Origin of the sequence: Hymenobacter fastidiosus (genome assembly GCF_039539565.1) — a bacterium.
GTDB classification, from domain to species: Bacteria; Bacteroidota; Bacteroidia; order Cytophagales; family Hymenobacteraceae; genus Hymenobacter; species Hymenobacter fastidiosus.
This window is the reverse complement of record NZ_BAABDJ010000007.1, coordinates 1-57671: the sequence shown is the minus strand read 5'-3', so window position 1 is coordinate 57671 and position 57671 is coordinate 1. Positions and strand designations below refer to the sequence as shown.

The following is a 57671-nucleotide window of genomic DNA, read 5'->3' as shown; positions in this document are numbered from 1 at the left end:
GGCCTGGTAGCCGATGCCGGCTACGTAGCCCAGCTCGTTGCGGTTGAGCCGACTCAGGTCCTTCTGGTTCCGGGCGGTGGAGGTGCTGGTGTTCCCGCTCAGGCCGGAGGTAGTGGTCACCGTCGTCTCATCTTTCACGTTCAGCAGGTAGGAGTACTGCGGGCCGGCTTCCAGCACCAGGCCGCCGGCGTTGACCTTGAGCAGCACCGGCACGTCGAGGTAGTTGTAGTTGACCTTGCCTTCGCGCTTCTGGGTAGTCCCGAGGATGTTCCGGTACTCGGTGGGCTTGTTTGCGAAGCCTTTCTGCGAGAACAGAATCTCGGGCTGTACCGACAGGAACCCGTCGCCGCTGAGGTCGGCATTCAGCATCACCCCACCCAGGAAGCCGATTTTGTTGTTGTAGGTAGCCTCGTTTTGCAGGTCGCCGCCCAGGTTGGAGTAGTTGGCTCCGGCGCGTAACCCCAGCCGCACGCCCTGAGCGCGGGCCGCCGACGAAAACAGCGCGGCTACGGAGAGAATCGAGGCCAGGAGGAAGGAGGTCTTTTTCATGTTGCAGAAGAAAGGGTGACGGAAAATGCCCGGAGCCGGAGCCGGCAAGTCGGGTAGTAGTGGCCTCCAAACGCCATTTTCAGGCCAACCTGGCTCCAGCCGAACAAAAAAAATGTGGCTCCCGATCCGGGAGCCACATTTTCAAAGAGTTAGCAAAATCTATTTGCCCAGGGGCAGCAGGTATCCCAATTGCAGCGTGTAGGCATTGTTGAACGCTTTAGGCTCGTTGTCGATGTCCTTGCTGTCGATCAGGGAGTTGAAGCCCCGGGCGTAGCGCAGGCCAATGCTCAGGCCGCCATCGGTCATGTAACCCAGGCCGGCCAGACCGCTGATGTCAAACTGAGAAAGGTCAGACTTGTCGGCGGCATCGCGCGTAACGCCGGTATAGTCGCGGAAGCCGGAGTTGTCTTCGACCTTGTCTTTGTCGCCGTTGGTGTATTTGGTAGTAGTCTGCTGCTTCACCTTAGATCCGAACAGGTAGCTCACCTGCGGACCCAGCTCGAAGAACAGGCCCCCGGCATTGATTTTAGCCAGCAGGGGCACGTCGAGGTAGTGGAGCACCCGCTGCTGCTCAATTTCCAGCTTGGCAATACCAGCTCCGGGGTTGGTCTGGGTAGAGGAAATCTCGTAGCCCTTGCGGTTGTAGAGCAGCTCCGGCGAGAAGGAGAAGAACCCGTCGCTGCTGATGGGCAGCGTAGCCGAGATACCGGCATTGTAGCCCGTCTTGTAGTCGCCGAAATCACCGGAATAGCCATTGCCAGTGATCTGACCGACGTTGTCGCCGGAGATGTTGGAGTAGGTGGCACCCGCTTTCACGCCGAGGCGAAAACCGCCGGCATCCTGAGCATTAACGGTGCTGATGCCGGCCGCAGCCAGGGCACAGGTGAGTATTACGAGCTTTTTCATGGCAAGTGGAGTCTAAGTGTGAAATGGGGGTGGGGTGGTCAGCTATCTTCCGTCCGAAACAACGCGCAGGCTGGTTTATGGCACTCTTAGCGTAAAGCAGGCCGCCAGGGTTACGTTGGGCTGCAGATTTTCCCCGGAATTAATCAATTGGTAGCCTGCGTACTGCCTGCGAATTACTACACAGCCAGTCGCTTATCCCGGCGTCTTCGCTGGTCCCGGTTACTGGGGCCTACGGTGGGTTTCACTACTTTTGGGACGCTGCTTCTCTGCCTTATGCTTCCCATTGCTGTTCGCTGCCTTCGTCTGTTGCTGTCCGGTCTGCTTGGTTTGGCCAGCCTGCCGCTCTGCGCCCAGCAAGCCATGCCAGCGTCAGCCAAGGGGCCGCTGGTTTTTGGGGCCTACGCGCAGGGCAGCTTTATCATTGCGCACACGCCGGCCGTGAGGCACCTGGCCGTATCGCACCCCGCGGGCCTGGAGCTGAACGTCCAGCGCCAGACCAACGGCTCGGAGCCGTGGCACGCGTGGTATAAGTACCCTAAAGTTGGGGTCAACTTCGTGTATTACGACTATCGTAATCCGGTGCTGGGGCGCTCGTATGCCAGCAGTATTTACCTCAGCAAAAGCATTGTGCGCACGGCCCGGCACGAGCTGAACTTCCGGATCGGTACCGGTATCGGCTTGTTTCCGGTGCGCTTCAACCTTGCTACCAACCACAAGAATACCATCGTCAGCTCCCGGCTCAACGCCATGCTTCAGGGCCGGCTGGAGTACGACGTGGCCGTGGCCGAACACTGGGGACTCCTGCTGGGGCTGGGGCTCAATCATTATTCCAACGGGGCCACTACCAAACCCAACTTCGGCATCAACCTGCCCACGCTGCTGGTCGGCGTAAACTACCATCAGCAACGGCCTTTCCGGCCGCTGGCGCCGGCGGTTGCTACCGTCCCCACCACGGTGGGTACCGCCTTTCTGGATCTGAGCGCCAGTATGGGCTGGAAGCAGCGCAACGAATCGGACCGCCGCAAGTACCTCGTCAACTCGGTGTCGATCATGGCCGGCCGCCGCATAAACCGCAAAAGCAACCTGGTGCTGGGGTTAGAAGGCTTCTACGACCGGAGTCTGGCCGCCCAGCTGCAGGATACTACCCGCGCCGGCCGCTACCAGCCCGACGTGAAAAAGGCGGGTCTGTTCTTCGGGCACGAGCTGCTGTTCGGCCGGCTGGCATTCGGGTCGCACCTGGGCTTCTACGTCTACAATCCCTACAAATCCAACAAGTTCTACTACGAGCGCCTGAGCCTGAAGTACCACGTTACGGACCGTTTCTGGGGAGCCGCCGACCTGAAGATTCACCGCGGCGCGGCCGACGTAGTGGAGCTGAAAATCGGCACGACGCTGTGAGGCGGTGAGATGGTGAGGGGGTGAGTTTTTCCTTCGTGATTACCTGGGCGAGAGCAGGGCGCGGTTCGGCCCTCTGATCTGACGGTTGAGCAAGATAAAATGGGATGGTGAGCGGCGTTCAGCTTATTTCACCACTCACCACTCACCACTCACCACTTCACCGATGGAAACGTTTCTGCTCGTTAACCGCTGGGTGCATATCGGGGCCGGCTTCCTTGGTTTTTTTGTGGCTCCGGTGGCCCTGTACGTGCGCAAGGGCGGCCCGGCTCACCGGCTTTGGGGACGGGTTTTCTTCTGGGCGATGATGGTCGCCGGGACCACGGCTATTGTTTCAGCTGCTTATCAGGGCCTCACGTTTCTGCTGCTCACGGGCATTTTTAGCCTGTATCTGGCGTGGTTCGGCTACCGCTCCCTCTACCATAAGCAGCTGGGCCGCGGCGAGGCCCGCCCTGCCGTGGCCGACTGGCTGGGCGTGGGCCTGGGTACCCTCGTGTTTGCCGGTACGGTGGCGTACGGCCTGCTGCATTTCAGCCGCAACCCGGTGCCGGTGGTCTTCGGCGCTATTGGTCTGATGACGACTACGCGGCAGATCCGGGGCTTTCTGCGCACCGGACCCTGGCCGGCCGGGCAATGGCTGATGAACCACATCTCGGGCTTCGTGGGCTCCTACATTGCGGCGGTGTCGGCGTTTTCGGCCACCAGCCTCACCTTCATTCCCTTCCCGCTCAACTTTTTGTGGCCTACGCTGCTGATCGTCCCGGGTATGATCTGGGTGCAGCGCCGCTACCAGGCCCGCTTCGCCCGGGGCCACCGTCCCGCCGAGGTGGTAGAAGTGCGTATCCAGCCGGAAGCTAGCGGAGTCAGGACCTAGGAGCGCAACGCCAGGCCGGAGCTTGTATGGTACTGTCAGCGGCGTTTGCTGATTACTGCCGCTCTCACTACCGCACCAGCGCCTGGTTGATGTGCTTGACCAGGGCCGGGCCTTCGTAGATGAAGCCGGTGTACAGCTGAATCAGCGCGGCGCCGGCGGCCAGCTTTTCCCGGGCATCGGCGGCCGAAGCAATGCCGCCCACCCCGATAATCGGCAGGCTGCCTGCGGTGTGCTGGTGCAGGTAGCGGATCACCTCGGTGGCCCGCTGCCGCAACGGCCGCCCACTGAGCCCCCCCGCGCCGATGCCGGCGACGGTGCTGGCCGGCGTGTTCAGGTCGGCGCGGCTGATAGTAGTGTTGGTGGCTACGAGGCCGCTGAGCCGGGTTTCGCGGGCGATGAGCAGGATGTCGTCGAGCTGCCCGTTGGTGAGGTCGGGAGCTATCTTGAGCAGCAGCGGCTTGGGGTTGGGTCGCGCCTGGTTGCGCTCCTGAACCTGCTGGAGCAGGGCAATCAGGGGCTTCTTTTCCTGCAGGTCGCGCAGGTTGGGCGTATTCGGCGAGCTGACGTTGACCACGAAATAGTCTACCACCTCGAACAGGGCCTCAAAGCCGGCCACGTAATCGGCGGCGGCCTGCTCGTTGGGCGTATCCTTATTCTTGCCGATGTTGCCCCCGATGATGATGCCGGAGCGGCGCTGCCGCAGTCGTTGGGCGACGGCGGCAGCCCCATCGTTGTTGAAGCCCATGCGGTTGATGAGTGCCTCATCTTCTTTCAGCCGAAACAGGCGCGGAGCCGGATTGCCCGGCTGGGCCCGCGGCGTCACCGTCCCGATTTCCACGAAGCCGAAACCCAGGGCCGCCAGCTCATCCGTCAGCTCGGCGTTCTTATCGAAGCCCGCCGCCAGACCCACGGGGTTACGGAATTTGAGCCCGAATACTTCCCGCTCCAGACTCGGGTGCTCAAAATCATACAACTGCCGCATCAGAGCCGCCGTGCCGGGCAGGCGGAAGCTGCGCTTCAGGTTGTCGAACACGAAATGATGGGCCTGCTCGGCGTCCAGTTGAAAAAGCAGGGGTTTCAGCAGGGCTTTATACATAGCAGACCGCAGTGGGTAGGGGATGCAAAGCTCCTACTTATTCGCTTAAGATAGTGCGGCGGCAACGAATAGTATGCCGACTTTTTTTAGGTAGGTATGTAGATGATGCTAAAACAGATACGGTATTGGCGGCTAGGCCGGGCCACAGATAAGCCGCGAAAAGTTTGGATGTCAGCGGCAGGACTAGCACTTTTGCACCCCCACAAAGCGAAACTCTGCTTCGCCATCCGGGAACCGATTCTGTAGCTCAGCTGGTAGAGCAGTACACTTTTAATGTACGGGTCCTGGGTTCGAATCCCAGCGGGATCACCAAAAACCCTCATTGCAATCTGCGGTGAGGGTTTTTTCTTTAGTGGGTATGTGAGTGGGTATGGGCAGCGGAGCTGAGTACGCTATTAATAACTGCTGCGTGTAAGTGCGGGTAAAGGCCGACAAAGTATCTTGGCATTTCATCTGTAAAGCTGCCCCAGAACAATGAAAGATTCTTTTATCCCTGCTCCTGAGGCTCCACATCCTCACTTGACGATTGAGTGGACGGCTCAAATTTGGCTTATGACTGAAGCCATGGCTACCCAAACTGAGCAGCCGGCTTTGCGAAATGACCCTTTAATGCAGCCATTCGCTTTGCATGCGTACTACTTAGTAATTCCTGAAAAGTCGCCAAAAGGATTCAGCCTAGAACGTGCTACTACACGTCACTACGAGAAGGCTCTCTTAGACCAATTGGTGAACGCGAGCATGGCGCAAGTCGCACCCTTATTGAACTGGCACTTTCAGCAAGCTGCCTCTCCTGCTGGATTCATTGAATATGTGCGTGGATTGATCGAGACGGATTTATCTCGTCTTACTCCATTCGATTATCTTGTGCTAGAGACCAGAGAAAGAAACTTTGAAGCCACCTATGCCTGGCTGGAGATTAAGAAAGATGCACAGACCAGTATTGAGGAAATAAAAGCTGGCGCTGATCCTTCGAAGAAGTTGCGGCTGTCCCACAAAGCCAGTATGCTGGCCCTCTCAATTTTTGGGGTGTTTGACCACTTAAAAGATACTGATACCAATAAGAAAGGGGCTTTTATAGCCGGCCTTATCGGTTTCAATGTCCGGAAAACAGAGGATATACTTCGCTCCCTAGACCGAAATAGTGAATATGATATTCGAGCGCTATTGGTGGTTCAGGAACTACATCGGTACTGTGAAAACACAGGTGTTTTAGAATCTCCCTTTGGAAAGGAAGTTGCAAAGCTATGGGCAGCCTTACAGGCCAAAGAGAGTAAGAGTGAGTAAATTATATTCGCTGATAATGAGATGGATATGAAAAACTGAAAAAATATGGAGACTCTCCACGGAGTCTCCTCGCTACCCCTTTTTACCTCCTTTGGGCATCGTTTCACCTAACCCCAGAAGGAATGGCAAATACCACCCATCTCGTCACGCTTACCCAGGAGCAATGCCTGGAATTGGTCGGCACCGCAGTTGCTGAACAGTTGAAACCATTGATGGATGCCTTGCGGCAAGGTGCTGCACGTCAGCAGGCACCAGAGTACTTCACTACTAAGCAGGCCTTGGAGTACCTGCACCTGACCAAGCCGACCCTAAATAAGCTCCGCCGCGAAGGATTGGTCAGCTCCATTCAGTGCTCTGATAACCGGGTGTTATATCACCGCGAACAGCTGGATGCCTATTTGCAATCCAAAATGCAGAAAGGGGGCCCACGTGCATAGTGGCTTGCCTTTCAAAGAGGAAGCAGAAAGTATTCTGTTAAGCTTGCTTGATGCTGAGCGCGTCAAGCCAGTTACCTCAACGCTCTTTAAGCGGACCAAGCATATCCTTTGTTGTTTGATCGGTGCGGTGCCGGGGTATTGCGTGTTAATGCAACTCTGGAACGCAATCGTGCAATTGCGACATGAGGCGAAGCAGGATTCCCGGATGGGCTCGGCAATCATCATTGTCAGGCTACCGGGACGAGGAGATAATGCTTCCAGTAGCATGCGTTTTATCATCGAAGATGATCCGAGCCATGGGCAACACTAAGAAGCCCATCCCCGCTTCTGTTCCTGAAGGGGCAGAGACGGTGCCCCGGAGCCGTCAAAAGCTGCGGGCAATCGAAGAGCACCTCGCCGGCACCTATTGTTTTCGCTACAATGTAGTCAAGGACGTGGTAGAGTGGGGGAGGGTCGATGGCACCGTTGCATTTGGGGTGCTTGAACCGTATGATCTCAATAGCCTAGTCCGCGAATTGGAGCATGCGGGGCACACTATTGGAGCTGATCGGCTGTTGCGCCTGCTGCAATCTGACTTCGTACCGCGGGTCGATCCTCTAAACGCTTATTTCGCCACTTTACCAGCTACAACAGGTGTGAGTACCATCGCGGCTTTGGCCGCTACGGTGCTGGTCGAAGATCCCGTAGAATGGGAGCGGTTCCTGACCAAGTGGATCGTGGCTTGTGTGGCCAACGTATTGCTACTCGATGGGTGCCAAAACCACACATGCCTGGTCCTAATAGGTGGACAGGGGCTTTACAAAACGACCTGGCTTAATCTGCTTTGTCCGCCTAGCCTTGCCGCACAGTATCTATTCACCGGCAAGATTGACCCGGATAATAAAGATACACTCAGCCTACTGGCAGAAAACCTGTTGCTCAATATCGATGACCAACTCGCCCTGCTTACCGGGCGGAGCAGCGACGCACTGAAAACGCTTATTACGTTGCCCGCTGTCAAAATACGGCGCCCCTATGCTCCGCTGTTCACGCACTTACCCAGGCGAGCCTCGTTCATGGCCAGTGTCAATGAAGGCGGCTTCTTAACCGATGCCACAGGGTCGCGCCGTTTTCTGCCAGTTCATGCCCAGCAGATTGACATCGGTGCGGCCCAGGGCATTTCGATGGACCATGTGTGGGCGGAAGCGTACGCCCTGTTTCGGCAAGGGTACAGGTACTGGTTCGATGCCGCTGAAACAGAAGCCCTAAACGTCCGCAATGACGCTTTTCGACACACAACAGTAGAGTATGATGTGGTGGCGAAGTACTTGACGCCAGGAACCACGCCATGTACTCTAGCCGAGTTGAAGAGTGAATTACAGCGGCGCAGCGGCTTGCCGATGTTGGCGGACAGCAAACTGGGGGCGGCCCTTAAGCAGCAACAATTCATCATTACGCAGCCCAGAAGCACGGAGACTGGGGCGGCCCGACCCCGCTACTACGGGGTGCACTGGCGCTAACCGTTAGGTGCCTACCGGTGCTGGTTTGGCCAGAAACCGGGCGTGCCACTCGTGCCGTTTTTCGAGGCCAGTAGCTGCTGGCACGAGTGGCACACTCATTTCCGCGCAAAAGCCCAACGGTTTGCTTCACTAAACAAAAAGTCGAAACCGTGTTTCAGCGCTCCCATGCCCATTCCACGGATTTTAATCGTTTTCCACTCTTTTCCACCCCACCCATGTCCTCATCAAATGTTTGTCTGCAATGTGGCGAAGCCTTTACAGGCCGTGCCAACAAGAAGTTTTGTTCGGAAACACACAAGAATCAGTATCACTATGATAATCGGGAAGCTGCGGGCCGTATAGCGCTAATAGCCCCACTGACGATACCCGCCCGAGCGGCGCGTGTTTCGAATACCAAATCAGCCTCCTCCTTGATCTCTCGGCGAACCCCTTTGCTGGAAGATGCCTCTGAGCGGAATGCTTACGAGCCAGATGAAAACTGGCTCATCCGTCAAGAAGAGGAGGAAGCAGCAGAAGAACGAGCAGAAACGGCCAAGGCCTTACACAAGCTATATAGCACATTGATCGTCAAATGCCTGAAAGCGAACGGTGCAGAACAGGACGAGGACGACCTGAAAACATGGATTGACGCGTTTGATGAGGTTAGTGAAAAATACCGGGCTCATCCCGCGTTACACCAACCACCGAATCAAGTTCACGAAAGGCTGCAGGACTTGTATTGGTTGCGTGACAAATTCCAGAGTTTGTTGGATGAACCGATTAAACAGGCTTCTTTGTGGTTTAGCAATGAGGAAATCATATGCTTCGAGTTGTCTTCCAAACGATTGGCGAGATTAAGAGAGCATTTGTTGGTCTAAAATTAGACTCTGATATTTGATTAAGCAGGGCTGGATATAATTAATTATCCAGCCCTGCTAATAATTGAGCAAGCTGCATCGTGGTATCGCTACCATTATGCTGATTTTATTAATAAATAACTTGAAAAAAGGATGTATAATGTTCATCCTTTTTACGGTATGTGGCTTATTGTTTCATCGGTTGCTCCAATCGCTTCTTGTGTACATGTAAGTAAGAAATGTAGCGGGCATAACGAGTGTTGCATTTAGGGCATCCATAATCTCCTTGCCGGCCAATTTCCTCCATTTTGCCCTGACACTTATAACAAAAATTGACTTGTATATCAGCATGGTATAACTTTTTTGACAGCTGATTTACTAATAGATGATATTGACTGTTTGTGGCTAGCTGGTTCGGCTGGTATACCCTCTCTAGAGTCGCCTTCCTGGATTCTATCATCTGCTTTGAACAGCAACCTCCGCAGTTGGAACAGATGTAAGGTCCCGTCCAGTCGTAGCCCAAATCATGGTAAGTACATCTCTTCGATATTCGGCTATCAATGATAAGTTGGCAGCGCCCATTTAAGCAGGTGCTTAGATATACCTCCTCTTTGTTACTGCATTCAGAATGCGTGCAGTGAAAACGAGTAACGCGGTACAGATGGAAATCAGAATTTCCGACTGGGCGTAGAATTCTCTGGCATGACTGACATTTGAGCCTCTCTAAAAGCTGATTAACTCTGTTGAGGGTTCCAATAAATGAATAATAACGCTCTAGGTCAAAAGGAAGGCCGAGAATGTTGATAAAATCCCGAAGCACGTAGGACTTCCATCTAATCGACGGCTTATCGGCAACTTGGTTGGGGCCAAAACATGGGAAACCTCTACACCACGAAAACGGCATATTGGATTCCTTGTCTAATTTGTTCGATTGGCGGCCCTCACAGCATTTAACACCAATTGGAGCATTATCACGTCTAGGATTAACGATATAGCTGTGAGCTTCCTTTGTTTCCCATTTGAGTACTTTGATTCGCTTCCCATCTTTGTAAAATGCCCCCCCTGCTACTCCGTAACCTACACCATCAATGAAAACGCGCTTGGTGTCTGCGGTTCCCTCCAAACACCCAAACTCCTCGGTATAAGCTTTGCCTTTGTCTGCAGCTTTATCTTTTACCTGTAGAGACTCACCTCGCCCAGTACACTTCTCAAAAAAGTCAATGAAAGTAGGTAGCTCTTTTACTTCCTCACCTACGTATTTTGCTACAAAGTCCAATATATCACGCTCTTGTGGGAAGCAGAGTTGCGTTTTCAGCATCATTAGCGTGGTCAGAACTAGATCAACTGTGTAATCGAGTCTGACACCCATTACTTCTGCCTCCGTCTTACTGTAGCGCACAATTGTATTCAAATCAGCCAAGGTTAGCTTAACCTGTTGATCATCAATTAGCTGGAATGTTTTGCGTAAAAATTGATATTGCTTTTCTATAGGCAGAGTGAAGACTAAAGTTTTAAACCGGGCAAAGTCATAGTAGGTTGATAACCCTTCCAGCCATAGCAGTAGCATCAAAGGTTGCCGCTCAGTCCATACCAGTCTACTCAAGGTGCGCTGCCGTTCCTCCGTCTCTGGTAGACGGCTTATCCAATGTACTAGGAGAGGGGTACTTATTTTCATCAAGTCCCTGGGTTCCTCATCAACCAGGAGCTGCAATAATGTTAAAAGGGCTTCTTCTGTAAGTTGGTTAAGAGCATCTGATTGGGAAAATGGGCTGTCTGTTTCAGGCAGAGCCAGAAATGCAAGTAGTGTGTTTAGAGAAGGAGTGGGGCCTTCAACCTCGAGCCAATTATGCAATTCTGCCCAGGTACGACCAACTTCTCCTGACTGCTCCAGTAATGTGTCAAAAAGTACCGTATCTAGTTTCCGTCTAGCGATGGTTAAGAGGCTGAATATGGGTTGAGGCGCATTATGTGCGTCTCCTTGTATTCGCGCTAACAAATGCTGAGCTGCCCAGAGCCTTACTTGCTGCGTCAGCTCTTTGTTCTGACCAGCAGGTTCCATCACTTGCTGTAAATCCTGGTTGGTCAGCTTGCCGGCTATATCAGTTAGATCTATCTTGAAGCTCGACTCCCGCAGATAAATTAAGACCTGCTGCAGTGCCGTAGCTTTCAAAACAATGCTAGCCTTAATTTCCCCTAGCGCTGTAGGGAGCAGATATTTAGCAAGTTTGTCAACAAGCGTTACAATGCTCGTGTCAATCGTTTCGACCTTATCTACTATTTGACTGGCAATCAAAGTTACTACATGGTCACCGGTGGCAACTTCCAGCAGTTCCAGCAAAGAGGCTTGATCCAGCTGGTTACCTGCCGTATAGATGTAGTCGTACACTGGAAGAATGTACCGATAGGTTTCGTAAAGAATACGCGCCAGCTCCACCTCTCGCAGCTCCGCGAAGTAGTTGCCGGCCTTGTGCTTGGTCGCTAAGGGCCAATGATGGATAGCAGTACCCCAGAACGCTGCCACGTTGGCCCCGCCCGTTGCCTCTAAGTCATTCCGTACTGTTTCAGCTGGCCATATAATGGGTAGGTAGTCGAGAAGCTGCTGAGAAGGAACTCGCTCTAGCGCCAAGCGCATCCCATCATCAGAAAGAGTGGCGAGCTGTCTGAGAGCGGTTACCACCTGCTCAGGCATAGCATAGCTGGCTGCAAAACTTTGCCACCATGCCAGGGCTTTTGCTGGACCTATCGTTGGCAGCAGTTGGTTCAAATGCAGCTGGATTTCTGAAGGGCAGTGTCGGTGTACTTGATGCAGGTGTGCTTGGGCTGCTTCCTCTAGCTGTTCTTGGTCCTGGTGAACAATTATTCCTAGCTGCCAGGTCAGCATCTGTTCCTTAAGTGCCTGGTCTGCTCCACTCAGTGCGTGGCCTAGTACTGTCTGACTGAATGTTCGATAATTATGGCGTATCAGCTCAATGGACTTACTTATTGGAGTAACTTCCAATGCGAAAGCCTGCCCAGTTTCTGAGCGTGTTTTTCTTCTGAAAAATACTGAGTCACCTGCTCGCACCGAAAATTTTGTGACGGATGCTTTGAAGTAGGTGTCGGCAAAGTCCTGTTGCTGAATGAAGCCGTACTCTCGGTCTGCAAAATATTGCTTGACTACACCAAACTGAATGGGCAGGAGAGAGGCCGAAGAATCAGCGGATTTAGGTCGTTGGTCTCGACTTTGCTCCAACATATTCCGGGCAGCCAAAGCCTGGGGTACTGCTAACAACACCGGATTTCCTGGCGCGACCGGATAGGACAATTGGGCGAGGGCCGTTACTATTGCTTCCGTCGTACACCGCAGGGTTTTGGCAAGGTGTCCAATTTCAATGGCTAACTCTTCCTGTGGCACTTCTACTGCGGGCAGCAGCAACCGCAAGCGTTGAGCACTTGGGCCTTTAAGTGAGTCCTTTACTTCGGCCTGCACCTTATCACCCAAAGTGGGTTCAGTATAGTCCCCCTGCAGCGCGGAAAACCGAAAGTGAATAGACTGGTCTAACTCCGGACAATAAAAGAACCCGAATTTCGCAGATTTGCCATCTGCAGACTGCTTATCAATAGCTACGAGAATGTAACCAACTACTTGATTATTCATTCAAAAAATGCAAGAATGTGTGTAAAGCCACTGTATTTTATTTGAAAGTATAATAAGCTATTGTATGATAGCCAGTGATAACGGGGTAAATAATTGAATTATTATGGTTGATTTATGCGTATGCGAAGTTGTTCTATGATTTAGAGAGTGTGAAAAATGTTAGTTGTGTACAGTGGCATTGAGCTTAGCAAACATGTCGTCAATGATTGGAAATTCAGCATGTTTGCTGGGATTGCGCTGCAAAGACTCCGTATACCATTTTCTTATACTGGTGTTGTAAAATTCCGCTAGATTTTTCTTGCTGTCTGCAGTGGTAAATTCAATATTATTAACTTGAGATAATGTAAAAAATATCTTAAAAGTTGTATTTAATTTGAAATAATCTAAAAGCACAAGGTTAGATACAGCATGTTCAAATTCTGTACTCCCACTTAATGAGGTTGGAACTCGCATAATAGACCCTTTAGAGTCTTTAAATGCAATAAAGCTGAATTTTCCTCCTGTGGGATTTCGATTGATTTTCCACTTTGCATAATTATTGCATAAAGAAAATTGAGTGTCCATATCCTCATGTGGCTTCTCATAATTTGGGAAGAAGAATTCTGATATGTCTTTATTTATGCTTCCCATGCTCCACCAATACTCCGGGGATATTTCAACAATTTCTGAATCGCCATATTTGATAGATGTTTCTTCTAAATTAGTATTCATCACTGTGAACTGCTGGTACTCCGTAGCACCAGATCCACTCATTCTGTGCCTTTCGCGTTTTATTAAATGAGAATACTCATCCAATAATGTGTTGGAATAAATGTTGCCAATAAATTTGCAAGTAAGATCTGATTTAATTCCGAAATATGACATGATTGTGCGTTTATAAAGACGAGGAATTTTGAATCCTTTTCTTGAATGCTGCCTGATATGCTTTGGCCATTTGGTCAATCTTATCTTCCTTTTTCTTTATCAGAAGATTGAGATTCCAGATTTCTTTCATGGCTTCGTGAGTTCCAAAGCGGCTTAATTCTTCAGCATATCTAATCAGCTTCCTATACGTGCTACCATTATGTGCATCATTGTCGAACAACACCTTGCGTTCTTTGTCTAAGCGGTCAATAATATGCGCAACCAGCACAATGCCGTTAATCCCGAACTCGTGTTTTAGGTCAATATTAGTTTCCCACTTATCAATCTCTTCAAGTCTACATTCAATTCCTGCAAATACTAAAATATTGTCTTCTACAGGTTGACGACGAACATTAAGCACCTTGCAAGTATGATAATCGTAATTACACTTGGTAGTCTTTTTAGGTATCAGTGTGCTTTCTATCAAATAAATAGTGCCGCTCGTTGACCGTTTTTCAGCAGGTGGGAGTGGATATTGTTCAACCGACCCATCACGACAAATACGAAATGCAGGAGGATTCATGGAATTGATGTTATTCGTCCAGATTCTGAATTTCCTCTAATAACCCCGCTTCAGCTAAAGCATCCTCCTCCTGCTGCTCATCGACTTCCTCATTTGATACAACCACCGCAGTAACTACCTCCGGTGCCGGCCAGATAGCAATAGCCCAATCAGCCAGCAGGTTGGCACGCTTCAGAATTGCTTGCTTGTTCCACACTGGCTCACTGGCTACCGACTGGTTGAGCTTGATAGGGCTGGTCAGAAACCCGCCTGCCATGGTCTTCTTCTCCGCGAATGGCCGGTCGCTCAACTCCGAGTTATAGCCCGTCAAGGTGAGGTTACCAATGGTGTGCAGGTAACGACTGTGTACATCTTCCCACTCTGGTCCTAATTCTGCCTGCCACGCTTCTGACACATTCTCGTTCTGAGGCATAATGTGCTCCACCGTGTAGTTGCCAATATTTACGTGCTCCTTCTGCTCGTAATTGGCCAAGTGTGATAGCAAGTAGTCCCGGGTCCGGCGGGCGTGATAGGCGTCACGCTCCACAAACCGGTTACGGAACTCTTCATCCAATGGGAAGCGCCGGTTATAGCCCAGTTCCAGAAACTGCTCCTTCACCGAGTTGAAGTAATCCTCCTGATCCAGGTCCCGCGCAAAGGTAGCAAAGGTGCTGTTGAGCGTGTTGGTGGGAATCTCACAGATAGACCGCCGCACCACGTAGCGCTCAATCATTCGCACTACCTCCGCCAGCTGTGCTTTCGTCAGCTTGCCCTGCTCACAGGCAGCGTAGGCATCAATCAGGTAAGGATAGGCTACTGTCACCCCGAACGCCCGCAGTTGCTCTAGGGCTTCTCTTAGTTCCTGGTGCTCTTCTTTCTCTGGCTGCCGGAGCCGCACATAGTACCGCGCGTTCTGATACAGTTCTTTGGCCAGCGCCTCGACGTTACCCTCACTTACCCGACCAGTCGCGTACTCGTTCTTGAACGTCTGATATACCGTGTAAATATTAATCAGCTTAGCCAGCTTTACAGTCAGGAAGTCCCGCATGTACTCGCTGAACATGGAGGCATAGTCGTCTCCAAACGAAGCCTCCATTGGATACCAGTACCGCTTGTACAAATCATCCTGCACGGGCTTTGCTTGCCCCATCAGCACGTAGTTCCGGATAAGATCCGATTGGTCCAGTGGCTTGCCCGTCGAGTTCAGGCTCTCGAAAATGAGCTGTGGATTGTCAACCCCTGCTTCGAGTGATACACCCACTACCATCAACTTGCTGATGCCGGCCCACAAGTCCGCTACGTTAGCTGCAGCAACCTGCTCCTGGAAAAACTCGAAGTTCTCCCGCACCCGCTCCGAATTGCTTTCCGGCAAAGGATTACCGTTCACCACGGAAATCAGCGTTGCCTTATCTCGCTTCGTAAGCAGCAGCCGTTGCGCCAGTTCCCCCTGCTTGTAAAGGTTGGTGAGGTAAAGGCCACGAATTTCCGCGCTGCTAGTATCCTGCAGCGGCTCTTCGTTATTATGTAGGAAACGTGCCACGGCAGTTAGCAATAGCAGCACGGTAGTCAGCCGCTGCTGCCCATCAATTACCAGAGAAGCAGGTATGGTCCCAATAGCGTGGGCTGACTCCTGGTAGTACACCACCGAGCCCATAAAGTAGCTCGGCCGGGCAGCATCCTTACCGACCAGCAGAATGTCATCAAACAGCTTCTGACATTCCTCACGTGACCAGCTATAAGGGCGCTGGTAGATAGGAATTGTGAACTGACGTGGGCCTTGTAGCAGGCCTAAAAGTTTTACCTCGTTAGCTTTCATGAAGATTTTAAGATTAGATTATTGATTGTCATCTCTCTACCATTTCTCTGTCATTCCAATAACACCATCTACTATTTTATTATTTGCATTAGAGCGAGCGACACCAATACTATCTCTGCTAATTTTATTTCCCAGCTTTAAATCGTCGACCACCTCAACCTCATCGGGGGGTAGAGTCTGCGCATGTACTTCTGGCGTTGCGATAGGCCCAACAAGCACATTCCCGTTTTGTATATCGTAAACACCATCAGGTGTTAGTCGGTTCATTAGTTTCTGTTCAGCAGGAGTTGGTGTGTACATGATTGCCTTTCGAAAAATTTTGTATTACTTATTTAAATTTATTACGACTGTTACTATAATACTATTAACTCTTGATTCAGCAGATGCGCAAATAATAACTCACAACGGCTGCTCTTGCTCGCCCCATATATAGGGCCGCTGAAATAGAGGTAATACAAGCCGACACTCCTGTTCGAAAATCTGGCCTACAGTTAATTTGCTCGGTATCATGTCTACTTGCAGGAAGTGTAGTTTAATTAAGCAATTTGTTGGACGTCTATTGCAAAAGAACGTTTACTCATTTTAGCTTGATAAATTTTTGCGTTGGGGAATTTCTTGGCTTCATTCATTATACTCTCTTTATCATCTTGTGATATTTTACACCCCAATATTATTTCGCGCAAACATCCCAAGTTGTACTGAAGATTCTTCTTTGCAGCATTCGCCTTGAAAATTCTAACCTCCTGCTCGTAACTCCATAAGCTGGATTTTGTGCTGTACACTTCGGCTATTTCACGTATCGCAGCATCTCCACGTAATCCAAGCCCAGGTATGATTTCAGGATACTTTTCCTGATAATTTAATGCATGAATAGTTCCTCCAACAGAATCAAATAAACAGTTTGTGTCAAATCCTAAAACGAATCCTTTGTGATTATCACTGTAATGTGACCACATTAATATATTGTCAGATTTCTCGGATAAAGAAAGTACTCCTATGAATTTATTGTTTTCTATATATTTCCTTTCATGAAAGTCATCCAGATAATCTTCATCCCTCATATTAGCAAAAGCTTCTTGAGCTCTAGACTTAATGAATTCGTGACTTTCATTTGGATAAGCCCCGATAGCAGATTTCTCTAAGCGCTCAAGAAGCTCTTTATCGGGTATCAAATCATACCTTAGATGAAACTTTGAATCAAATGGGTCGTTGAATTCATCGGCAGAAGCGAAGTGTAATTCAGCCTCTGTTAATGTTCTCTTATGCCATTTATCTGACCAATAACGGTATTTATAAATGACAGGAGGCAATCCATCAGAAGGCTTCGGATTGGGTGAAGTGTGCAGTTCAAACGGAGTTGCCATAATTTGTATTAAAAAAGTGCTGGCTGTTCAGATTAAGCCCAATACCGCGCCCCCAGCGTCGCCTGATTCAGCAGATGCTCGTACACCGCATCCCGCTTCTCCAGAAACACCAGCTTCGTGTAGCCCTCCTCGGGCAACTCCGCATCCAACACCCCACCAATCATATCCCGCACCTTCATCTGGAGCTGCGGATTCTTGTGCCAGTCAGGGGTGAGCACGTGCTTCTTGGTGGCGTTGTCCTGCAGCTTGGCCAGCAGGTGCTGGGCTGCTAGCTTCACTCGGTCTTTCTCAACTTGCTTTAGCTCGCCCACAAACAGCAGGTCGAATATTTCCAGCTCATCCTCGCTCAGCCCTTCGGCAGCCGACCGCTTATCCTCCTCCTGCAGCTTGCTCAGGTAGTCTTTCAGCGCCGCAAAGAAGGCCTCCACGTCCGAGCTGGCCGTATTGTACTGCTGGATGATTTCGTGCAGCTTCTGCGCCAGGTCTACCCGGCCCACGTTGCGGTTTAGCAGCTGCTGGGTGCGGTCCTGCAGGAAGGCGACCATATCCGTAATAGCTAGGTTCTTATGCGGGCGCTCCTGAAAGCGCGTTTGCAGCTTCTCCAGGTCAATGCTGCTCAAGTTGATTTCCTGCCCGCTCGTGTCAATCGAGTAGCCCTTGCCGCCGCCTTGGGCCACAATGGCCACGTCAATCAGCTTATCAGCCTTCACGCGGGCCCCGTCGAAGTTGCCGCTGTCGTCCTGCTGCCGGCCCATAATGCGCCGCACATACTCCAGCACGTCCTTCGTGCGCCGGTAGCGGCCCAGGTAGGGCCCGCCGCCCTTCAGCAGCTCCTCGGTCAGAATATCGGGTTTGCATGCTTGGTAAAACGACGTGACCGCCGTCTGGTACACCCCGAACTCCTTCTTCAGCTCATCGGTCTTCGACAGCGCGTCAGCCATGTCGTCCAGCTGGCTCAGCTTGTCGAAGGTGGCTTTGCTATCCAGCACTTCGGTCAGGTTCAGGCCCTGTTTGCCCAGAAACTTCACGGCCTCGCCAATAGCAGCGTCCAGGTGACCCAGCAGGGCTTCAAAGTCCTCGGCGGGATAATCTTTCTTCTCCCCACCCTCGGTATTCTTAGCCTTGGCATATTTTGCCAGGGCTTTTTCCAGCCTGCCTCCGGCCATCAGCCCGTAGTAGTCCACAATCAGCCCGTTGGTCTTAGCGATGGGCATCAGTGTGGCCTCGGTGGCCACAGCGCCGGCCTCATCTAGCGCCACGGCTACGCGGTTGGCCCGCGCGATGGTCTGCATCAGGGTGTGGTTCTGCAGGGGCTTGTCCAGGTAGAGCGTCGAAACGGTGGGCGCGTCGAAACCCGTCAGCCATTTGGCGCATACGAACACCAGCCGCAACGGACTCGTGGGGTCCCGGAACCGGTCTTCAATCGTGGCGTGGTCGTCGCCCCACGTCCTATTCATTAGCTCGCGGTGAAAGCGGATATCGAGCTTTAGTTTGGCAAATCTTTGCTCTTCATCAGCATCTTCGCTCACGATGACGGCCATTTCTGTAGCCGTCATCCACTTGAGGCGCTGCTCCAATTCCAGCCTTTCGGCACTGCCTTTCGATGCGGTATAGATCAACCCCTGCACCTGTTTTAACTTCTGGTCCCAATGTGCTACGACTTTGTCATACATCTTCACTGCAGTGACCTTATCCAGGCTCACCATCATGCCCTTGCCCAGGTAGCCCCGGTTCGGAAAGTGTGCTACAATGTCCTTCGCCACCACGTCTAGCCGGTCGTTATCGGTTATTACTGTTACCACGTTGGCATATTTGCGCGTCAGCCGTTCCTGTTGTTCATCGCTCAGGTTTTCATCGGCCATGATTTCGGCAAACTCCTCGTTCAGCGCATCATTCTGCAGCTGCATCTGCGGCACCCGGTTGTGGTAGTACAGCGGCACCGTCGAGCCGTCGAGCACGCTCTCCTGGAAGTTGTACTGGCTCACGTAGCCCCCGAACCACTCCTTGGTCGTCTCCACCGCATCGAGCAGGGGCGTGCCCGTAAAGGCCAGGTACGACGCGCCCAGAAACGCCCGGCGCATGTTGTCGCCCAGGTCCTTGTACTGGCTCCGGTGGGCCTCATCCACCAGTATCACGTAGTCCTCGCCGTGGGCCGTCAGCTCCGGAAACAGACCGCCGCCTTTGCCGGTGGGGTTCTTGAACTTCTGAATCAGGGTGAAGATAATGGGCGCGTTGGCCTTCACCAGCTGGCCCAGGTGGGCGGCGCTGGTAGCCCGCGCTGGCTGCTTTTCCTCCAGCAGCCCCGAGCGCACGAACGTCTTCCAGAGCTGGTCTTCCAAGTCGTCGCGGTCGGTTACCAACACGAACTTCAGGTTGTCGCCCCCGCGTAGCCGCTTGCGGACTTTCTGGATGAACAGGGCCATCGAAAAGCTCTTGCCCGAGCCCTGGGTGTGCCAGAACACCCCCAGTTTGCCGGCCAACTCCCGACGATTTTCCAGGGCCGCCACCGTGTTGTTCACGCCCAGGTACTGGTGGTTCTTGGCCACAATCTTGGCCCGGTTGGCGTAGAAGAGCACGAAGTTTTCCAGCAGGTCCAGTAGCGTTTCCTTCCGAAACAGCGCCCGCATTACCCGCTCAATGTCGGTTTCGTCCTTGGGTACTACCGCTTCGTTCTCGTCGGCTATTTTCTCCCAGTTGAAAAACTGCTCCCAGTCGGCCGTGTGGCTGCCCACTTTGGTCACGTAGGCGTTGCTCAGCACCACTACCAGGTTGTAGTCGAACAGCTGCCCGATGTCGCGGCGGTAGTCGGTCAGGTTCTTGTCGTAGGCCTGCCGGGTATCTTCCATGGCGTTTTTCAGCTCCACGAACACCAGCGGCAGCCCGTTCACGAACACCAGCAAATCGGGTCGGCGGGTGGCCTTGCCCCGGATGGTGAGCTGCTGCACCACCGCGAAGTGGTTGTTGGCGGGGTGCTCGAAATCCACGTACCGCACCCGCGTCAGCACGGCCTCGCCCTTGGCGTTCTTGGCCCCCGGCAGGTCCTTGCCTTTCTGGAGCAGCTGCGTAACGGCCCGGTTGGCCTCAAAGCGGTTCATGCCCGGCCGCGGCTCCGTCAGCAGCTTCAGCGCATCGTGCAGAATGGCCTCGGGGGCGTGGTGGTTCAGTTTGCGCAGGCTTTTAGCCAGCTGGTCCAGCCGCACCACGCCCCGCGTATCAGCCCGCCCGAATAGCTGGTTGGCGGCCGTTTCCTCCTTGCGGTGGAGGTTGAGGTGTTCGTCGTATCCTAATTCCTTCATCAGCACCTGCACGCAGGCGCGCTCTATATCATCTTCGGTAATAAAGGCCATAATAGCGTAGCAGCAGGATTAAGCAGTAGGGACAATAGGAGCGGGGAGGAGCTGCCCGCTCAGCAGCCGGGGCAACAGTGCGTCGCGGGTGGCGCGAAGCAAACCCATCTGGTTTCTGATATTTTCACATTTAGAAAAAAATGGTTTAACTGATTTTGCAAAATTATTTTGCTCAATCAGCGGAGGTATAATAATCTGTTTACTCAATAAATCAGTCCAATGCCGTTTATATTCTTGAGTTTCTATTAGGCTTTTTATAGCTTCATATAGATAATAAGCAGGGGTGAATTTATTGCTTGCAATAAAGGGGATAACGTTTTCAGCCAGTGAGAATGGCTGAGCCATAAGTGTCATTTTGCAACTATGGTCACCGAATGTAATTATCGGCGTCTCTATTGAGGCAAGATGGTCAGGTTCTTTATCGTGATATCCTAAAAAGCCTGATACAGATTGGTCGACAACAATAACTTTCCCTTCGCTGTCAACCTCGTCAGGTTTGAAGGTTTTGCCGAATTTTAAACGCTTTACAACAGATTCCACAGTTGTCACCTGCCACCCCGTAGGGAACTCCCCATTCGGCCCGGCCGCCGCGCCGGGGCAGCGCCCGCGCACGAACCACTCTCGGTACAGCTCCTGCGCCAGCCCTTCCAGTGCCGCTACCTGCGCCTGGTAGTTCTCCAGCAGTGCATCGTAACGGCCAAGCACCGTCGCTATCTGGCGTTGGAGAGATAGGGGAGGAAGTCTTACAGGGATAGATTTTAGCATTTCTAAGCTGACGAAGCCCTGTGCTGCCCCACTTTTTATTGCTTCGATATAATTTTGAACGAAGCTTGATGTTAGGTAATAAAATAAAAAACGCGAATCGAGTAATTGCTTAGGCCTTATAATGGCCACACTGCTGGATATACCGATTACGTCCTCTGGTTTGACAAGATATGGAGAACCCAATGAGCCAATAATGCCAAGAAGCAAGTCATTATGTGTAGGCTTTGTTACAGCTTTCGTTTCTTTGAAATGCTTGCTGTAGTTGAATGGTGAAATATAGTCTACATCAGACAGGTCTATAATCCCCTTTTTAAAATTCTTAGAGGATAAATACAGAATACCTGATTCCACTCTTTCAATACTTGCATGTGCACCATCACCAACCAAGCACAAATTTCCCAATTTATTGTTCTCCCACATCACGTTATTCCCCCCGCGTTACATCCATGAATAATATCCGCACATCCTGCGCAATCTGCTCTTGCAAGGCATCGGCTTCCGCATGTAGGCTGGCCAGCTGCTCGGCCTGAGTCTGTACAAACTCCTTGAATTCTTCCGGCGTGCGGCCGTCGTCTTCCAGGGCCACGCCCACGTAGCGGCCGGGGTTTAGCGAGTACTGCTGCTCCGCGATATCGGCCCGGCTGGCCCGGTAGCATAGGCCCTCCACGTCGCGGTATTCACCGTCGGGGAAGTGGTCATCCAGCCACGCCAGCTGCGCGGTAAAGTAGTTCACCCGTTCCAGCACGAACAGCAGCAAGTCCCGCTCTTCGCTTAGCTGCCGCAGGCCCCCGCGCAGGTTGGCCGCGGTCCAGCTCTTGTCTTTAGCGGTCCGCAGCTCCTTATCGGCAAATGTCACCAGTGCCTCGGCCTGCTGGCTCAGGGATAGTAGCCCGGCCTTATCGGTCGGCAGCGTGTCGGCCGTCAGCTCAGCTAGGGTAACTATGGATTCCGCCCACGTGGCATTGGCAGCCAACGCCGCCTGGGCCTCCGGGCTAAGCAGCAGTTGGGCGTTTTCCAGCCAGTCGGCGGTTTGTTGGGCCAGTTCCGCCAGGGCGGTAGCGTAGGTGGCGCGGTGCTGGGCCAGGCCGTAGTAGCTGCGCGCCGGCTCAAAGTCCGGGTCGGTTACCGTCGTGTCGCGCCAGGTGGTTAGCGCCGCCGCGTACTGCTGCCGCAGCGCCTTAAACTTGCCCGTTTCACCCCGGTACAGCCACACTATGGCCGCCAGGTTCTGCTGCTGGGCATCGGTAAACTCGCGCAGCTTGCGCGTTATCTGGTTGTAAACCCGCCGGGCATCAATGAACAGCGTTTGGTCGTGGCGCGGATGGGCCGCGTCGGTCTTGGCCCGGTCCAGAAACCACAGCGTCACGGGCAGCGTCACGGTATAGAAGAAGTTGGAGGCAATGGTTACCATCACGTCCACCATGCCGTCCTGCACCAGCTTGGCCCGCGCCTCGGCTTCCGCCCCGCGCGCATCCGAGGCCGAGTTGGCCATCACGAAGCCCGCCCGGCCCGTCTCGTTCAGGGCCATGGCAAACAGCGACACCCACAGGTAGTTGGCGTTGCCGTAGGTTTCGGCGGTTTTGCCCTTGCCCTTCGCCGCCAGCGCCGGCCCGTAGGTTGTAAACAGCGAGTGCCCGTCGATGTCGGCCGCACTCACCCCGTCCACATTAAAGGGCGGGTTGGCCATCACGAAGTCAAACTTGCCCGCCGTGTCGGCGTAATCGTCCTCGTACGCACCGGATGCCAACGACGAATTCACGTTCCGAATGTCGCTCTTCAACCCGTTCACAAACAGGTTCAGCCGCGCCAGCATGCTGGTTTCGGCTTTCTGCTCCTGCCCGTAAATCGACAAGTGCCCCGCCTCCTCGTGGCTGCGCACAAACTTGGCCGACTGCACGAACATGCCGCCCGTCCCGCAGGCCGGGTCCAGGATGCGCCCCGTGTGGGGCTCCAGAATCTCCACAATCAGCCGCACCACCGAGGTAGGGGTGAAGAACTCACCGCCCTTCTGCCCCTCGCTCAGCGCGAATTTACCCAGGAAGTATTCGTAAATCTTCCCGAACACGTCGCCCTCGGTAATCTTGAGCCCGGCAATTTCGCGCAGAATCCCGCGCAGCACATCATCGGGTATCTTCCGGTAGTCGGCCTTGGGCAGCACGATGCCCGCGTCGGGGTTGGCCTCCTCGAAGGCCTCCATGGCCTCAATCACCTTCTCCGGCGCGCTGTCGTTGGGCCCCAGTTGTAGCAGCGTGTTGTCGTAGTGGGCCGCCTCGGGCACCACGAAGCCAATCACCCGCACGTAGGTCTGCTCCGGCTCTTCTACGTTGCGGCCCGTCTGCTTAGCCGCGTTCTGCCCCTCGGCTTCGGCCCGCAGCTTCTCAAACCGGTTGGTGGCGTAGCGCAGAAAGAACAGCCCCAGCAGTGGGGCCGCGTATTCGCTCGCTTTCAAATTGCTCTTGGCCCGCAGCCGGTCGGCAGCAGCCCAGAGGTTGTCTTCAAACACTTTCGGGCGTGGCACCCGGTCAAACAGTAACGAATTCAAAATCAATTATTGTAGTGGTAAACAAAGCAAAAACCCATCACCTCCTCCGCAGAGGCATTGCCTAAATGTACAGAGCTGTTAGCAGGGTACAACGCAATACAACTAAATCAGTGTTGCGGACTAAAATATTTAGTATCTTTACTAACGCTGCTACATCTTATTCTGTTACCCACCACAAGTACTCTACCTGCCTTCCAGCCACACCTACCATTCTCGTTTTATGATCAACTTCAACTCCTTACTTACCGCCGAGAGCCCGGCACAGCGCGCCGCCCGCAAAACCGACTTATTCTTACTGCTTGACCAGATTGGTCAGGAGCTGGAAATCCCGGCGGCTCGTTACCAGGAGGCCGAAAAACGTTACGGTAGTGTCATTACCTACCTCGACGATTGCCCCGTTCTTGGCTCCCTTCAGCCTCATGCTTTTCCGCAGGGTTCGTTTGCATTGGGCACCACCGTGCGCCCCCTCCACGGGGAGGAGTATGACCTCGATTTTATCTATCTACTGCAGGGTGCCCGGCCTCACCTCTACAACCAGCAGCAGATCTACGATTTCCTCTTCCAGCGCTTGAAAGGGCATGGCACCTACGCCGGCATGGTGGAACTGAAAAAGCGGTGCGTCCGCATCATCTACGCTAATGAATTCCACCTCGATATAACCCCGGCCGTCAGTAATCCGGTCTGCCGTCAGGGCAGCATCCTGGTGCCCGACCGTAAGCTCAAGATCTGGAAGCCTTCTAACCCGGCCGGCTACGTTACCTGGTTCAAGCCCATTGCTGCCCTGGTACCACGCACCCAGCAGTTTGATAAGGAGTTTTCCGTCGGCCGCCACTTGGTTACACTGGCCTCCGCCGAGCCTGTCCCGGCCCAGAGCGAGCCCCGCGGCATTCTGCGCCGGGCTGTCCAGTTTATGAAGCGCCACCGCGACGTGTTCCGCGAAAACAACCCCCAACTGGCGGACTTCGCGCCTATTTCCGTCATCATCACCACGCTGGCCGCACACGCCTATCAAAAGGCCATCGGCCTCACTGCCTACGAGTCCCCCTTCGACGTGATGCACACCGTTATTGAGCTGATGCCGCAGTTCATCGATATCTACTACGATTGGCAGGGTAAGCGAATCTACACAGTGAAAAACCCTACCGTCGACGGCGAGAACTTCGCCGACAAGTGGCAGACCGACGAGTATTACAACACATTCATGGCCTGGCACCGGGCCGTGCAGCAGGACCTGCTCAACCTCCAGAACCTGCGCGGCCGTGACGAGCTACGCAAGTCCCTGCAGCTGACGCTGGGCGGTTCAGAAGTAGGGCGGGTTTTCGATGGCGCAACCCAGGCAATATCCCGAGCACGCGTTGAGGACCGCCTGGCAGTTGCTGCTCCAGTTCGGCCCGCTTCTCTAATCACTGCCGCGGCTGCTATATCGGTGCCTCGCAATAATTTCTTTGGCCAATGAGCGTCATGTTCCAAGGCCGCAAAGTGCTAACCTTAGCCCAGCAGTATGGAACCCTCCGGCAAGACTGGCCTGAAGGTCAGGGAGGCCTGACTAAAACCGGGTTGGAGTGGTTTGTGGCCCTGCAGCCTGCGCCTTCGAGCCGCATGTATGTTGTCCGCCTTACATACCGGTCGCTCAATAGCTACCCGCAGGTTCACGTGGTCAGCCCCTCACTGCGAGAGCTGGCGGGTCCTGGCAAAATACCGCATCTGTATTGCCAGCGCACCCTGAGATTGTGCCTGTTCACGCCGTGGCTGCGCGAGTGGCAGCCCCACCAGCGTATCTCCCGCACCCTGGTTCTGTGGGCCGAAACCTGGCTCTATTATTTCGAAGACTGGCTGTCCACCGGCGTATGGCAGGGGGGAGGGTTTCATCCTGAGCCTGCTGCTGCCCGTCCTCGCATCCGCTTCTAGTCACATCTGCCCTCCATGACAAGCCCTAAACCAAAAAAAGCGCGTGCACAGCCAACAGCAACCAGTGACAAGGATGTTGCCGACAAACGGAAAAAGCCCACAGCTAAAGTCCAGCGCCAACTTTATGTGCAGGCGGGTGGGCAGTGCCAGTTCTGCCGTACTCCAGTGTTAGAAACAGCTGACTCTGGATACTACGCATTCAACCGCGGCGAAATGGCCCATATTGTCGGCCAAAGCCTGCATAGTTCTTCTCCTCGCGGCAACTTTCCTTTACCCAAAGCCGAGCGCGACGAGGTAGACAACTTTATGCTGTTATGCTCAACCCACCACACCATCATTGATAACCCGGCCGCGCAGAAAGACTTCCCGGTAGAATTGCTCCGGGAAATTAAGCGCAAACATGAAGACCATATCCATCATGTCACCGGCTTGCCTCACAGCAACCATACCTGTGTTGTGCGCCTGCTAGGCCGTATCCGGGGTAACACCGTGCAGCTCACCCGCCCCGAGTGCAACAGCGCCACGCTGCAGCACAATCCGCCACGTTTCGCCGATTTCGCGCTGGACCTGTACCGCCAAGGCACTGAAATTGACCTTTGCCATCTGGGAGAGCCGGAAGAAGACTCCGAATTCTACTACAAAAGCGTCCGCCGGCAAGTAGACCAGGGGTTGGCCCTAATCCGCCAGGGAGTAGAAGAAGGGCGGATTGAGCACCTGTCAGTTTTCGGCTTTGCCCGCATCCCGGTGCTTATATACCTCGGATTTAGCCTGGGCAACAAAGTGGGCAGCACCCTATTCCAGCGCCGCCGCGTCGACGACCACCATTGGCATTGGCTCCCCGACGTGCCACCCCAAACCTTCGTCTGGCAGCTAATCCAGTCCGGTTTCGACCCAACACGTGTTGCCGTTATTCTGAATATCAGTGGTTCAATCCACCGCCAAGAGCTTCCCGCTCACATCGACGAAACCTACACGGTATTCTTAATAAAGCCTGCCGACTGTGACCCTCACCCGGATTCCGTCCTGTCGGTCGAGTCCCTAAATGAGTTTCGCAAATGCTACCGCCGCTGGCTGGCGCATCTGGAGGTCAAGCACAAATTCGCTCCGGCCATCCACCTGTTTCCTGCTGTACCTCCTGCAGTAGCTGTTGCCTGCGGCTTGGACCTGATGCCCCATACCCAGCCAGCCCTTGTTATTTACGACCGGATGCCGCACGATTTTGCTGCGGCACTCACTATTAATTAAGCTTAATGAGTCTCTGAGCGTCTTGAACTAAATAGTGGCCTCTCTGAAGAAATCCTGTTTTTTTACATTAAAGAAATGATTTGACCTGCGTTTAGGAACGCCCCTACTTGCAGTGAGCATCTTTGGGGCTAATCTTTTCTTGTGCTCTCCTGCGTTTACGAGTTCGCCTGACGAAGGTAGTGCTTAGGGGATAGCAAAAAGGAGGCTGACGAATAGATCCGCTTAACGGTGTGGGTATTCGTCAACCTCCTTTTTTATCTACCATTTTATTTTGATTCGTTAGAGGAGCGAGGCGTGTCCCACACCCTTGCCATATGGTCCCGCTTAAGCTTGTCCGTGACTTTAGCATAACGCTGGAATGTTTTGTCGCTACTATGTCCGGTATACTGCTTGATAACTGGCACAGGCATGTCAGCGGCTAAGCTGAGTGTAGTAAAGGTCTTGCGGGCAATGTGAGACGTCATTAGCTCGTACTTGGGTACAATCTCTTCTATGCGCTTGGTACCCTGAATGCGAACTACTTGTATCGAGCTATCAATGCCGCACACTTGACCAAGTTCTTTCAAATACTTATTATACTTCTGCTCGGAAATGCGAGGGAGTCCATTCGGATACTTTTGTAAGATGTTCCGCGAGTACTGATTCAAGTCTATGTAGACCCACTCTCTGGTTTTCTGCTGTCTCACAGTCAGCACTCCATCACGTACCTGGTCTACACTAACTTTATTCAGGTCGCTGAAACGTAAGGCTGTTGTGCAGCCCAAAACGAACAAATCCCGGACACGATCCAATCGTTCGTTCATGGATAAATCAGAAGTGACAATAATCTGAAATTCCTCCTGGGTGAGGTATACAATGTCGTTTTCTGTATAGTCAAGCAGCTTGAACCGTTCATACGAACGGTTCTCTGTCAATCCCAACTCAACGGCGTGTCCCATGACAGCCTTTACGCGTTTGAGTTGGTTGTTGATAGTGCCATTGGAAAGTTGGCACTCTGTGATAAAGTAATCTACCAAGTCGTGATAGAGGCGCACATCAACACGGTCAAACGGCAGCTCCGTTTTACGAGTCGTTGCATAAGACCGCAAGTGGTTTAGCGTAGAGCGGTAGTGCTTGACAGTACCAACTGCTTTTGCCGCCTTCGTTTGCTCAATGTATTCCGCAAAAAGGGTGAGTAAATTATACGCCGGCTTCTCCTCAAGAATGGCTGTAGCTTGATGAGGAGCTGCTTTAGCCGCCGCCACTGCTTTCAGCTGTTCGCGAACATAGCCTGGGGTAGCGGGAATACCGTGGTGGTCGGCATCGGCAATAATCCGATTGACCGTTGATAAGTGATTACTGAGCGCGGCATTTAGCTTCTTGACCTCATCGGAAGTGCCAGCCACTTTTTGATGGCCAGCATTCCACTCGTCGGGGCTGATTTTCTTGCCAGTGGAGTAATAATGATTTTGACTTTTGTAGACGTACTGGACATAGACAGTCGTCAGACCGAAGCTAGTGCGGTCATTGCGCAAGCGGAGTTTTGTGGCAGCCACAGAGTGGAGAAATAGTGGGTATGGACCAAAGGTAGTAAAGAGAAAATGGGTATGCAAGTGGGTATGTTAGGGCCAGCATAGACCAGTAAAATCGGTGTCCCTGTTGATGCTAATATGCCCCTGTATGCTAGGAATGACCATAGTAGGGTATAACCTAATAATATACATGTGATTCCAGCGGGATCACCAAAAACCTCGATTGCAAGCTGCAATCGGGGTTTTTATTTTTTGGCCCATCCGGTCAGATCCGTTCCTCAGCTGAAGTCCGGGCGCCGGTTTCGTTATAAAGCGAAAGCAGCTCCATTGGCCCTTAGGGAGGCCACGTAGATTTTGGTAGCCCGGGCGCCCCGGTTGATAGTGCCTGGCCTTGAGCTATCTTCGCTCAAGCTGCCCGCCACTACCGCTGCCCTGCCCTGCCGCTTATGAACCGCTTCGACCGTATTGTGGCCCTGCTTATCCAGCTCCAGGCTAAGCGCGTGGTAAAAGGGCCGGAGCTAGCCGCCCGCTACGGCGTGAGTTTGCGCACCATCTACCGCGACCTGCGCACGCTCGAGCAGGCCGGCGTGCCGGTGTGGGGGGAGGCTGGCGTGGGCTACTCGCTGGCCGATGGCTACCGGCTGCCGCCGGTGATGTTTACCCGCGACGAAGCCACGGCCCTGCTCACCGCCGACAAACTCGCCGCCCAGCTCACCGACGTCCCCACGGCTCAACGCAGCCAGGCGGCTATGGACAAGCTGCGGGCCGTGCTGCGCCGGGCCGACCGCGACTACCTCGAAGCCCTGAGCCCGCACATCACCGTGTATCGGCCCTGGGGCGCGGAAACCGGCGCCGTGCCCGACGCCCAACACCAGCTGCTGACCAGCCTGGCCACCCGGCGCGTGGTGCGGCTCGACTACCAGGCCGGCTACAACGGTCAGCTGACCGTGCGCGAAGCGGAGCCCATTGGGCTCTACTATGCCCAGCACTGGCACCTGGTGGCTTTCTGCCGGCTACGCCAGGACTACCGCGACTTCCGGCTTGACCGGATTACGCGGCTGGAGCTGCGGCCCGAGCAGTTTCGGCCCCGCCCCGACACCCTCGACTCATACTGGCAGCGCAAGGCCGCCGAGCGGCAGCTGATCAAAGCCGTGGTGCGGTTCGGCCCGGCGGCCTGCCGGCAGCGCCTGGGGCAGAAATACTACTTCGGCTGGGCCCACGAGCAGCCCACGGCAACCGGTAGCCTGGACCTGACCTTCTGGGTGCCCTGCTCCGGGGAGCTGGCCCACTGGCTGCTGCCGTTTGCCGATCAGGCCACGGTGCTGGAGCCACCGGCTTTGCAGGAGCAGCTGCGCGAGCTGGTACAGCGGTTGTATCAGCATTACCACTGAAGGGTAGTTTTTTTTACTAAGTTTTTTATAGCTGCTGACATGCAGCTGTCAGGCCGCGGGGGAAGTTTTGGGCATTGTTCACCTAATCTTATTAGCCATGACCATTGCCCCTGTCGCGCCCCTGGTTTCCGCTCTGCTATCTGAGCTGGACCGCGAAATTGAGTTGACCCGCCGCGTGCTGGAACGGCTGCCCGAAACGGCGTTTGACTGGCAGCCCCACGTCAGATCCTACACCGCTGGCCAGCTGGCCTCCCATCTGGTGGATATTCTGGCGTGGGTGGCCCCTACGTTTGCCTATCCCGAATACAACATGGCTACCGATGGGGCCGAAGGCTCGGTGCCCGCTGCCACGCGGGCCGAGCTGCTGGCGCGGCTGACCACGCACGGAGCCGCTGCCCGCCAGGCCCTGGCCGCCGCCACTCCCGCCGACCTGGCGGCGGTCTGGACCTTCCGCAACGGGGAGCAAATCGTGTTGCAGCAGCCCCGGGCCGAAGTGGTGCGCGAGTCTTTCCTGAGCCACTTCATCCACCACCGGGCTCAGCTAACGGTGTATCTGCGCCTGCTCGAGGTGCCCGTACCCGCCCTCTATGGCCCTACGGCCGATGAGCCGCAGGGGCGCGAAGCGGTACCGGCCTGACGGCTGGCCCGTCTGTTTTTGCTTTCGCCCACCTCATCCGCCCAAGTATGCCAGCTCCTGTCGTAGAAGTATTCCGCACCACCGTGGCCCGTCGGGCCGCCGCCAGCCTGCTCCGGCAGCTGCACCGCCACTTTCCTGCCTGGCGCATCACCTTCGACCTCGCCGATGCCGACCGGATCCTGCGCGTGCAAACCACCGGTGGCCCCGTTGATAGCAGCCGCGTAGCCCAGGTGCTGCACGCCCGGGGGTACTGTTGTGAGCCGCTGCCCGATTAGCCAGGGAAGTAGTCTTGCTTATCCTCGTCGCGAAGTGGTTGGCGAAAAGAGCGGTAGGGGCGGGGCTTGCCCCGCCCGTCGTTGAACGATTAGGGCCGGATTCGGGCAACGACGGGCGCGGGCAAGCCCCGCACCCTACGGCGTGACGAGTATAGCTGTGCATTGCCGTCACCCCGCCCAGCCTTCGCGGTCGAGGCTGCGGTACTGAATGGCTTCGGCCAGGTGCTCCAGGCGGATGTCGTCGGTGCCGGCGAGGTCGGCAATGGTGCGGGCCACTTTCAGGATGCGGTCGTAGGCGCGGGCGGAAAGGCCCAGACGCTCCATGGCCGTTTTGAGCAGGGCCCGGCCGGCATCATCGATCTGACACAGGTCCTTCACCATCTGCGGCGGCATCATGGCGTTGCAGTGCACGTCGGGGAACTGCCGGAACCGCGCGGCCTGGACCGTGCGGGCCTGTTCTACCCGCTGCTGAATGGTGGCGCTGGTTTCCGACGGCCGGGTTTCCGTCATCTGATCGAAAGTGACGGGCGTAACTTCCACGTGCAGGTCGATGCGGTCGAGCAGGGGGCCGCTGACTTTGTTGAGGTAGCGCTGCACCACGCCGGGGCCGCACACGCACTCCTTCTCCGGGTGGTTGTAGTAGCCGCAGGGGCAGGGGTTCATGCTGGCAATGAGCATGAAGTTGGCCGGAAACTCAATGCTGACTTTGGCCCGGGAAATGGTCACGCGGCGCTCTTCCAGGGGCTGGCGCATCACTTCCAGCACCGTGCGCTTAAACTCAGGTAGCTCATCGAGAAACAGCACGCCATTGTGGGCCAGGGAGATTTCGCCCGGCTGCGGGTTGCTGCCCCCGCCCACCAGGGCCACGTCAGAAATAGTGTGGTGGGGGCTGCGAAACGGTCGGGTGCTGAGCAGGGAAGCGTTGGCCCCCAGCTTACCCGCCACCGAATGAATCTTGGTAGTTTCCAGGGCTTCCTGCATCGTGAGCACGGGTAGAATACCCGGCAGGCGCTTGGCCAGCATGGTCTTACCCGCCCCGGGTGGCCCGATCATAATGGCATTATGGCCGCCGGCGGCGGCTATTTCCAGGGCCCGCTTGATGTTTTCCTGGCCCTGCACGTCGGCAAAGTCGGCGGTGTAGAGGTTGGCGGCCTGCTGAAATACCTGGCGGGTGTCGAGCGTGACGGGGGTGATGGTCAGCCGGTTCTCGAAGAAATCGATGGCCTGCTGCATGGTTTCGACGGGCAGCACGTCGAGGTGGTTGACGATGGCCGCTTCCTGGGCATTTTCTACCGGCAGGATGATACCCTTGAATCCTTCCTTGCGGGCCTGAATGGCGATGGGCAGCACCCCGCGAATGGGCCGCAACGCCCCGTCCAGGGCCAGCTCCCCCATAATGATATAGTCGCCCAGCGCTTCGGTGACCAGCTGCTGGGAGGCGTGCAGGATGGCCAGGGCAATGGGCAAATCGTAGGAGGAGCCTTCCTTCCGGACATCGGCGGGCGCCATGTTGACCACTACCTTGGTGCGCGGCATCCGGTAGCCCCGGAATTTCAGGGCCGCCTCAATGCGCTGCTGGCTTTCCTTGATGGCGTTGTCAGGCAAACCCACTACGTAAAAGTTCGTGCCCTGCGACACTACCACTTCAATGGTAATCGTATTCGCATTCACGCCCTGCACGGCCGACCCGTAGGTTTTGGTAAGCATAGCACACGACGAACAGGGATGGGAAGGATAAGGCTAATATAGAGTTATTGAGGTGTAATGCCTTAACCAATAAGAACGTCATGCCGAGCGCAGCCGAGGCATCTAGCATGGTGACGTCAGATTACTAATCCAACGATACCACGCGAGATGCCTCGGCTACGCTCGGCATGACGTTCTTATTGGTTATTGCCTAGGGCGCTACTTCACCAGCTGCTCGATCAGCATAATCATGATGTGAATAGCTTTGATGTGGATTTCCTGCACCCGGTCGGCGAAGCCGGAATGAGGGGCGCGGATTTCCACGTCGCAGATGGCGGCCAGGGCGCCGCCGTCTTTGCCGGTCAGGGCTACTACCTGCATTCCGGCCGCCCGGGCGGCTTCGGCGGCGCGCAGCACGTTGGGCGAGTTGCCGCTGGTGCTGATGGCCAGCAGCACGTCGCCGGGGCGGCCCAGGGCCTGCACGTAGCGGCTGAACACGTGCTCGTAGCCGTAGTCGTTGGCCACGCAGCTCATGTGCGACGCTTCGGTGAGGGCAATGGCGGCTAGGGCGGGACGGTCCTGACGGTAGCGTCCGGTGAGCTCCTCGGCAAAATGCTGGGCATCGCAGAGGGAGCCGCCATTGCCGCAAGTCAGGATCTTGCCCTGAGCGCGCAGACTGTCCGCCATCAGCCGGGCGGCCTGCTCGATACTGTGGATATGCTGGGGGTCGGCCAGAAACTGGTCGAGGACGGCGCGGGCCTCGGTTAGTTCGGCCCGGATAAGGTCGGTGAGCGGGGCAGGCACGGCAGCGGGATTACAGCGCCGGACGGTTGTTGGGGTCCGGAGCCGGGGGCGTGGAGATAATAGCATTAGGCTGGTTCAGCGGCACGTTCAGCAGGCCGGGGTCGGACTGGGGAAAGGTGGGGTGCTCCACATCGTGCGCGGCGCGGGTGGGCTGGGCCGCGTAGGCCGGTGCGGGTTCGGGCACCACGACGGGAGGCAGCGCGGTGGTACCCCCCGGGCGCGTCGTCGCTTCGCCGCGCGGGTTGGCCTGCTGGTCGTAAAGCTTGGCTTTAAGCTCGTTTATCTTGCCGGTGTGGGTGGCTACTTCCCGGCGCAGCAGCACGCTGTCGAGGTTTTCGGTGACAAGCTGCAGGCCCAGCAGGACCAGCCCCGTAATAAACAGCGCGTAGTACAGCCCAATGGGCCCGCTGCTGAACATGCCTTCGAAAGAAGCACGGACGGACGGCACGAGCACGAGCAACAGTCCGAGCAGAACAAAAACCATCACGAGGATGGTGACGAGGCGTTTGATGGCAAGCATGAGAGGGAGGTAAGAATCCGGAAAAACCGCTGGCCTGGTCAGGTGCCGGTTACGGGTTGCCAGTTGCGGGGGCAGTTGTCAGTTACTGGTTGCTGAGACCATAGGTTACAAACGTACTAGTTACAAATGAACCGGGAATTACCAATTACCAACATACAACCCGCAACCCGAAACTGGCAACTGGTAACCGGCAACTGAATCAGGCAACTGGCAACCGGCACCTGAATCAGGCCAGCATGCCGTTGGTCTGCATCTGGTTGAGGCGCTGGTAGAGGCCGCCGCCGCGCAGCAGGTCGTCGTGGGTGCCGCGCTCTACGATGCGGCCGTGCTGAAGCACGATGATTTCATCGGCGTGCTGAATGGTGCTCAGGCGGTGGGCAATAACCAGGGACGTGCGGTTCTGCATTAGCCGCGTCAGGGCTTCCTGCACCAGCTTTTCGCTTTCCGTGTCGAGGGCCGAGGTGGCCTCGTCGAGGATGAGGATGGGCGGATTGCGCAAAATGGCGCGGGCAATGCTCAGGCGCTGCCGCTGCCCGCCCGAAAGGCGCGAGCCCCGGTCGCCGATGGTGGTCTGGTAGCCCTCCGGGGTTTTGATGATGAACTCGTGGGCATTGGCAATTCTGGCGGCTTCCATCACCTCTTCCTCAGTAGCTTCGGTGTTGAAGCGGATGTTGTTGAAGATGGTGTCGTTGAACAGAATACTTTCCTGGGTCACGATGCCCATCTGGTCGCGCACGGAGTGAATGGTGCAGTCGCGCACCTCATGGCCGTCGATGAGGATCTGGCCGCCGGTGGGGTCGTAAAAGCGCGGCAGCAGGTCGGCCAGCGTCGATTTGCCGCCGCCGGAAGGACCGACCAGGGCCACGGTTTTCCCTTTCGGAATGATCAGGTTGATATCCTGCAGCACCGGCTGGTCGCCGTAGCTGAACTGGAGGTTGCGCAGCTCGATCTGCTGCCGGAAGGGCGGCAGGACCTGGGCATCGGGCTGGTCGCGGATGGCGGGCTCGGTGTCGATGATGCTCAGGATTCGCTCCCCCGCCACCAGCCCGCGCTGAATGTTGCCGAACGACGACGACAGGGCCTTGGCCGGGGTGAGCACCTGCGAAAACAGGACCACGTAGCCGATAAACGTTTCGCCATCCAGGCCCGACTGCCCGCCGAAAATCAGGGTGCCGCCAAAATAAAGTAAACCCGCTACCACGGTCACGCCCGCAAACTCCGAAAACGGGGAAGCCAGGTCGCGGGTGTTATCCATGGCGCGGGAGGTGCGGGCGTACTGGTCGTTCTGGTCCTCAAACTTGTCCTTGATATAGGGTTGGGCGTTGAACGCTTTGATAACGCGAATGCCGCCCAGCGTTTCATCAATTACCGAGAGCATGGTGCCCAGCGTTTTCTGGCTTTGCTTGGCCTGAGTGCGCAGGCGCTTGGCTACGCCGGCAATAAGGACGCCCGAAATCGGCAGCAGCACCAGCGTAAACAGTGTCAGGGGGACCGATATGTAGAACAGGAGGGCAAAAAAGGAGATGATCTTCAGCGGCTCCTGAACAACGGCCGTCAGCGTATTCACCACCGAGGTTTCCACTTCCTGCACGTCGCTGGTAAAGCGCGACATCAGGTCCCCTTTCCGCTCACCGCCGAAAAAGCTCAGCGGCAGTCCGATGATGCGGTGGTATAGGTCACGCCGCAGGGTGCTGATGACGCGGGCCCGCACCTGGGCCAGAATGCGCAGGCTCAGGTAGCGGAATACGTTGCTCATCAGCACCGATATTACCACAATGATGCACACGAAGGTGAGGGCGCCCATGTTGCCGTAAGCAGCCAGCACGTCGGCGAAATAGTAGTAGAACGTGTCCTTGATCCAGTCGAGGCTCACGCGAAAGGCGGGCAGGGTAGCAGGGGCCTGGAGCGGCACCTGCGCCGTTTTATCAAACAGCACCTTGAGCAGCGGAATGATGAGCGTGAAGTTGGCCAGGCCAAAAAATATGCCCAGCACGGTATACACCAGGTACTGCGGCAGGAAGCTGGCCAGCGGCCGGGCGTAGTGCAGAATGCGGAGGTAGGTCTTCATGACGGCCGCAAAGGTAACCGGCATTCCGTTGCGGGGCGGGCAACCTTTCGCGGCTGACGAGCGAGTACCGGCTGTACTTCATTCACGACTTCTTCATGGAACGCAAAGAATTCATTCAGCTCTTCGGCCTGGGCGCGGCGGCTATTCTGACTACCGGCTGCCTGGGCGGCTGCTCCAGCACCAAAGGCGACGACCCGACCCCGGGCGGGGGCACTCCGCCAACCCCGGCCGCCGTCGATTTCACGCTCGACCTCGGCGCCCCGGCCAACGCAGCCCTGAACAATCCGGCCCTGGGCTACGTGTACAATGCCAGCGGGCAGGTTATCGTCGCCAAAACCAAAGCGGGCGGCTATCTGGCGGTGCAGGCGCCTTGTACCCACCAGGGGGTTAAAGTGGAGTTTCAGCCTAATGAGGGCAATTTCCTCTGTCCGCTGCACGGGTCCCGATTCAACGCCGATGGCACCGTGGTCAATGGTCCGGCCATTACTGCGCTGAAACAATATACGGCAACGCAGACCGGCAATTCCCTGCGCGTAACGAGCTAGCGGCCGCCAGCCGAAGTCACCCCGGCCCCCGCTCTGCTGTGGCCGTCAACGCAAAAAAAACCTCGTCGATTGCGGGCGACGAGGTTTTTTTTGCGTTGACGGACGGAAACAGGGTCGGATGGCTTCCCGGTTAAAACTCATGCAGGCGCTGGGCAATGTTCCAGCGGACGGATACCGAAGAAAAAGCCTCGGTGCCGTTGCCCAGGGCTCCCGCGTCGCCGGTCTGGCGGCGGATGATCTGCTTGGCGTCCAGCCACAGGTTGTGGTGTACCTGGTAGGTCGCGGTCAGGTCGCCGTGCAGCAGGTTGGTGGTGTTGCCCTGGCCCACGCGGTTGTCGAAATCCTGCACCCGGGTGTTGTACGACTTAAGCACGCTGCCGCCGTAGTTCGACAGGGAGGTGGTGCCATCGGGGTTCGACAAAAGAACGTCCTGGCCCTGCTTCGAATAGAATCCTTTCGCCACCACGTTCAGGCGCGGCAGGGGTTGGTAGCTCACGATGCCGATGATTTCGTACAGATTGGCCCCCATGGGGTGAGCCAGCGGCTGCCGGTAGTGCTGGTAATTGGTGAACTCGGTACTGTGCTGGTAGGTGTAGGGACGGACGTAGTTGAATTCAGCCTGCAGATCGAGGTTGCGGATGCCGGCCACGTCGAGGTACTTACCGCCGAGCTGGAAAGCCTGCTTGTTGGCCCACCAGCCCCGGCCCGAGCGCACCTGGCTCACCACCAGCTCGTCGAGCATCACCTGACCGTAGATCTGGCCGCGGCGCCTGATGTTCCACTTGAAGTCGGCGCCGAGCAGGGCATTGTCGGCTGAGCCAATCTGCTGCTCCACGCTGCGGTAGAAGATAACCGGGTTCAGGTACTGCAGCTCAAACCGCCCTTTGCCCCGCGAAAACATCACCGTCTCGAACAGCCCCACGTTGAAAGTCGGCGTCACGTCCAGGCTCAGGTGGTGCAGGGCCATATACTTTTTGGGGTACACCCGGTCGGGGCCGTTGGCGGTGGCGCTCAGCTCGGCGAACAGGTTCTGGTAGTTGAACTTCCAGATGCGCGTGTTCAGCTTCAGGAAGAAGTAGGGGGCCGAATAGTCCGACAGAATCAGGGAGCGGTAGCCGTTGCCGATGAAGTTGCGGTCGTGGCCGAGCTGCACGTTGATGTGCCTGGTGGCCGCGTAGGTGAGGTAGCCGCGGGCGGTAAAGAAGTCGTACTGGTCGCGCTTGCCCTTGAAATACTTCCAGTAGCCCTCATGGGGTACGATGCTGTCGCGCTGTACCCGGTTCAGCACGTAGGCGGGCACGGACATCTGGTTGTCGGCCAGAAACGTGTAGAAGCCCAGCCGGCCATCAATAGTGCCTTCTACCTGCACCCCGCGGGTGTTCACGTAGCGCAGGCCGTCGCTCTGGTTGTCGTAGCCGGCCTGCAGGGCCGCCACCGGGTTCACCCGCAGCGTGAAGTCCGGATTATCGACCTGGAACAGATCCGACTGCCGGGTGTAAAACTGCTTAAGCACGGGCCGCCGGCCCTGATTCACGGCCGAGTCGGCGGTAGTGTACTCCCAGTTGTCGCGCAGCAGATAGCCGGCATTGAAGCGGTCGGCGGCTGATAGGCCGGCGGGGTTGCCCTCGCTCAGCAGCCGCTCCCCCAGCCGGGCCACGCCCGCCCGGTGATAAGGTCGTACCGCCGTGTAGGGGTCGCCCAGCGAATCGGGGCCGTACTTGATGGCGTAGCGGTCGATGAGGCGGTACACGTCCTGATCCAGCGGTACGTAGGTGGAGCCCTGGGTCACCTTGGCAGAATAGCGGACGGCGGGCAGCGGTTGGGCCGCAGCGGGCGCGGCCACCGGAGCCGTTACCGCCGCAGCGGGCTGCTCGGCCGGAGTTTTCTCCGCTTTGGTTTTGGGGGCGTCTTCCGGCGCGAGGGGATGATCGAAGATCAGCCAGACCGGATCTTTGTCGGTAGAAGCGGGAGGCGTGGTTTGGGTGGGCGTGGTCTGGGCCGTAGCCGCGGGCGCAAAACCGCCGAAAACCGGCAACAACAGCAATAGGAATTTCTTCATGAGGGCAGGGGCCGCGCTTCGGGAGGAACCTCCGGCTTACGCAAACCTACGCAGTTACCGCGGGACTGGGCTTTAGGTTGCCGTCAGGTACCGGAAGCGGCGGATTTTTCCCGGGCAGTGGCCGGCCCGAAGTCTCTACCTTTGCCGGGTGCCGCTGCTGTACCTGCCTTTTTCCGCCCTGAACCTGGCTGCCTGGGACGCTTGCGTCGCGGCGGCTGAGCAGGTGGTGCCCTCCGCGCAGGCCGCCTGGCTGCGCGCCACGGCCGGCCGCTGGGATGCCGTGGTGGAGGTGGATGCCGCGTCGGGCCGGTATGTGTCGGTGTTTCCGCTGCCGGTAAAGCGGCGGCCATGGGGCCGGGAAGTATACCAGCCGGCTTTCACCCAGCAGCTGGGGCTGCTCACCACCGCCGGCAGCCGGCACCGCAACGTGAACGACTATCTGGCGCTGCTGCCGGGGCGGTACGCCCGATTCTATACGCAGCTCAATGCTGAAAATGAGCCTGGAAACGCGTTGGGGGGCTTTTCAGTTGCCCGGCGGCAAACCTATCTGCTGAACCTCACGGCCGATTACGCCGTCTTGCTGGCCGGCTACGAGGCCGACTACCGCCGCCGCCTGCGGGTAAATCAGCAGCAGCCCCGGCCGTTGGTGGTTACGGAAGCGGCGGCGGCGCAGGACGTAATTCAGCTGTTTCAGCAGTACAAGGGTGGCGCAGTGGCCGGGCTAAAAGCGCGGCACTACCGGCAGCTCACCCAGCTGATGACGGTTCTGCAGGCCCGGCAGCAGGCCCGGATCCTGGAGGTACGCCGGACGGAAACCGGCGAGCTGCTGGCCGGGGCGCTGTTTGTGGTTCAGCCGCGGCGTATCATTTACCTGTTTGCGGCCGCCTCGCCCGCGGGCAAAAAAGCCGGGGCCCCGCTGCTGCTGCCCGACCACGTTATCCGGCAGTACGCCGGCACGGCCGGCCTCATTCTCGATTTCGAAGGCGGCATGATTCCGTCGATTGCGCGTTTTTTTGCCAACTTCGGCGCCGCTCCCGTGCCCTACGCGGCGCTTACCCAAACCTCCTTGCCCTGGTACCTATCATGGAAACGCCGAAGCCCAGCCTGAGCCACCCCGAACGCGTGCACGTGGTGTGCGCCGAACCCTCCATTGCCAACCACTTCCTGGCCGAGCTGCGCGACGTGGATGTGCAGCGCGACAGCCTGCGCTTCCGCCGCAACCTGCAGCGCCTGGGCGAAATCATCGCTTACAAAATCAGCTCCCAGCTCAGCTACACCGAAAAAACGGTGAAAACCCCGTTGGGTGAATCGGTAAGCAAGCAGCTGCACGACTTTCCGGTGCTGGCTACGGTGCTGCGCGCCGGGCTGCCGTTTCACCAGGGCTTTCTGAATTACTTCGATCAGTCGCCGAGTGCCTTTGCCGCCGCCTACCGCATCGAGGGCACGGCCCAGGTGCGGGTGCAGGTCGACTATCTCTCGGCTCCCAGCCTCGATGAGCGGGTGCTGATTCTGGTGGATCCCATGCTGGCCAGTGGTAAGTCGCTGGTGCAGACCTACCGGGCCATGCTGCGCTTCGGCCAGCCCCGGCAGGTGCACATCGCCGCCGTTATTGCCAGCCCCGAAGGCGTGGAATACGTGACCCGCGAAATCCCCGAAGCCACGCTGTGGGTGGCGGCGGTTGATGAAAAGCTCAATGACCAGGCCTACATCGTACCCGGCCTCGGCGACGCCGGCGACCTGTCGTACGGTAGCAAGCTGTAGCCGGCCCTAGTGCGCCCGGCGCCCGAACATCCGCCGCCGCTGGTCAGCGTTAGCGCCCGGCGGCCCGAAATCGACGTGCTGCGGTTTGGGGCCGCTTTGGCCGTGGTGCTGTTTCACTACTCGTTCTGGGGGCACGCAACCAACCGGAATCCGGTGGCCTACCCGGAGCTGGGGCGCGTGTTTCAGTACGGCTACCTCGGCGTCGAGCTGTTTTTCATGATCAGCGGCTTCGTCATTCTGCAATCGGCGCTGCATCGTTCGGCCCGGCAGTTTGTCGTGGCCCGCATTGCGCGGCTGTACCCGGCGTTTTGGGTGGCCGCTACGCTCACGTTTCTGGCCACCCGGCTGGTACCCTCTGCTCTACCTAGGCCCTCGGTACTACAGTATCTCGCCAACCTGACCATGGGGCAGCAGTTTCTGCGGGTGCCGCCCCTCGACGGCGTATACTGGACGCTGGCGTATGAGCTGAAGTTTTATTCGCTGATCGTTGGCATCAGCCTGCTGGGCTGGTTCCGGTACCTGAATCTGCTGTTGGGGGCGTGGCTGGCAGTGGTACTGTGGTTCGTGTGCGGCCAGCCGGTGCCGGTGCCGGCAGGCTGGCTGTTTCCCGAGTACGCCGCCTTTTTTATGGCCGGTATGCTTTTTTTTCTGGTGTATCAGCGGGGCCCCCGGCTGGAATATGGCCTCTTGCTGCTCGCCTGCTACGGGCTTGCCATCACAACCGCGCTCCTGGAGCTGGCGCGCGCCGACGAATATCTGAGCAGGCCCCGGTCGGCGGTGATTGTGGTGGCCGTCGTCAGCAGTTTCTTCCTGATTTTTGGCCTGCTGGCTCTTGGGTACACCACCGGATTGCGGCTGCGCGGGGCCACTGCGCTGGGCCCGCTCACGTATCCGCTGTATCTGGTGCATCAGCAGCTGGGCTACCTCGTATTCCAGCTGCTGGGTCCGTGGGCAGATAGATTTTTGCTGCTGAGCAGTCTGGTGGCGCTGATGCTCGGCCTGGCCTATGGGCTACACCGCTGGGTCGAACGGCTCTATGCCAGGCCTTTCTACCGCTGGCTCGACCAGCACCTGCCCGGGTCGGCCCCGCCGGTGAAAAACCCGAAAGCGTAGCTGCAACCCCCGTTTTCCTGTTGCCCCGCTGCTTCTGAAGCGCCATTCGCGAAAGCAACAAAGGCATAATGCCCCGGAACCAAAGCCTGATGGCCCGGCTTAGTATCTTTGCGTGCCGCCAATGCCGCCGCAATACCCGATTCACCCTTTTAGCTCCGCAAACAACCGTGCTGCCTTATCTCCTTAAATGCGCCTCGGTTTTCCTGCTGAGTATGGTTAAGTTTTTTGCCGGGCCGGTAGCGGGCATCTCGATTGGGTTGAACTTCGGGCAAACCCTGGGCCTGACCGTGGCGGGCATGATGACTACCGTGCTGATTATATCCAGTGTGGGCCAGGTCTGGGCCCTGCACCTGCGCCGCCGTCGGCAGGAGAAGGGCAAGCCCGTCTTCAGTAAGCGCAGCCGCAACATCGTCCGCTTCTTCCGCCGCTTCGGCATGCCCGGCATTGCGTTTCTGACGCCGATTCTATTCAGCCCGATTGGCGGCACCGTCATTGCCACCCAACTGCACGTACCCCGGCTGCGCATTTTCCTGCACATGCTCTGGAGCGCTATGTTCTGGGGCATTGCCATCACTACGCTCACCGTTCGGTTCAGCCACCTGCCGTTCTTCCACCACTGATTGGTTTTTGGCGGGTGGTTTTTGGGCCAGACCACCCATTGCCCTTGGTCTTTCTACCGATACAAGGAAAAAGAGTCCGCAGCTTACGTTGCGGACTCTTTTTCCTTGTGTTGATGAGCTAAAAACCACCCACCAAAACCCAAAAACCTACTTGTGCCGGGAGTTGCGCAGCTTGGCTGATGCCTTCGCGGCCGGCGACTGGGTCTTGCCCGGCGAGGCCCGCTTCTTTTTGCCTTTCTGGCTGCGGTTCGGGCCCTCCACGTAGAGCTGGCCGGTGCGCTTGTCGATGCCTTTTTGCAGCGGGGTTTTCTTCACGTGGAAAGCGCCCTGAAACTCGGGGTCGTTGCGGCGGCGGCGCTCATCAATTTCCCGGTCCATCGACTGCTTCTCGTCAAACATCGTGTCCATTACCTTCACTTCTTCCGGCAGCGGCAATTCCGGAATCGGTTGGTTGATCAGCTCCCCGATGCGCTCGATGTGGTGCATCTCGGCCTCGTTGGCGAAGGTGATGGCCGCCCCCGTGTGCTGAGCCCGGCCCGTGCGCCCGATGCGGTGCACGTAGTCGTCGTAGATCAGGGGCACGTCGAAGTTGATGACGTGGCTCACCTGGGGGACGTCGATGCCCCGGGCGGCCACGTCGGTAGCGACCAGGAAGCGCAGCTCGCCGGCGCGGAAAGCATCCATGGCGTTGATGCGCACGTTCTGCCCTTTGTTGCCGTGAATGGCGCGGGTGTTTTCGCTCACTTTGCGGGCCAGAAAGTGGGCTACATTGTCGGCATTCTCCTTGGTGCGGCAGAAAATCATCACCCGGTTGAAGGTTTCCTCATCCTTAAAAAGGTAGCCCAACAGGTTGATCTTGGTGAGCAGGTTGGGGACGCGGTACAGGCTCTGGCTCACGTTCTGAGCTGACGTGGCCGAGGGCGTTACTTCCACCCGCACCGGGAATTCGAGGAATTCCTCGCTCAGCGTGGCCACCTTATCGGGCATGGTGGCCGAGAACAGCACGTTCTGCCGCTTGCGCGGAATAACTTCCAGAATGCGCCGGATCTGGGGCATGAAGCCCATGTCCATCATCTTGTCGGCTTCGTCGAGGACCAGCGTTTTCAGGTCCTTCAGCACTAGGTCGCCGCGCAGGTACAGCTCCAGCAGGCGGCCGGGCGTGGCAATCAGAATGTCGACGCCCTGGGCCAGGGTGTCAATCTGGGTTTTGGGCCCCAGCCCGCCGTAGATGGCAAAGATGCGCAGGTCAGTGTAGACCGACAGGCGCTTGAGGTGAGTTTCGAGCTGCATGGCCAGCTCCCGGGTGGGGGCCATGATGAGGGCGCGGGGATGAATGCCCTGGGCGTACTTCACCTTCATCAGCAGGGGCAACCCGAAGGCGGCCGTCTTGCCGGTGCCGGTCTGGGCAATGCCGAGCACGTCGTGGCCGGCCAGCAGCAGCGGAATCGTCTGCTCCTGCACGGGCGTGGGGCTCGCAAACCCGGCTTCGGCTACGGCCGTGAGCAGTTGTTTGTTGAGCTTGAAATCGGCAAAGGAAACGGGGGCAGGCGACTCGGACATGACGGCAGAAAAGTATTACGGCCCGCAAAGGTACGACGAATGTATTGGGCGTTAGCGAAATGGCAGTCTAAAACGGTGGCGAGCCTCCCCATGCCGAGGTGGCCGGACCTGCCGCCTTTCCAGCGGGGTCAGTCCGTCCTGAACCATGAGCCGGACTTTGTTTCGGCAGAAGGCTCCGCGATAAGCATACGGCGAAGCTTTCCGGGGTATACTCGTCGCGCCGTAGTGCGGGGCTTGCCCCCGCCCGTCGGTGCCCGAAAGCAGACGTTACCGGGCAACGACGGGCGGGGGCAAGCCCCGCACCCTACTTTCCTTTCGCGAACTACTTCGTGAGGAGTGTAACCACACTTTCTTCGTTCCTCAGGACGGATTGCCGCACTGTGCCCACCACAACGGCTTGCTTCGGCCGGCCGAGACCAGGCTAACAGAAAAAAATGGCCCGATCCTTTGATTAAACCATTTAGCCGCCTACTTTTGTCGCTCCATTACCAAACCCGGTAGGCATAGCTCAGCTGGTTAGAGCATCGGATTGTGATTCCGAAGGCCGTGGGTTCGAGCCCCATTGCTTACCCGTACAGAGTCCCCGGAAAATCACTTCCGGGGACTTTTTTGTTGCTTGCGCCGTTGTCCGACACACCGGCATGTTGCCCAAACCCCCCTTACCCTCTTTCCTATGAGTCTGGTTGTTATCGGTTCCGTCGCCTTCGACGCCCTGGAAACGCCCTTCGGCAAAACCGACAAAATCATCGGCGGCGCCGCCACCTACATCAGCCTGTCGGCTTCGTACTCGCTGAAACCCGTGAAACTGGTAGCCGTAGTCGGCGGCGACTTTCCGCAGTCCGATATCCTGCTGCTGGAAGAGCACGGGGTCGATACCGAAGGGCTGCAGATCAAGCCGGGGGAGAAGTCGTTCTTCTGGTCGGGGATTTATTCCAAGGACCTCAACTCGCGCGAAACGCTGGTGACGGAACTCAACGTACTGGCCGATTTCGACCCTGTTCTCCCCGATTCTTACCAGGACTGCAAATACCTGATGCTCGGGAATCTGGCTCCGCAGGTGCAGCGTCTCGTGATTCAGCGCCTCGTAAACCGCCCCAGGCTCATCGTGATGGACACGATGAACTTCTGGATGGACATTGCCCTGGACGACCTGATTGCGACCATCGAAATGGTGGACGTACTCAGCATCAACGACGAGGAAGCGCGGCAGCTGTCCGGCGAATACTCGCTGGTGAAGGCTGCCCGCAAGATCCTGGCTATGGGCCCAAAGTACCTCATCATCAAGAAAGGGGAGCACGGAGCTCTGCTATTCCACCACGATAAGGAAAAGCTGAAGATCTTCTACGCCCCGGCCCTGCCCCTGGAGGAAGTATTCGACCCTACCGGTGCCGGCGACACTTTCGCGGGCGGCTTCATCGGCTACCTTGCCGCCACCGACGATATCAGCTTCGACAACATGAAGCGGGCCGTCATCCACGGCTCGGCGATGGCCTCATTCTGCGTGGAGAAATTCGGTACCGAGCGGCTGCTGAATCTGAAGCCGGAAGAAATAGAAGCCCGCGAGCAGCAGTTCGCGGATCTGGTGGAGGTAGTGCCCGCCTCCATCGTGCAGAATGCCTAAGGAGATTTCGTAGTTGTTTTTCGGAACCCCGGCTGACCTTGACAGGAGGTGAGCCGGGGTTTTTTGCTTGAATCTTTGCGCAACTATTTGCGCGGCGGCCCGGTACAAGACTAAGCATCTTCTCACCTAAGCTTTTACCGCCATGACTAAGCACCAAGATAAAGCGCCCACCAACTCCGAGAAAGCCAAGAATCCAGCCCCGGATCAGGCAGAACAGAATCAGGAGCCGCTGGAGCACAAAGGCCAGGCGCATTCCAACAGCGGGGGCACCCACATGCAGAACGTGAATCAGAACGGCCTGAATGAGGCGGGTAATCCTACCAAGAATAGTACGCCCGGTGACGGTAACAGCGAAGAACAGCGCACCTCGCCGGTCAATAAGCCCCGCAACAACCCGCAAGGCAACAAGCCCATGTCAGTCGATGGCAACAACAAAGTGGGTAAAGGCGGCGATACCAAGCATTAATCAAACAAGTTAACTACTGGAACAGCCCCGTCAGATGCGTCTGGCGGGGCTGTTTCTGTTTACTTACGGTCCTTTGCCGGCCCCCGCCGCCGGGGCTGGTCCGGCTGTTACGGCACTACCGTCATGCGGACCACGCGGGTGTCCACGTCGCCGTTGTCGAAGAAGTCCTGCTCGAAGAGGATGGTTTTGTTGTCGAGCCAGCGCGGGCCGCTGACGCCCCACTCCGTTTGCCGCTCCCAGAGCAGGCGTGGCGCGGGTCCATCAGCCGACCAGACCTGCAGGCCGCTGGGCTCGAAGCGGGCCAGCACGTCGGAGTTGCCGCACACGAAATGCTGCCCGTCGGGTGCCACCGAGGGCGGGCTCCACACGCGGGTGCGTTTTCCGGTGCGCTGATTCACCAGCAGATAGTAGCCGCCCTCATACAGATGCACCGAAACGAGCCAGTGCTGAATATCGGCTAGCTCCGTGAGGTACTCATAGGTGATGTGGGAATCGTTTTCCGCCGGATTAGTGACCAGCCGAACCGCCGGAGCTGCCGTGGGCCGGAGCCAGAGCGTATGGCCCACGCGCTTCACTTGGGGCCCCGCGTGCCGGAGCTGCCGCTTTTCTTCAAGGGCCAGGTCAAGCTCTGCTACTTCCGACTCGGCTGCCGGTGGGGCCAGCCACGCGGGCTGAGGCAGCTGCTCATACACCCGGCGTGGGGCCGGGTACAGGCTGACCACGCGGCCGGGCAGTTTCACCAGCGTATCGAGGTGCTCGAGGCGGTAGATGCGTGGCGGCTTAGGCGGCGGCAGCGCCACCACGGCCGGAATCGGCTTCACCGACGGCCGCCCCCGCTCGGCGGGCTGCATCCGCAACGAACAGGCCGTGAGCCCCACGGCCACCAGCAGAGCTATTGCCACCGCACCAAGCCGAAACATAAAAAGGGAGTAAAAAGTAGGGCCTAGAAGTCTTGTTTGAGCCACTGCCGGAAGCTGGCCTGTTGTTCAGGCGTCGCGTCGGGCCGCTTTTCTATGGTGATTTTCTGCCAGAAACGCTGCTCCGGAACCGCCGTCAGGGTCACGGTCAGCAGGCGGTTCTGGCGGAATACGCTGAGCTGGTAACCGGGGGCACCATCATTCAGCAAAGTTTGCAGATTCAGGGCTACCTTCCTGCCATTCACCGCAATAATTTCGTCATCGACGGTAAGCGTGGCCGCCGCGGGCGAATCAGGCAGGATATCGGTCACTTCCGTGCGCTCATTCTTCACGATGGTGCGGAACCCGAATACTCCCTCCGAAGCCGACGGGTTTTCCTCGGTGAGCAGCATGCAGCCCACCAGCTCCAGCGCCTTAGTCAACGGCTCTTCCAGCGGTGCGGTGCCGTACACGAACTTGTCGAAGTAGGTTTGCATATCGCGCCCGGCTACTTCATTCACCAGACGGATATAATCGGCCTCAGTGTAGCCGATGCCGGGCTGGCCGAATTCCAGCCACAGGCGGCGCATCACGTCGTCGAGGCTGCGGGTGTGCTGACTCAGGCGGCGCAGCGTCAGGTCGAGTAGCAGGGCCACCAGCGCGCCTTTGTGGTACACCGATACTTTGCGGTCGGGTACGCCGGGCTTGTAGCCATCCAGCCATAAATCCACCGACGCATCGGCCAGCGACAGGTTGATGCGGCCGTAGTCGTCGAAGTGTTGCCGGAGCACCGTGTTCAGCTCGGCGAAATACTGCCCGGCCGTTCGCACCCCGGCCCGGGCCAGCAGGTACTCGCCGTAGTACGTGGTGATGCCCTCGGCGATATAGCAGGTGCGGAAGTAGTTCTCCCGGGTGTAATCGTAGGGCATCAGCTCCGCCGGCCGGATCTGCTTGATGTTCCAGGTGTGAAACAGCTCGTGGCAGCTCACGCCCAGCAATTCCTTGTACAGGCCTTCGGTCATCAGCAGCTCGGCCGGACCCAGTACGATAACGGTGGAGTTGGCGTGCTCTACGCCGTGGTAGTGCTTGTAGGGCAGAATCTGGTTCAGGAAGTGATAGTCGGCCACCGGAAACGAGCCGAACAATGCCAGCTGCTCCTCGGTGAAGGCCTTGAAGTCGCGCAGCATACGGGGCCAGTCGGGGGCGCACTCGCCCTGCACCCACAGGTAGAAGGGCCGGCCCTGGGCTTCGTAGGTATGGTGCACCAGCGTCGGGCTGGCAATCAGGGGGCAATCCACCAGCTCCTCAAAGCTTGCCGCCCGCAGCGTATGCGGCCCGCTCTGCGGCATTCCGCAGGCTATCTGCCAGCCCTCGGGCAGGGCCAGCGTCACTTCGCAGGGCTCCTGTTGCCGGCCTTCGACGTACATGAAGGCCTGGATGCCGTTCAGGTACAGCTGGGTGTCGTCGAGCCAGGAGCCGCCGGCATCCATCTGATGGGCGTAGAAATTGTAGCGCACCCGTACCGTGCGGCCCGCCGCGCCTGCCACCTGCCACCGGTCCTTGGTGAGCTTGCGGAAGGGCAGGATTTCGCCCGAAGCGGCGTCTTCCACCACCACCCGCTGGATCTTCTGGGCGAAGTTCTGCAGTTCATACCGTCCCGGCCGCCAGGCGGGCAGCTGCAGCTCCAGGGCTTCGATGGCGGCGGCGGGCACCGCGAAGGTCATCCGGATCTGGAGGTAGAAGGTAAGCGGATTCGCGAAGGCGACGTGGTAGTGAATCATGCGGGAGCGGGCTGGAGGGCCGGAAATGCCCAGGTAAAGCTAGGGGTATCCGGCCGGAATAGATAGGGGCGGGGCTACTCTTTCCTCCGTGATTCGCCGGGCTTGGTAGCGGTAGTCCGGGCTAACCGGTTGTTGATCAAAACGCACCCCGCGCGGAAAAAGCCGGATCAGGCATTGCCTTTTCCAAATCAAGGGCTTACCTTTGCCGGCCTTACCTGCCACTGAAGTCTTCAACATATCATGAAACGTACCTTCCAGCCTTCGCAGCGCAAGCGCCGCAACAAACACGGTTTTCGCTCGCGTATGGAATCAGTTAACGGCCGCAGCGTGCTGGCCCGTCGTCGTGCCAAAGGCCGCAAGCGCCTGACCGTATCGGACGAAGGTAAGCACAAGCGCTAAACCGCTGACGGCTCCTGCCGAGGCGTCCGACCGGGCTCAGATGCCCGCCGCACGCTCTTATTCGTTTCCAAAAGAAGAACATTTGTGCCGCAAAAAGCTCATAACCGAGCTTTTCGGCCGGGGTTCTTCTTTTGGTTTATACCCCCTGCGCCTGGTCTGGATTGCGGCCGACGCGCCCACCACGGCCCCGCCGCAGGTGCTGGTGAGTGTGTCGAAGCGCAGCTTCAAGCGCGCCGTGGACCGCAACTACCTCAAGCGCCTGCTGCGCGAGGCGTACCGGCTGAACAAATACCGGCTCCTGGAAGCACCCGGCGGGCACCCGGTGGCTTTGCTGGGCCTCATTTACACGGGCAAGGAAAAAAAGCCTTTCACGCTGGTTGAAAAAAAATTAATTTCAGGGCTGGAGCGTTTGCTGCAAGACGCAACCTGCGGGGCTTCCCCGGCGTCTCCTTCGTAGCCCTGTTTTTGCTTCCAGCTGTTTATATGCGTAAAAAGACCGTTGCCGGCCTCCTCCTGGGAGGGGCCGCATTGCTCGTATCGTTTCGCTCGGCTTCTGACAACGAGCGGTACTTTGAAATCGCCAAGAACCTCGACATTTTCGCCACCCTGTTCAAGGAGGTGAATACCTACTACGTGGACGAAATAACGCCCGCCAAGCTGGTCAAAACGGGAATCGACGCGATGCTCAAGTCGCTGGATCCGTACACGAACTACATTCCCGAAGACGATATCGAGGACTTCCGCACCCTGACCACCGGGCAGTACGGCGGCATCGGGGCCGTGGTGGTCAAGCGCGCTGGCAAAACCATCGTGCAGGCCGCTTATGAGGGCTATCCGGCCCAGAAAGCCGGTTTGCTGCCCGGCGACGAAATTCTGACCATCAACGGCGTCAACGTTGAGAAGAAGAACAACTCGGATATCAGCAAGCTGCTGAAAGGGCAGGCCAACTCGCTGGCCAAGCTGGAGGTAACCCGCTACGGCCAGGATAAGCCCATCGAAATCAGCATCACCCGCGACAAGATTCAGGTCGATAACGTGCCGTACTACGGTATGCTGGCGCCGGAAATCGGGTATTTCCAGCTTTCGGGCTTCACGGTGGATGCGGGCAAGGAAACCCGACTGGCCGTGAGTAAGCTCAAGGATATGGGCGCGAAGAAAATCGTGTTCGACATCCGCGGCAACCCCGGCGGCTTGCTCAACGAAGCGGTGAATATCTCCAATATCTTCGTCGATAAAGGCCTCGACGTGGTGAGCACCAAGGGGAAGGTGACGGAGTGGAACAAGACCTACAAAGCCCTCGATGCCCCGCTCGACACCCAGATTCCGGTAGTCGTAATTACCAGCAACCGCTCGGCTTCGGCTTCCGAAATCGTGGCGGGCGTCCTGCAGGACTATGACCGGGCGGTGGTTGTGGGGGAGCGGACTTTCGGTAAGGGCCTCGTGCAGGCTACCCGGCCGCTGAGCTACAACTCCCAGCTGAAGGTGACGACGGCCAAATACTACATTCCCAGCGGCCGCTGCATCCAGGAAATCGATTACGCCCACCGGGCTGATGATGGCACGCTGGGCAAATTCCCGGACTCGCTGCGCACGGCCTATAAAACGGCCGCGGGCCGCGTGGTGTACGACGGCGGCGGCGTGGCTCCCGACGTGGAAGTGGCCGACAAAGGAATTGCCGACATCTCCCGGGTGCTGATCCAGAAAAGCTACCTCTTCGACTTCGCCACCCGCTACCGCGCCGAACACCCCACCGTTGCTTCGGCCCGCGACTTCAAGCTGGCTGATGCGGACTACCAGAAGTTCGTTGACTACCTCAAAACCAAGGATATCAGCTACAGCACGGACATGGAGAAAAGCCTGACCGACCTGACCAAAAAGGCCAAGGACGACAAGCATTACGACGACGTGAAGAATGATCTGGACGCGATGCGCAAGAAGGTCTCGACCAACAAGAGCAACGACCTGATGCGCTTCAAGCCCGAAATCCGGGAGATGCTGGAGCAGGAAATCGTGTCGCGCTACTACTTCCAGAAGGGCAGCATTGAAGCCAGCTTCGACGATGACCCCAACATCCTGGCGGCTATAACGGTCCTCAACGACCCGGCCCGGTACACTGCTCTGCTCAAGCCCGGCACCCCGGAAGCCAGGACCCGGCCCGAGGCCAACCGCAGGACGGCCGGCGGGAAGTAGCAATTAGAATCCCTTTAGAAAAGAAAGGAACCTCGTTGGAGGTTCCTTTCTTTATGCCCTAATGATTTGCCGTAACTTCGTCGTCATGGAAAATCTCCGCCATCGTATCACTACTAATCCGCGTCAGTGCGGCGGCCGGCCCTGCATCCGGGGTATGCGCATCCGGGTGGCGGACGTGCTGAACCTGCTGGCCGCAGGCCTGACCAACGAGCAGGTCTTGGCTGAAATGCCTGATCTGGAACCGCTCGATGTACAGGCGGCGCTGCAATAGGCTGCTCAACGGCTGGATTATCCGCAGCTGGCAAGCCTGACGTTCCGGCTTGCTGCCCAACGCTCTCCTCTGCTGGCCGCGTGGTGGCGCTGGAAGTTTAACCTGAACGCGCTGCCGCTACGCGAACTGGGCCTGCGCGATGCCGGGGATGAAGAAATCTTCACCGCCGCCAAAGTTGCCGGCACCGTGATTGTCACGAAAGACTCCGATTTCCTGCGCCTGCTTGAGCCATTGGGGCCGCCACCGCCGATTCTGTGGATCACCCGTGGGAACACCCCCAACGAACGATTGCAGCAGGTTTTGCTTTCCACGTTGCCTGCCGCCCTGGAACTGCTCAGAGCGGGTGAACCCCTGGTGGAAATGAGCAACTCGCAGTAATTTTGGCGAACAAACAAAGTTTATGGCTCTTATTCTCTCCCTGGAAACCTCCTCACCCGTCTGCTCAGTTGCCCTACACCAAGGTGGTAAATTGCTGGGCCAGTCGGAGCTGCGGCTGGAGAAGTCGCACTCCTCGCACCTGAGCATTCTGGTGAATCAGCTCCTGGAAAACAGCCAGCATACGCTGTCGGATCTGGCGGCGGTGGCGATATCCGATGGGCCGGGCTCCTACACGGGGCTGCGCATCGGGGCGGCGGCAGCCAAGGGGCTATGCTTCGCGCTGAATATTCCGCTGCTGGCCATCAGCACTCTCCAGGCGATGGCCAGCCAGGTGGCGGCTTACACGGCCGGGGCCGACAATTTCCTGTTCTGCCCCATGCTCGATGCCCGACGGATGGAGGTGTACAGTGCTATTTACACGGCTGGCGGAACGGAAATGCTGGCTCCCGCGCCGCTGATTCTGGAATCGGATACGCTGGCCGAACAATTAGCCCACCACCGCTTGTTGTTCTTTGGCAACGGCGCGGTAAAGTTTCAACCACTCGTCGCGGATCAGCCGAATGCTGGTTTTCTGAGCGGCGTCGAGCCTTCGGCCATTGCGGTGGGAGCACTGGCGCAGGCCGCTTTTGAACGACAGGATTTCCGCGACGTGGCCTACTACGAGCCGTTTTATCTGAAGGAAGTCTACACCACGACCCCTAAGGTTAAAAATTAGAGGTGAGAAATTAGAGCGTAGATTCAAGTCGGGAAAAAGCGAAGCTTCTACGCTCTAACAGCTAAGCTCTCAGAAATAAAACCATGGAAGAAATCTTCGTTAACCGCGTCGCGCAAAGCGCCCTCACCACCCTGAACCTGGAAGAGCTGATTCATCCCGGGGAGCAGGTGCTGTATGACATCAAGGAAAATCTGTTCCACGGGCTGATGCTGCGCGAAAAGGATTTCCGCGAGTTCGTCAAGACCCACGACTGGAGCCAGTACGATGGCAAAAGCGTGGCCGTTATCTGCTCCGCCGATGCCATTGTGCCCACCTGGGCCTATATGTTGCTGGCCACCAAACTCCAGAACCACGCCCACCGCTATGTATTCGGCAACCTGGAAGCCCTGGACCAGGAGCTGTTTCACGAGGCCATTGCCGGCATCGATGCCGAACAGTACCGCGACGCGAAAGTGGTGGTGAAAGGCTGCGGCAACATTCCCGTACCCACCTACGCCTACGTCGCCATTATGCAGAAGCTGTTGCCGGTGGTAAGCAGCGTTATGTATGGCGAGCCGTGCAGCACGGTGCCGTTGTACAAGCGCCCCAAAGTCTGACCTGGTATCAAAGCCGGGGCAGGTAAGCTCCGCTGATTTTAAGAAAGCCCTGTTTTCCGTACCGGAAGGCAGGGCTTTTGGGTTCCGGCCAGTGCCGGGAAGTGAGGTGAAACCCGTGCATTGAGCATTGTTGCCCATCTTTGGCGCTTTACCCGCTTGTCTATGCCTGCCTCCGTCACGTCAGTATCTCCCTATAAAATCAGCTTTCTGGCTGGCACGGCCATCGTCATTGCCAACATGGTCGGTACGGGCGTGTTTACCAGTCTCGGGTTTCAGGTACTGGGTATTCAGAGTGGCTTTGTGCTGCTGATGCTTTGGGTCGTGGGCGGCCTCATTGCCTTGTGTGGGGCTTTGTGCTATGGCGAGCTGGCGGCCGCCATGCCCCGGTCCGGCGGTGAGTACCACTATCTGTCGCAGATTTACCATCCGGCCGTGGGGTTCTTGTCGGGCTGGGTGTCGGCTACGGTGGGCTTTGCGGCGCCTACGGCCTTAGCCGCTATGGCCCTGGGCCGGTATGCTGCCAGCGTGTGGCCGGCGCTGAATCCGCGGGTGCTGTCGGTGGTGGTAGTGCTGGCGCTGACGGCCGTGCACGCCACCAGCCGCCGGGCCGGCAGCCGGTTACAGGTGATTATTACGGGAGTGAAAGTGCTGGTGCTGGTCTTGTTCATTGCGGCCGGCCTGGCTACGAACCAGCCCCAGGCTATTTCCTTCGTGCCCTTCGCCGCCGACTGGCAGCAGCTCCTGAGTCCGGCGTTTGCCATGTCGCTCGTGTATGTGTCCTACGCCTATTCGGGCTGGAACGCGGCCGTATACCTGACCGGGGAAATAGCCGAGCCCCGGCGTAACCTGCCCCGCATTCTGCTGGCCGGCACCGCCGTGGTGCTACTCCTGTATGTAGGGCTGAATTTTGTATTCCTGTATTCAACCCCTGTTCCTCAGCTGGCGGGCCAGCTGGAAGTTGGCTACGTGGCGGCCCGTCAGCTTTTCGGCCCGGCCATTGGGCGGCTGATGGGGGCCGTCATTGCCGGACTGCTGGTGTCCACGGTCAGCTCCATGATTTTTGCTGGCCCCCGCATCGTGCAGGTCATGGGGGAGGACTTGCCGGCCCTGCGCGGCCTGGCGGTGGTCAGCAAAGCGGGTATCCCGATCCGGGCAATGCTGCTGCAAACGGCCCTGACGTTAGTGTTTGTGCTGACCGGTACCTTCGAGAAAGTGCTGCTCTACGCCGGCTTCGTGCTCAGTCTGTTTACGTTCCTTACCGTGCTGGGCCTGTTCGTGCTGCGGGTGCGGCGCCCCGACCTGCCGCGTCCTTACCGGGCCTGGGGCTATCCGCTCACTCCCCTTCTTTTCCTGGCGCTGAGTGGCTGGACGTTGGTGTTCATCCTGCGCGACAAGCCGCTGGAGTCCCTGTATGGCTTGCTTACCTTGCTGGGCGGCCTGCTGGTATATTTTCTGGGAAGAAGAATGCGGGTTGTCTGAAGCCCTTTTGCCTTACTACCGTTTGCTGGGTAGCGGGCTCTGCGGATCTCCGCGTCCTCTGCGCGAAATAACGTCGGTGTTCCCGCGCCGCCCAAAGCCTGCCTCATTCAACGGAAACCCAATATCTTGCCGCCTGATTACGCCCGGCCCATTTTCAATTCTCAATGCGACTTTTCCTCTTCCGACTGCTGTTGCCCGTTGCTGTTGTGGCTCTCAGCTGCTCCGACCCAAAAACAGTCGCTCTCGAACAGGAAAAGGCTGGTACCGCAATTTCCCCGGACTCAGCCGCTACTGCTGAAACTCCCGCCCAGCCCGTTCCTGCGCCGGCCCCGGCTGCCGACACCGCCGCCGTACAGGATGTAGCGGCTTACCTGGCCGGAATGCCCGTTAGTCAGAACGGTGACCTGCGCCCTTTAACCACTCAGCCCGGCTGGCAGGCCTTTGCGGCGGATGCCGATAAGAGCTGGGCCAACTACCATCAGACGCGGACCGGTAAAATCCAGCCCTGGGCTGCTGCCGAGTTGGATTCGGTGCGCCAGGCGGCCAAAACGGTCTTTTACCCGTTCAGCGGCCCCGATCTGCTGAACGTCGTCACCATGTTCCCTACCAGTCAGACCTGCGTGCTGGTGGGGCTGGAACCGGTGGGCTCGGTACCACGCCGCAGTACGCTCGAAAACTCCAAGCTGTTTCCGGCCCTGCAAGCCTCGCTCTGGTCAGTACTGAACTTCAGCTTTTTCCGGACCAACGATATGGCTATCGACCTCAAGTCGGTGGAGCTGGATGGGTCCTTGCCGCTCATCATGCTTTTTGCCGCCCGCACCAACCACCAGATTACTGCTATCCGTTACGTGCAGCTCGATGCCCGGGGCCAGCTCACCGCTGCGGATACTGCCACCATCCGCAAGCCTGGTCCTAAGGTTGTTCCTGGGGTCGAAATGCTGCTTTTGGATAAAGCTGGCCAGAAAAAGCAGGTGTACTACTTCTCCGCCGACCTCAGCGACTGGAAGCTCGGCACTACCCAGGATGCCGCGTTGCGGTATGTGCGCACTCTGGGGCCGCTGGTCACCTACGTCAAGTCGGCTACCTACCTCATGCACAAACCCTACTTCTCCAAAGTGCGCAATCTGGTTCTGGAGCGCAGCAGCTACGTGTTACAGGACGATTCGGGTATTGCCATGAAGTACTTCCGCCCCGCCGACTGGCATTTCACTTACTACGGAGTCTACCGTCGTCCCATCAACCTCTTCGCCAAGCAGTACCAGCCCGAGCTGACCAAAGCCTACGCAGATTCCACCAAGCGGCCCCGTCCGCTACCGTTTGGTACGGGCTACAACTGGCGGCAAAACGATTCCAACCTCCTGCTGGCTCATCGTCGCACGGCTCCGGCTATCTGAACCGGAAGATAGTAAACCCCATTATGGAGTTGCGCAGCTCCTGTTTGGTTTAAAGCAGGGGAGGCGCAAGCCCACTGATTTTCTCCTTTATATATAGGTATGCCAAACGCCCGGACATTCCTGCTGCAATGGGCCGCCATGCCGCCCGCTATTCTATGGTGTCTGCTTCTGATCAGCCCGGGGTTGAGCCGGGAAGATGGTCCGCTGCCTCCCGGTTCTAAAATCAGCGTCGATAGCCGGTTGCTGGACAGCCTGCTGCGTGCTGATAGCCGCTTGGTACCCGTTATCCGCAATTCAGCGAAATACGAGCTGCAAATTATCTACACCCAGATAACCCGGGACCGGCAAAACCGACCCCACTTCACCCAGCATAGCTTTCACCTCGATGCCCGGCGGTATTTCAATCCTGCCAGTCTCGTCAAGCTGCCCGTGGCCGCGCTGGCTCTGGAAAAGCTGAACCGGCTCCGGCAACCGGGCCTCACCCGTCGTAGCGTCATGGTCACGGGCACCGCTTTCCGCTGCCAGACGCCCGTGCCCTACGTAGCTACTGCCGATTCCGACCGCCTCAATACCGTCGGCAACTACATTAAACGCATGCTGCTCGTCAGTGATAACAACGCCTACAATCGTCTTTACGAATTCCTCGGACAGCGCCCCCTCAACGAGCGGCTCTGGCAAATGGGCTACCCCAACGGCCGCATCGTTCGCCGCTTTGCCCCCTGCGACTCCGCTGCTAACCGCCACACCAACCCCATTACCTTTTACAATGAGCGTGGCACTGCTATTCACAATCAGCCGGCTGTCGTCAACTCCCAAACGCTCAGTTTCCCCCTCGGGCGCATCGCCAAAGGCCGCGCCCACCGCGCCGGGGGCCGCCTGATACCGCAGCCTTTCGATTTTACCACTGCCAATTACCTGCCGCTGCAGGATGTTACCGATATTCTAAAGGCAATCATCTTTCCGGATGCCGTACCCGGCAATCAGCGTTTCAGCCTGTCGCCTACTGATTACGCATTCCTGCGCTACTATCTGCAAAGCTCCCCGCACGCTTCCGCCTTCCAGCCTTTCGCATCCAATAAGTATTTCGATGCTTACAAAAAGTACTTCTATTACGGTCGTAATCCTGATTCTCGCCTCCAGCGCGGTCTGCACATATATAATGTAGTAGGTATGTCCCACGGCTATCTGGCCGATGTAGCCTACTTCGCCGATTCCGTTAAGCAGATTGAATTCATGGTAAGCGCAATTATCTATGTCAACAATGACGGCATCATCAATGACGGTGCTTATGAATACACTGCCATCGGATTACCATTTTTAGCCTACCTGGGGCAGTCTTTGTATCAATACGAAGGAAGAAGAAAGCGCCTGATCCAACCAAATCTCAGTGAGTTATTCGCAGAAACGAAGAATCGGCGAGAAAATAGATAAGGGTTAACGAACCAAATGATCTTACTAAGAGGTTGTGTCTCAGTCAGCCAAAGGGAAGGCGGTAATTAACACGGCTGTCATCTATCTAAAAATAGTGTTGGTCTGTTTGGCGGGGGAGGAAAAACCGTGCACCTTTGCCCTCCCTAACCGAAACGCGGTAGGGGAAACGGTCTTGAAGAGTTGCTCTATTTCGCTGCTGTTTGTTCACCTTGTAAAAGAGGAAAACAAAAAGGTGAGTCGGGAGTAGGAAAGTTGAAACGAGTCGACTTACCTTTGCAGCCCGCTTCAGAAGGAAGGGAAACAGGTTCGGCTTTCAGCCGGAAGCGTAATAAAAAAAACTGCTTCTGTTACTTGGAAAGGCCGAAAAGGAAGTTACCTTTGCAGCCCGCTTCGGAAGGAAGAGGAACACACAGCAAACAGGGCAAGAAAAAAAGATGTTTCTTTTCTTGTGGTAGTCGAAAAGCTGCTTACCTTTGCAGCCCGCTTCAACGGAAGGGGTGTAGCAAGCGAGAGACAAGCCAGCCGGACGGGTTGGTACAACGTCACACCAATTGGGAGTGACAGACGTTCTTTGAATGATTGGAAATGACAAATTGGTA

General features: G+C 56.9%; 50 protein-coding genes and 2 tRNA genes (1 of these 52 running past the window's edge). 31 read left to right on the top strand and 21 right to left on the bottom strand.

Annotation, left to right across the window (positions count from 1 at the left end):
• On the bottom strand, nt 1–549 hold the 5' portion of the coding sequence (locus ABD833_RS05195; protein ID WP_345071436.1) for a porin family protein. The gene continues 150 nt to the left of window position 1, outside the view; 549 of the gene's 699 nt are visible here — the first part of the coding sequence; it begins with the start codon at nt 547–549; the stop codon falls past the left edge of the window.
• A 159-nt stretch (nt 550–708) separates the two neighbouring features.
• On the bottom strand, nt 709–1455 hold the full coding sequence (locus ABD833_RS05190) for a porin family protein (RefSeq protein WP_345071434.1): 747 nt from the start codon (nt 1453–1455) through the stop codon (nt 709–711).
• 273 nt (nt 1456–1728) lie between these two features.
• On the opposite strand from ABD833_RS05190, the gene ABD833_RS05185 reads away from it, so the two are divergent.
• Together ABD833_RS05185 and ABD833_RS05180 are read left to right on the top strand one after the other, a co-directional pair.
• A complete protein-coding gene (locus tag ABD833_RS05185; protein WP_345071433.1) occupies nt 1729–2853 on the top strand; it encodes an acyloxyacyl hydrolase in 1125 nt (374 codons plus the stop codon).
• Nucleotides 2854–3016: 163 nt separating this feature from the next.
• Nucleotides 3017–3724 (top strand): DUF2306 domain-containing protein, encoded by a 708-nt coding sequence (locus ABD833_RS05180; protein ID WP_345071432.1) that lies wholly within the window; start codon nt 3017–3019, stop codon nt 3722–3724.
• Between the two features lie 67 nt (nt 3725–3791).
• Here the strand turns inward: ABD833_RS05180 and ABD833_RS05175 are convergent, their stop codons facing one another.
• The gene (locus tag ABD833_RS05175) at nt 3792–4820 is read right to left on the bottom strand and encodes a quinone-dependent dihydroorotate dehydrogenase (protein WP_345071431.1); all 1029 of its coding nucleotides are present in this window, start codon (nt 4818–4820) and stop codon (nt 3792–3794) included.
• Nucleotides 4821–5056: 236 nt separating this feature from the next.
• Between ABD833_RS05175 and ABD833_RS05170 the strand changes: the two genes are divergently transcribed.
• The 5 genes from ABD833_RS05170 (at nt 5057) to ABD833_RS05150 (ending at nt 8897) form a co-directional block, all read left to right on the top strand.
• Nucleotides 5057–5132, top strand: a tRNA-Lys gene (locus ABD833_RS05170).
• Nucleotides 5133–5294: 162 nt separating this feature from the next.
• Nucleotides 5295–6104, top strand: a complete 810-nt coding sequence (locus ABD833_RS05165; protein ID WP_345071430.1) for a hypothetical protein — start codon at nt 5295–5297, stop codon at nt 6102–6104.
• Between the two features lie 122 nt (nt 6105–6226).
• Nucleotides 6227–6541 (top strand): helix-turn-helix domain-containing protein, encoded by a 315-nt coding sequence (locus ABD833_RS05160; protein WP_345071429.1) that lies wholly within the window; start codon nt 6227–6229, stop codon nt 6539–6541.
• Nucleotides 6542–6825: 284 nt separating this feature from the next.
• A complete protein-coding gene (locus ABD833_RS05155) occupies nt 6826–8040 on the top strand; it encodes a VapE domain-containing protein (protein ID WP_345071428.1) in 1215 nt (404 codons plus the stop codon).
• Nucleotides 8041–8255: 215 nt separating this feature from the next.
• On the top strand, nt 8256–8897 hold the full coding sequence (locus ABD833_RS05150) for a hypothetical protein (protein ID WP_345071427.1): 642 nt from the start codon (nt 8256–8258) through the stop codon (nt 8895–8897).
• 166 nt (nt 8898–9063) lie between these two features.
• Here the strand turns inward: ABD833_RS05150 and ABD833_RS05145 are convergent, their stop codons facing one another.
• From ABD833_RS05145 to ABD833_RS05105, 9 genes are all read right to left on the bottom strand, one after another.
• On the bottom strand, nt 9064–12513 hold the full coding sequence (locus ABD833_RS05145; protein ID WP_345071426.1) for a S1 domain-containing protein: 3450 nt from the start codon (nt 12511–12513) through the stop codon (nt 9064–9066).
• 159 nt (nt 12514–12672) lie between these two features.
• Nucleotides 12673–13308, bottom strand: coding sequence for a hypothetical protein (locus tag ABD833_RS05140; RefSeq protein WP_345071425.1), 636 nt, complete (start codon nt 13306–13308; stop codon nt 12673–12675).
• A 79-nt stretch (nt 13309–13387) separates the two neighbouring features.
• Nucleotides 13388–13939, bottom strand: a complete 552-nt coding sequence (locus tag ABD833_RS05135; protein ID WP_345071424.1) for a hypothetical protein — start codon at nt 13937–13939, stop codon at nt 13388–13390.
• Between the two features lie 10 nt (nt 13940–13949).
• The gene (locus tag ABD833_RS05130) at nt 13950–15734 is read right to left on the bottom strand and encodes a DUF262 domain-containing protein (RefSeq protein WP_345071422.1); all 1785 of its coding nucleotides are present in this window, start codon (nt 15732–15734) and stop codon (nt 13950–13952) included.
• 36 nt (nt 15735–15770) lie between these two features.
• Nucleotides 15771–16034, bottom strand: coding sequence for a hypothetical protein (locus ABD833_RS05125; protein WP_345071420.1), 264 nt, complete (start codon nt 16032–16034; stop codon nt 15771–15773).
• A 236-nt stretch (nt 16035–16270) separates the two neighbouring features.
• Complete coding sequence (locus ABD833_RS05120; RefSeq protein ID WP_345071418.1) at nt 16271–17098, bottom strand: DUF2971 domain-containing protein; 828 nt, start codon at nt 17096–17098, stop codon at nt 16271–16273.
• A 32-nt stretch (nt 17099–17130) separates the two neighbouring features.
• Nucleotides 17131–20445 carry a type I restriction endonuclease subunit R gene (locus ABD833_RS05115; RefSeq protein ID WP_345071417.1) on the bottom strand — a complete coding sequence of 1105 codons (3315 nt, stop codon included), beginning with the start codon at nt 20443–20445 and terminating at the stop codon, nt 17131–17133.
• 18 nt (nt 20446–20463) lie between these two features.
• Nucleotides 20464–21630 carry a restriction endonuclease subunit S gene (locus ABD833_RS05110; RefSeq protein WP_345071416.1) on the bottom strand — a complete coding sequence of 389 codons (1167 nt, stop codon included), beginning with the start codon at nt 21628–21630 and terminating at the stop codon, nt 20464–20466.
• 4 nt (nt 21631–21634) lie between these two features.
• Nucleotides 21635–23728 carry a type I restriction-modification system subunit M gene (locus ABD833_RS05105; protein WP_345071414.1) on the bottom strand — a complete coding sequence of 698 codons (2094 nt, stop codon included), beginning with the start codon at nt 23726–23728 and terminating at the stop codon, nt 21635–21637.
• A gap of 244 nt (nt 23729–23972) precedes the next feature.
• Between ABD833_RS05105 and ABD833_RS05100 the strand changes: the two genes are divergently transcribed.
• Genes ABD833_RS05100 through ABD833_RS05090 form a run of 3 tightly spaced genes read left to right on the top strand, consistent with a single transcriptional unit; the run spans nt 23973 to nt 26905 of the window.
• On the top strand, nt 23973–25208 hold the full coding sequence (locus ABD833_RS05100; RefSeq protein WP_345071412.1) for a nucleotidyltransferase domain-containing protein: 1236 nt from the start codon (nt 23973–23975) through the stop codon (nt 25206–25208).
• Nucleotides 25205–25660 carry a type II CBASS E2 protein gene (locus tag ABD833_RS05095; protein WP_345071411.1) on the top strand — a complete coding sequence of 152 codons (456 nt, stop codon included), beginning with the start codon at nt 25205–25207 and terminating at the stop codon, nt 25658–25660. The genes ABD833_RS05100 and ABD833_RS05095 overlap by 4 nt, the downstream gene beginning before the upstream one ends.
• A gap of 15 nt (nt 25661–25675) precedes the next feature.
• The gene (locus ABD833_RS05090; RefSeq protein ID WP_345071409.1) at nt 25676–26905 is read left to right on the top strand and encodes an SAVED domain-containing protein; all 1230 of its coding nucleotides are present in this window, start codon (nt 25676–25678) and stop codon (nt 26903–26905) included.
• A 266-nt stretch (nt 26906–27171) separates the two neighbouring features.
• Here ABD833_RS05090 and ABD833_RS05085 read toward each other — a convergent pair whose 3' ends face one another.
• Nucleotides 27172–28440, bottom strand: coding sequence for a phage integrase SAM-like domain-containing protein (locus tag ABD833_RS05085; protein WP_345071407.1), 1269 nt, complete (start codon nt 28438–28440; stop codon nt 27172–27174).
• A gap of 422 nt (nt 28441–28862) precedes the next feature.
• Between ABD833_RS05085 and ABD833_RS05080 the strand changes: the two genes are divergently transcribed.
• The 3 genes from ABD833_RS05080 to ABD833_RS05070 all read left to right on the top strand — a co-directional run bounded on the left by ABD833_RS05080 (nt 28863) and on the right by ABD833_RS05070 (nt 30719).
• Entirely contained in the window at nt 28863–29807 is a 945-nt protein-coding gene (locus ABD833_RS05080; protein WP_345071406.1) for a helix-turn-helix transcriptional regulator, read from the top strand.
• A gap of 97 nt (nt 29808–29904) precedes the next feature.
• The gene (locus ABD833_RS05075) at nt 29905–30444 is read left to right on the top strand and encodes a DinB family protein (RefSeq protein ID WP_345071404.1); all 540 of its coding nucleotides are present in this window, start codon (nt 29905–29907) and stop codon (nt 30442–30444) included.
• 47 nt (nt 30445–30491) lie between these two features.
• Nucleotides 30492–30719: a hypothetical protein gene (locus ABD833_RS05070; protein WP_345071403.1), complete on the top strand. Its 228-nt coding sequence runs from the start codon at nt 30492–30494 to the stop codon at nt 30717–30719.
• Between the two features lie 168 nt (nt 30720–30887).
• Here the strand turns inward: ABD833_RS05070 and ABD833_RS05065 are convergent, their stop codons facing one another.
• The 4 genes from ABD833_RS05065 to ABD833_RS05050 all read right to left on the bottom strand — a co-directional run bounded on the left by ABD833_RS05065 (nt 30888) and on the right by ABD833_RS05050 (nt 35797).
• Nucleotides 30888–32426 (bottom strand): YifB family Mg chelatase-like AAA ATPase, encoded by a 1539-nt coding sequence (locus tag ABD833_RS05065; protein WP_345071402.1) that lies wholly within the window; start codon nt 32424–32426, stop codon nt 30888–30890.
• 198 nt (nt 32427–32624) lie between these two features.
• Complete coding sequence (gene lpcA, locus ABD833_RS05060; RefSeq protein ID WP_345071401.1) at nt 32625–33209, bottom strand: D-sedoheptulose 7-phosphate isomerase; 585 nt, start codon at nt 33207–33209, stop codon at nt 32625–32627.
• 10 nt (nt 33210–33219) lie between these two features.
• Nucleotides 33220–33729 (bottom strand): hypothetical protein, encoded by a 510-nt coding sequence (locus tag ABD833_RS05055; protein WP_345071399.1) that lies wholly within the window; start codon nt 33727–33729, stop codon nt 33220–33222.
• Between the two features lie 226 nt (nt 33730–33955).
• A complete protein-coding gene (locus ABD833_RS05050) occupies nt 33956–35797 on the bottom strand; it encodes an ABC transporter ATP-binding protein (RefSeq protein ID WP_345071398.1) in 1842 nt (613 codons plus the stop codon).
• Nucleotides 35798–35892: 95 nt separating this feature from the next.
• On the opposite strand from ABD833_RS05050, the gene ABD833_RS05045 reads away from it, so the two are divergent.
• Nucleotides 35893–36342: a QcrA and Rieske domain-containing protein gene (locus tag ABD833_RS05045; RefSeq protein WP_345071397.1), complete on the top strand. Its 450-nt coding sequence runs from the start codon at nt 35893–35895 to the stop codon at nt 36340–36342.
• 130 nt (nt 36343–36472) lie between these two features.
• Here the strand turns inward: ABD833_RS05045 and ABD833_RS05040 are convergent, their stop codons facing one another.
• Complete coding sequence (locus tag ABD833_RS05040; RefSeq protein ID WP_345071396.1) at nt 36473–38401, bottom strand: capsule assembly Wzi family protein; 1929 nt, start codon at nt 38399–38401, stop codon at nt 36473–36475.
• A gap of 148 nt (nt 38402–38549) precedes the next feature.
• Between ABD833_RS05040 and ABD833_RS05035 the strand changes: the two genes are divergently transcribed.
• The 4 genes from ABD833_RS05035 (at nt 38550) to ABD833_RS05020 (ending at nt 41895) form a co-directional block, all read left to right on the top strand.
• Nucleotides 38550–39509 (top strand): GNAT family N-acetyltransferase, encoded by a 960-nt coding sequence (locus ABD833_RS05035; RefSeq protein ID WP_345071395.1) that lies wholly within the window; start codon nt 38550–38552, stop codon nt 39507–39509.
• Nucleotides 39485–40162, top strand: coding sequence for a uracil phosphoribosyltransferase (gene upp, locus ABD833_RS05030; RefSeq protein WP_345071393.1), 678 nt, complete (start codon nt 39485–39487; stop codon nt 40160–40162). The genes ABD833_RS05035 and upp overlap by 25 nt, the downstream gene beginning before the upstream one ends.
• Nucleotides 40163–40171: 9 nt before the next feature.
• A complete protein-coding gene (locus tag ABD833_RS05025; protein WP_345071391.1) occupies nt 40172–41275 on the top strand; it encodes an acyltransferase family protein in 1104 nt (367 codons plus the stop codon).
• Nucleotides 41276–41487: 212 nt separating this feature from the next.
• Nucleotides 41488–41895, top strand: a complete 408-nt coding sequence (locus ABD833_RS05020) for a hypothetical protein (RefSeq protein WP_345071390.1) — start codon at nt 41488–41490, stop codon at nt 41893–41895.
• Nucleotides 41896–42042: 147 nt separating this feature from the next.
• Here the strand turns inward: ABD833_RS05020 and ABD833_RS05015 are convergent, their stop codons facing one another.
• A complete protein-coding gene (locus tag ABD833_RS05015) occupies nt 42043–43455 on the bottom strand; it encodes a DEAD/DEAH box helicase (protein WP_345071388.1) in 1413 nt (470 codons plus the stop codon).
• A gap of 497 nt (nt 43456–43952) precedes the next feature.
• Here ABD833_RS05015 and ABD833_RS05010 point away from each other — a divergent pair.
• The 3 genes from ABD833_RS05010 (at nt 43953) to ABD833_RS05000 (ending at nt 45542) form a co-directional block, all read left to right on the top strand.
• Nucleotides 43953–44026: transfer RNA gene (locus ABD833_RS05010), tRNA-His, on the top strand.
• A gap of 102 nt (nt 44027–44128) precedes the next feature.
• Nucleotides 44129–45076, top strand: a complete 948-nt coding sequence (locus ABD833_RS05005) for a PfkB family carbohydrate kinase (RefSeq protein ID WP_345071387.1) — start codon at nt 44129–44131, stop codon at nt 45074–45076.
• A gap of 142 nt (nt 45077–45218) precedes the next feature.
• The gene (locus tag ABD833_RS05000) at nt 45219–45542 is read left to right on the top strand and encodes a hypothetical protein (protein ID WP_345071386.1); all 324 of its coding nucleotides are present in this window, start codon (nt 45219–45221) and stop codon (nt 45540–45542) included.
• A gap of 107 nt (nt 45543–45649) precedes the next feature.
• On the opposite strand, the gene ABD833_RS04995 is transcribed toward ABD833_RS05000, so the two are convergent.
• Together ABD833_RS04995 and ABD833_RS04990 are read right to left on the bottom strand one after the other, a co-directional pair.
• Complete coding sequence (locus ABD833_RS04995) at nt 45650–46462, bottom strand: hypothetical protein (protein WP_345071384.1); 813 nt, start codon at nt 46460–46462, stop codon at nt 45650–45652.
• A gap of 23 nt (nt 46463–46485) precedes the next feature.
• The gene (locus tag ABD833_RS04990) at nt 46486–48219 is read right to left on the bottom strand and encodes a M61 family metallopeptidase (protein ID WP_345071382.1); all 1734 of its coding nucleotides are present in this window, start codon (nt 48217–48219) and stop codon (nt 46486–46488) included.
• Nucleotides 48220–48459: 240 nt separating this feature from the next.
• Between ABD833_RS04990 and rpmH the strand changes: the two genes are divergently transcribed.
• The 10 genes from rpmH to ABD833_RS04940 all read left to right on the top strand — a co-directional run bounded on the left by rpmH (nt 48460) and on the right by ABD833_RS04940 (nt 57072).
• Complete coding sequence (gene rpmH / locus ABD833_RS04985; RefSeq protein ID WP_073104628.1) at nt 48460–48618, top strand: 50S ribosomal protein L34; 159 nt, start codon at nt 48460–48462, stop codon at nt 48616–48618.
• A gap of 40 nt (nt 48619–48658) precedes the next feature.
• Nucleotides 48659–49075 (top strand): ribonuclease P protein component, encoded by a 417-nt coding sequence (locus tag ABD833_RS04980; protein WP_345071381.1) that lies wholly within the window; start codon nt 48659–48661, stop codon nt 49073–49075.
• A gap of 26 nt (nt 49076–49101) precedes the next feature.
• Nucleotides 49102–50808: a S41 family peptidase gene (locus ABD833_RS04975; protein ID WP_345071380.1), complete on the top strand. Its 1707-nt coding sequence runs from the start codon at nt 49102–49104 to the stop codon at nt 50806–50808.
• Between the two features lie 85 nt (nt 50809–50893).
• Nucleotides 50894–51079, top strand: coding sequence for a DUF433 domain-containing protein (locus ABD833_RS04970; protein WP_345071379.1), 186 nt, complete (start codon nt 50894–50896; stop codon nt 51077–51079).
• A gap of 12 nt (nt 51080–51091) precedes the next feature.
• On the top strand, nt 51092–51457 hold the full coding sequence (locus ABD833_RS04965) for a DUF5615 family PIN-like protein (protein WP_345071999.1): 366 nt from the start codon (nt 51092–51094) through the stop codon (nt 51455–51457).
• 22 nt (nt 51458–51479) lie between these two features.
• A complete protein-coding gene (gene tsaB / locus ABD833_RS04960; protein WP_345071378.1) occupies nt 51480–52172 on the top strand; it encodes a tRNA (adenosine(37)-N6)-threonylcarbamoyltransferase complex dimerization subunit type 1 TsaB in 693 nt (230 codons plus the stop codon).
• Nucleotides 52173–52255: 83 nt separating this feature from the next.
• The gene (locus tag ABD833_RS04955) at nt 52256–52768 is read left to right on the top strand and encodes a DUF2480 family protein (RefSeq protein ID WP_345071377.1); all 513 of its coding nucleotides are present in this window, start codon (nt 52256–52258) and stop codon (nt 52766–52768) included.
• A gap of 162 nt (nt 52769–52930) precedes the next feature.
• Nucleotides 52931–54247, top strand: a complete 1317-nt coding sequence (locus ABD833_RS04950; protein ID WP_345071376.1) for an APC family permease — start codon at nt 52931–52933, stop codon at nt 54245–54247.
• Between the two features lie 164 nt (nt 54248–54411).
• Nucleotides 54412–55641, top strand: coding sequence for a hypothetical protein (locus ABD833_RS04945; protein ID WP_345071375.1), 1230 nt, complete (start codon nt 54412–54414; stop codon nt 55639–55641).
• 99 nt (nt 55642–55740) lie between these two features.
• Nucleotides 55741–57072, top strand: a complete 1332-nt coding sequence (locus ABD833_RS04940) for a serine hydrolase (protein ID WP_345071373.1) — start codon at nt 55741–55743, stop codon at nt 57070–57072.
• The last annotated feature ends 599 nt before the right edge of the window (nt 57073–57671 follow it).

Excerpts from the sequence above, each read along its gene's own strand:
- ABD833_RS05135 (WP_345071424.1), bottom strand. The coding sequence starts at position 13,939 with ATGAATCCTCCTGCATTTCGTATTTGTCGTGATGGGTCGGTTGAACAA.
- ABD833_RS04940 (WP_345071373.1), top strand. The coding sequence starts at position 55,741 with ATGCCAAACGCCCGGACATTCCTGCTGCAATGGGCCGCCATGCCGCCC.
- tsaB (WP_345071378.1), top strand. The coding sequence starts at position 51,480 with ATGGCTCTTATTCTCTCCCTGGAAACCTCCTCACCCGTCTGCTCAGTT.
- ABD833_RS05090 (WP_345071409.1), top strand. The coding sequence starts at position 25,676 with ATGACAAGCCCTAAACCAAAAAAAGCGCGTGCACAGCCAACAGCAACC.
- ABD833_RS04970 (WP_345071379.1), top strand. The coding sequence starts at position 50,894 with ATGGAAAATCTCCGCCATCGTATCACTACTAATCCGCGTCAGTGCGGC.
- ABD833_RS05180 (WP_345071432.1), top strand. The coding sequence starts at position 3,017 with ATGGAAACGTTTCTGCTCGTTAACCGCTGGGTGCATATCGGGGCCGGC.
- ABD833_RS05000 (WP_345071386.1), top strand. The coding sequence starts at position 45,219 with ATGACTAAGCACCAAGATAAAGCGCCCACCAACTCCGAGAAAGCCAAG.
- ABD833_RS05110 (WP_345071416.1), bottom strand. The coding sequence starts at position 21,630 with ATGTGGGAGAACAATAAATTGGGAAATTTGTGCTTGGTTGGTGATGGT.
- ABD833_RS05115 (WP_345071417.1), bottom strand. The coding sequence starts at position 20,445 with ATGGCCTTTATTACCGAAGATGATATAGAGCGCGCCTGCGTGCAGGTG.
- ABD833_RS04945 (WP_345071375.1), top strand. The coding sequence starts at position 54,412 with ATGCGACTTTTCCTCTTCCGACTGCTGTTGCCCGTTGCTGTTGTGGCT.
- ABD833_RS04950 (WP_345071376.1), top strand. The coding sequence starts at position 52,931 with ATGCCTGCCTCCGTCACGTCAGTATCTCCCTATAAAATCAGCTTTCTG.
- ABD833_RS04955 (WP_345071377.1), top strand. The coding sequence starts at position 52,256 with ATGGAAGAAATCTTCGTTAACCGCGTCGCGCAAAGCGCCCTCACCACC.
- ABD833_RS05075 (WP_345071404.1), top strand. The coding sequence starts at position 29,905 with ATGACCATTGCCCCTGTCGCGCCCCTGGTTTCCGCTCTGCTATCTGAG.
- rpmH (WP_073104628.1), top strand. The coding sequence starts at position 48,460 with ATGAAACGTACCTTCCAGCCTTCGCAGCGCAAGCGCCGCAACAAACAC.
- ABD833_RS05040 (WP_345071396.1), bottom strand. The coding sequence starts at position 38,401 with ATGAAGAAATTCCTATTGCTGTTGTTGCCGGTTTTCGGCGGTTTTGCG.
- ABD833_RS05015 (WP_345071388.1), bottom strand. The coding sequence starts at position 43,455 with ATGTCCGAGTCGCCTGCCCCCGTTTCCTTTGCCGATTTCAAGCTCAAC.
- ABD833_RS05190 (WP_345071434.1), bottom strand. The coding sequence starts at position 1,455 with ATGAAAAAGCTCGTAATACTCACCTGTGCCCTGGCTGCGGCCGGCATC.
- ABD833_RS05150 (WP_345071427.1), top strand. The coding sequence starts at position 8,256 with ATGTCCTCATCAAATGTTTGTCTGCAATGTGGCGAAGCCTTTACAGGC.
- ABD833_RS04975 (WP_345071380.1), top strand. The coding sequence starts at position 49,102 with ATGCGTAAAAAGACCGTTGCCGGCCTCCTCCTGGGAGGGGCCGCATTG.
- ABD833_RS05125 (WP_345071420.1), bottom strand. The coding sequence starts at position 16,034 with ATGTACACACCAACTCCTGCTGAACAGAAACTAATGAACCGACTAACA.
- ABD833_RS05020 (WP_345071390.1), top strand. The coding sequence starts at position 41,488 with ATGGTTAAGTTTTTTGCCGGGCCGGTAGCGGGCATCTCGATTGGGTTG.
- ABD833_RS05055 (WP_345071399.1), bottom strand. The coding sequence starts at position 33,729 with ATGCTTGCCATCAAACGCCTCGTCACCATCCTCGTGATGGTTTTTGTT.
- ABD833_RS05070 (WP_345071403.1), top strand. The coding sequence starts at position 30,492 with ATGCCAGCTCCTGTCGTAGAAGTATTCCGCACCACCGTGGCCCGTCGG.
- upp (WP_345071393.1), top strand. The coding sequence starts at position 39,485 with ATGGAAACGCCGAAGCCCAGCCTGAGCCACCCCGAACGCGTGCACGTG.
- ABD833_RS04995 (WP_345071384.1), bottom strand. The coding sequence starts at position 46,462 with ATGTTTCGGCTTGGTGCGGTGGCAATAGCTCTGCTGGTGGCCGTGGGG.
- ABD833_RS05095 (WP_345071411.1), top strand. The coding sequence starts at position 25,205 with ATGAGCGTCATGTTCCAAGGCCGCAAAGTGCTAACCTTAGCCCAGCAG.
- ABD833_RS05185 (WP_345071433.1), top strand. The coding sequence starts at position 1,729 with ATGCTTCCCATTGCTGTTCGCTGCCTTCGTCTGTTGCTGTCCGGTCTG.
- ABD833_RS05165 (WP_345071430.1), top strand. The coding sequence starts at position 5,295 with ATGAAAGATTCTTTTATCCCTGCTCCTGAGGCTCCACATCCTCACTTG.
- ABD833_RS05120 (WP_345071418.1), bottom strand. The coding sequence starts at position 17,098 with ATGGCAACTCCGTTTGAACTGCACACTTCACCCAATCCGAAGCCTTCT.
- ABD833_RS04980 (WP_345071381.1), top strand. The coding sequence starts at position 48,659 with ATGCCCGCCGCACGCTCTTATTCGTTTCCAAAAGAAGAACATTTGTGC.
- ABD833_RS05045 (WP_345071397.1), top strand. The coding sequence starts at position 35,893 with ATGGAACGCAAAGAATTCATTCAGCTCTTCGGCCTGGGCGCGGCGGCT.
- ABD833_RS05155 (WP_345071428.1), top strand. The coding sequence starts at position 6,826 with ATGATCCGAGCCATGGGCAACACTAAGAAGCCCATCCCCGCTTCTGTT.
- ABD833_RS05145 (WP_345071426.1), bottom strand. The coding sequence starts at position 12,513 with ATGAATAATCAAGTAGTTGGTTACATTCTCGTAGCTATTGATAAGCAG.
- ABD833_RS05175 (WP_345071431.1), bottom strand. The coding sequence starts at position 4,820 with ATGTATAAAGCCCTGCTGAAACCCCTGCTTTTTCAACTGGACGCCGAG.
- ABD833_RS05050 (WP_345071398.1), bottom strand. The coding sequence starts at position 35,797 with ATGAAGACCTACCTCCGCATTCTGCACTACGCCCGGCCGCTGGCCAGC.
- ABD833_RS05080 (WP_345071406.1), top strand. The coding sequence starts at position 28,863 with ATGAACCGCTTCGACCGTATTGTGGCCCTGCTTATCCAGCTCCAGGCT.
- ABD833_RS05065 (WP_345071402.1), bottom strand. The coding sequence starts at position 32,426 with ATGCTTACCAAAACCTACGGGTCGGCCGTGCAGGGCGTGAATGCGAAT.
- ABD833_RS05130 (WP_345071422.1), bottom strand. The coding sequence starts at position 15,734 with ATGAAAGCTAACGAGGTAAAACTTTTAGGCCTGCTACAAGGCCCACGT.
- ABD833_RS05160 (WP_345071429.1), top strand. The coding sequence starts at position 6,227 with ATGGCAAATACCACCCATCTCGTCACGCTTACCCAGGAGCAATGCCTG.
- ABD833_RS04990 (WP_345071382.1), bottom strand. The coding sequence starts at position 48,219 with ATGATTCACTACCACGTCGCCTTCGCGAATCCGCTTACCTTCTACCTC.
- ABD833_RS05100 (WP_345071412.1), top strand. The coding sequence starts at position 23,973 with ATGATCAACTTCAACTCCTTACTTACCGCCGAGAGCCCGGCACAGCGC.
- ABD833_RS05005 (WP_345071387.1), top strand. The coding sequence starts at position 44,129 with ATGAGTCTGGTTGTTATCGGTTCCGTCGCCTTCGACGCCCTGGAAACG.